The sequence below is a fragment of the Metaclostridioides mangenotii genome (assembly GCF_017873185.1).
Classification (GTDB): Bacteria; Bacillota; Clostridia; order Peptostreptococcales; family Peptostreptococcaceae; genus Metaclostridioides; species Metaclostridioides mangenotii.
The window spans coordinates 115344-173014 of sequence record NZ_JAGGJX010000006.1 but is presented as its reverse complement, the minus strand read 5'-3'; the positions used below and the strand labels follow the sequence as shown (position 1 = coordinate 173014).

The 57671-nt window shown below is 31.8% G+C and carries 54 protein-coding genes (1 of these 54 only partly in view); 4 read left to right on the top strand and 50 right to left on the bottom strand.

Translation table 11 applies throughout. From position 1 onward, the window contains the following. From lysS to J2Z43_RS12500, 31 genes are all read right to left on the bottom strand, one after another. Positions 1-433: the 5' portion of a lysine--tRNA ligase gene (gene lysS, locus J2Z43_RS12650; RefSeq protein ID WP_209457481.1), read on the bottom strand. Its footprint begins 1106 nt before the window's first position; 433 of the gene's 1539 nt are visible here — the first part of the coding sequence; the start codon lies at positions 431-433; its stop codon lies beyond the left edge, outside the window. 21 nt (positions 434-454) lie between these two features. Continuing rightward, the gene (gene greA, locus J2Z43_RS12645; RefSeq protein WP_027703073.1) at positions 455-934 is read right to left on the bottom strand and encodes a transcription elongation factor GreA; all 480 of its coding nucleotides are present in this window, start codon (positions 932-934) and stop codon (positions 455-457) included. Positions 935-1037: 103 nt separating this feature from the next. After that, the gene (gene dusB / locus J2Z43_RS12640; RefSeq protein ID WP_209457480.1) at positions 1038-2006 is read right to left on the bottom strand and encodes a tRNA dihydrouridine synthase DusB; all 969 of its coding nucleotides are present in this window, start codon (positions 2004-2006) and stop codon (positions 1038-1040) included. A 92-nt stretch (positions 2007-2098) separates the two neighbouring features. Beyond that, positions 2099-2869: a type III pantothenate kinase gene (locus tag J2Z43_RS12635; protein ID WP_209457479.1), complete on the bottom strand. Its 771-nt coding sequence runs from the start codon at positions 2867-2869 to the stop codon at positions 2099-2101. A gap of 6 nt (positions 2870-2875) precedes the next feature. Beyond that, on the bottom strand, positions 2876-3469 hold the full coding sequence (locus J2Z43_RS12630; RefSeq protein WP_209457478.1) for an ECF transporter S component: 594 nt from the start codon (positions 3467-3469) through the stop codon (positions 2876-2878). A 241-nt stretch (positions 3470-3710) separates the two neighbouring features. Then, positions 3711-4706, bottom strand: a complete 996-nt coding sequence (locus tag J2Z43_RS12625) for a P1 family peptidase (protein WP_209457477.1) — start codon at positions 4704-4706, stop codon at positions 3711-3713. After that, entirely contained in the window at positions 4699-5484 is a 786-nt protein-coding gene (locus J2Z43_RS12620; protein ID WP_234926388.1) for a biotin--[acetyl-CoA-carboxylase] ligase, read from the bottom strand. Before J2Z43_RS12620 ends, J2Z43_RS12625 begins: the two co-directional genes overlap by 8 nt. Positions 5485-5624: 140 nt before the next feature. After that, complete coding sequence (gene ftsH, locus J2Z43_RS12615) at positions 5625-7673, bottom strand: ATP-dependent zinc metalloprotease FtsH (RefSeq protein ID WP_209457476.1); 2049 nt, start codon at positions 7671-7673, stop codon at positions 5625-5627. 31 nt (positions 7674-7704) lie between these two features. After that, complete coding sequence (tilS, locus tag J2Z43_RS12610) at positions 7705-9096, bottom strand: tRNA lysidine(34) synthetase TilS (protein WP_209457475.1); 1392 nt, start codon at positions 9094-9096, stop codon at positions 7705-7707. A gap of 174 nt (positions 9097-9270) precedes the next feature. Further along, positions 9271-9687, bottom strand: coding sequence for a DUF1934 domain-containing protein (locus J2Z43_RS12605; protein ID WP_209457474.1), 417 nt, complete (start codon positions 9685-9687; stop codon positions 9271-9273). Between the two features lie 31 nt (positions 9688-9718). Next, positions 9719-10528, bottom strand: a complete 810-nt coding sequence (gene murI, locus J2Z43_RS12600; protein ID WP_209457473.1) for a glutamate racemase — start codon at positions 10526-10528, stop codon at positions 9719-9721. 336 nt (positions 10529-10864) lie between these two features. Continuing rightward, the gene (gene spoIIR, locus J2Z43_RS12595) at positions 10865-11524 is read right to left on the bottom strand and encodes a stage II sporulation protein R (protein WP_209457472.1); all 660 of its coding nucleotides are present in this window, start codon (positions 11522-11524) and stop codon (positions 10865-10867) included. 217 nt (positions 11525-11741) lie between these two features. Further along, positions 11742-12911 (bottom strand): M20 metallopeptidase family protein, encoded by a 1170-nt coding sequence (locus J2Z43_RS12590; RefSeq protein WP_209457471.1) that lies wholly within the window; start codon positions 12909-12911, stop codon positions 11742-11744. A 128-nt stretch (positions 12912-13039) separates the two neighbouring features. Further along, the gene (locus tag J2Z43_RS12585; protein WP_209457470.1) at positions 13040-14209 is read right to left on the bottom strand and encodes an amidohydrolase; all 1170 of its coding nucleotides are present in this window, start codon (positions 14207-14209) and stop codon (positions 13040-13042) included. Positions 14210-14213: 4 nt separating this feature from the next. After that, on the bottom strand, positions 14214-15515 hold the full coding sequence (locus tag J2Z43_RS12580) for an MFS transporter (RefSeq protein ID WP_209457469.1): 1302 nt from the start codon (positions 15513-15515) through the stop codon (positions 14214-14216). Between the two features lie 295 nt (positions 15516-15810). Continuing rightward, entirely contained in the window at positions 15811-17418 is a 1608-nt protein-coding gene (locus J2Z43_RS12575) for a PucR family transcriptional regulator (protein WP_209457468.1), read from the bottom strand. 69 nt (positions 17419-17487) lie between these two features. Then, complete coding sequence (locus tag J2Z43_RS12570) at positions 17488-18180, bottom strand: GntR family transcriptional regulator (protein ID WP_209457467.1); 693 nt, start codon at positions 18178-18180, stop codon at positions 17488-17490. Further along, the gene (gene ispE / locus J2Z43_RS12565; RefSeq protein ID WP_209457466.1) at positions 18173-19054 is read right to left on the bottom strand and encodes a 4-(cytidine 5'-diphospho)-2-C-methyl-D-erythritol kinase; all 882 of its coding nucleotides are present in this window, start codon (positions 19052-19054) and stop codon (positions 18173-18175) included. The genes J2Z43_RS12570 and ispE overlap by 8 nt, the downstream gene beginning before the upstream one ends. A gap of 333 nt (positions 19055-19387) precedes the next feature. Beyond that, positions 19388-20938 (bottom strand): DUF3794 and LysM peptidoglycan-binding domain-containing protein, encoded by a 1551-nt coding sequence (locus J2Z43_RS12560; protein WP_209457465.1) that lies wholly within the window; start codon positions 20936-20938, stop codon positions 19388-19390. A 94-nt stretch (positions 20939-21032) separates the two neighbouring features. Next, complete coding sequence (locus tag J2Z43_RS12555; RefSeq protein ID WP_024621505.1) at positions 21033-21299, bottom strand: Veg family protein; 267 nt, start codon at positions 21297-21299, stop codon at positions 21033-21035. Positions 21300-21443: 144 nt separating this feature from the next. Next, positions 21444-22301: a sporulation peptidase YabG gene (gene yabG / locus J2Z43_RS12550; RefSeq protein WP_209457464.1), complete on the bottom strand. Its 858-nt coding sequence runs from the start codon at positions 22299-22301 to the stop codon at positions 21444-21446. An 81-nt stretch (positions 22302-22382) separates the two neighbouring features. Continuing rightward, complete coding sequence (locus J2Z43_RS12545; RefSeq protein WP_209457463.1) at positions 22383-23327, bottom strand: dipeptidase; 945 nt, start codon at positions 23325-23327, stop codon at positions 22383-22385. A 2-nt stretch (positions 23328-23329) separates the two neighbouring features. Beyond that, complete coding sequence (locus J2Z43_RS12540; protein ID WP_209457462.1) at positions 23330-23782, bottom strand: YaiI/YqxD family protein; 453 nt, start codon at positions 23780-23782, stop codon at positions 23330-23332. Positions 23783-23893: 111 nt separating this feature from the next. Next, entirely contained in the window at positions 23894-24391 is a 498-nt protein-coding gene (locus J2Z43_RS12535; RefSeq protein WP_027703093.1) for an SEC-C metal-binding domain-containing protein, read from the bottom strand. 83 nt (positions 24392-24474) lie between these two features. After that, a complete protein-coding gene (locus J2Z43_RS12530; RefSeq protein WP_209457461.1) occupies positions 24475-25179 on the bottom strand; it encodes a peptide arginase family protein in 705 nt (234 codons plus the stop codon). 234 nt (positions 25180-25413) lie between these two features. Next, entirely contained in the window at positions 25414-26655 is a 1242-nt protein-coding gene (locus J2Z43_RS12525) for an MFS transporter (RefSeq protein ID WP_209457460.1), read from the bottom strand. A 74-nt stretch (positions 26656-26729) separates the two neighbouring features. Continuing rightward, on the bottom strand, positions 26730-27884 hold the full coding sequence (locus tag J2Z43_RS12520) for a trans-sulfuration enzyme family protein (RefSeq protein WP_209457459.1): 1155 nt from the start codon (positions 27882-27884) through the stop codon (positions 26730-26732). A 411-nt stretch (positions 27885-28295) separates the two neighbouring features. After that, the gene (locus tag J2Z43_RS12515; RefSeq protein WP_209457458.1) at positions 28296-29255 is read right to left on the bottom strand and encodes a beta-propeller fold lactonase family protein; all 960 of its coding nucleotides are present in this window, start codon (positions 29253-29255) and stop codon (positions 28296-28298) included. Between the two features lie 211 nt (positions 29256-29466). Then, entirely contained in the window at positions 29467-30324 is an 858-nt protein-coding gene (locus J2Z43_RS12510) for a MerR family transcriptional regulator (RefSeq protein ID WP_209457457.1), read from the bottom strand. Positions 30325-30344: 20 nt separating this feature from the next. Beyond that, on the bottom strand, positions 30345-31010 hold the full coding sequence (locus tag J2Z43_RS12505) for an RluA family pseudouridine synthase (protein WP_330617502.1): 666 nt from the start codon (positions 31008-31010) through the stop codon (positions 30345-30347). Further along, on the bottom strand, positions 31010-31882 hold the full coding sequence (locus J2Z43_RS12500) for a class I SAM-dependent methyltransferase (protein WP_209457455.1): 873 nt from the start codon (positions 31880-31882) through the stop codon (positions 31010-31012). The genes J2Z43_RS12505 and J2Z43_RS12500 overlap by 1 nt, the downstream gene beginning before the upstream one ends. A gap of 137 nt (positions 31883-32019) precedes the next feature. On the opposite strand from J2Z43_RS12500, the gene J2Z43_RS12495 reads away from it, so the two are divergent. Continuing rightward, on the top strand, positions 32020-32715 hold the full coding sequence (locus J2Z43_RS12495) for a DUF3298 and DUF4163 domain-containing protein (protein ID WP_209457454.1): 696 nt from the start codon (positions 32020-32022) through the stop codon (positions 32713-32715). A gap of 217 nt (positions 32716-32932) precedes the next feature. Here J2Z43_RS12495 and carB read toward each other — a convergent pair whose 3' ends face one another. The 10 genes from carB to J2Z43_RS12445 form a co-directional block, all read right to left on the bottom strand. Further along, positions 32933-36139: a carbamoyl-phosphate synthase large subunit gene (carB, locus tag J2Z43_RS12490; RefSeq protein WP_209457453.1), complete on the bottom strand. Its 3207-nt coding sequence runs from the start codon at positions 36137-36139 to the stop codon at positions 32933-32935. Positions 36140-36247: 108 nt separating this feature from the next. Then, positions 36248-37294: a glutamine-hydrolyzing carbamoyl-phosphate synthase small subunit gene (gene carA / locus J2Z43_RS12485; RefSeq protein WP_209457452.1), complete on the bottom strand. Its 1047-nt coding sequence runs from the start codon at positions 37292-37294 to the stop codon at positions 36248-36250. 12 nt (positions 37295-37306) lie between these two features. Beyond that, positions 37307-38023 (bottom strand): orotidine-5'-phosphate decarboxylase, encoded by a 717-nt coding sequence (gene pyrF, locus J2Z43_RS12480; protein WP_209457495.1) that lies wholly within the window; start codon positions 38021-38023, stop codon positions 37307-37309. Positions 38024-38388: 365 nt separating this feature from the next. Next, positions 38389-38754: an adenosylmethionine decarboxylase gene (speD, locus tag J2Z43_RS12475; RefSeq protein ID WP_209457451.1), complete on the bottom strand. Its 366-nt coding sequence runs from the start codon at positions 38752-38754 to the stop codon at positions 38389-38391. Positions 38755-38790: 36 nt separating this feature from the next. Then, a complete protein-coding gene (locus J2Z43_RS12470; protein WP_209457450.1) occupies positions 38791-39960 on the bottom strand; it encodes a bis-aminopropyl spermidine synthase family protein in 1170 nt (389 codons plus the stop codon). Between the two features lie 622 nt (positions 39961-40582). Further along, on the bottom strand, positions 40583-41530 hold the full coding sequence (locus J2Z43_RS12465; RefSeq protein ID WP_209457449.1) for a lipoate--protein ligase: 948 nt from the start codon (positions 41528-41530) through the stop codon (positions 40583-40585). After that, positions 41523-43220 carry a dihydrolipoyl dehydrogenase gene (lpdA, locus tag J2Z43_RS12460; RefSeq protein ID WP_209457448.1) on the bottom strand — a complete coding sequence of 566 codons (1698 nt, stop codon included), beginning with the start codon at positions 43218-43220 and terminating at the stop codon, positions 41523-41525. The genes J2Z43_RS12465 and lpdA overlap by 8 nt, the downstream gene beginning before the upstream one ends. A gap of 58 nt (positions 43221-43278) precedes the next feature. Next, on the bottom strand, positions 43279-43632 hold the full coding sequence (locus J2Z43_RS12455) for a carboxymuconolactone decarboxylase family protein (protein ID WP_024621521.1): 354 nt from the start codon (positions 43630-43632) through the stop codon (positions 43279-43281). Between the two features lie 123 nt (positions 43633-43755). Continuing rightward, on the bottom strand, positions 43756-44187 hold the full coding sequence (locus tag J2Z43_RS12450; RefSeq protein WP_234926386.1) for a MarR family winged helix-turn-helix transcriptional regulator: 432 nt from the start codon (positions 44185-44187) through the stop codon (positions 43756-43758). 612 nt (positions 44188-44799) lie between these two features. After that, complete coding sequence (locus J2Z43_RS12445) at positions 44800-45687, bottom strand: nitroreductase family protein (protein ID WP_209457447.1); 888 nt, start codon at positions 45685-45687, stop codon at positions 44800-44802. Between the two features lie 187 nt (positions 45688-45874). Here J2Z43_RS12445 and J2Z43_RS12440 point away from each other — a divergent pair, with 187 nt between their 5' ends. After that, a complete protein-coding gene (locus J2Z43_RS12440) occupies positions 45875-47104 on the top strand; it encodes an aminopeptidase (protein WP_209457446.1) in 1230 nt (409 codons plus the stop codon). A gap of 99 nt (positions 47105-47203) precedes the next feature. Here J2Z43_RS12440 and rarD read toward each other — a convergent pair whose 3' ends face one another. From rarD to J2Z43_RS12420, 4 genes are all read right to left on the bottom strand, one after another. Beyond that, positions 47204-48118: an EamA family transporter RarD gene (gene rarD / locus J2Z43_RS12435; protein ID WP_209457445.1), complete on the bottom strand. Its 915-nt coding sequence runs from the start codon at positions 48116-48118 to the stop codon at positions 47204-47206. Between the two features lie 64 nt (positions 48119-48182). Continuing rightward, a complete protein-coding gene (locus tag J2Z43_RS12430; protein ID WP_234926395.1) occupies positions 48183-50576 on the bottom strand; it encodes a homocysteine S-methyltransferase family protein in 2394 nt (797 codons plus the stop codon). After that, positions 50539-51282 carry a vitamin B12 dependent-methionine synthase activation domain-containing protein gene (locus tag J2Z43_RS12425; RefSeq protein ID WP_209457443.1) on the bottom strand — a complete coding sequence of 248 codons (744 nt, stop codon included), beginning with the start codon at positions 51280-51282 and terminating at the stop codon, positions 50539-50541. Before J2Z43_RS12425 ends, J2Z43_RS12430 begins: the two co-directional genes overlap by 38 nt. Positions 51283-51469: 187 nt before the next feature. Beyond that, a complete protein-coding gene (locus tag J2Z43_RS12420) occupies positions 51470-52102 on the bottom strand; it encodes an HAD family hydrolase (protein WP_330617503.1) in 633 nt (210 codons plus the stop codon). A gap of 277 nt (positions 52103-52379) precedes the next feature. On the opposite strand from J2Z43_RS12420, the gene J2Z43_RS12415 reads away from it, so the two are divergent. After that, positions 52380-53129, top strand: a complete 750-nt coding sequence (locus J2Z43_RS12415; protein ID WP_209457442.1) for a LytR/AlgR family response regulator transcription factor — start codon at positions 52380-52382, stop codon at positions 53127-53129. Between the two features lie 119 nt (positions 53130-53248). On the opposite strand, the gene J2Z43_RS12410 is transcribed toward J2Z43_RS12415, so the two are convergent. The 5 genes from J2Z43_RS12410 to J2Z43_RS12390 all read right to left on the bottom strand — a co-directional run bounded on the left by J2Z43_RS12410 (position 53249) and on the right by J2Z43_RS12390 (position 56040). Continuing rightward, positions 53249-53386, bottom strand: coding sequence for a hypothetical protein (locus J2Z43_RS12410; RefSeq protein WP_209457441.1), 138 nt, complete (start codon positions 53384-53386; stop codon positions 53249-53251). A gap of 82 nt (positions 53387-53468) precedes the next feature. Continuing rightward, positions 53469-53618 carry a hypothetical protein gene (locus tag J2Z43_RS12405; protein ID WP_209457440.1) on the bottom strand — a complete coding sequence of 50 codons (150 nt, stop codon included), beginning with the start codon at positions 53616-53618 and terminating at the stop codon, positions 53469-53471. Between the two features lie 226 nt (positions 53619-53844). Then, on the bottom strand, positions 53845-54033 hold the full coding sequence (locus tag J2Z43_RS12400; protein WP_027703112.1) for a ferredoxin: 189 nt from the start codon (positions 54031-54033) through the stop codon (positions 53845-53847). A 597-nt stretch (positions 54034-54630) separates the two neighbouring features. After that, a complete protein-coding gene (locus J2Z43_RS12395) occupies positions 54631-55107 on the bottom strand; it encodes a TrmO family methyltransferase domain-containing protein (protein WP_209457439.1) in 477 nt (158 codons plus the stop codon). A 93-nt stretch (positions 55108-55200) separates the two neighbouring features. Then, on the bottom strand, positions 55201-56040 hold the full coding sequence (locus J2Z43_RS12390) for a MerR family transcriptional regulator (RefSeq protein WP_209457438.1): 840 nt from the start codon (positions 56038-56040) through the stop codon (positions 55201-55203). 140 nt (positions 56041-56180) lie between these two features. Here J2Z43_RS12390 and J2Z43_RS12385 point away from each other — a divergent pair, with 140 nt between their 5' ends. Continuing rightward, complete coding sequence (locus tag J2Z43_RS12385) at positions 56181-57614, top strand: glutamate synthase-related protein (RefSeq protein ID WP_209457437.1); 1434 nt, start codon at positions 56181-56183, stop codon at positions 57612-57614. Positions 57615-57671 lie beyond the last annotated feature (57 nt).

The following is a 57671-nucleotide window of genomic DNA, read 5'->3' as shown; positions in this document are numbered from 1 at the left end:
ATTTACTAAGTAATACTACATTTTTTGCTTTTATAGATATTTCACCCTTTTGAGTTCTAAATATATCTCCTTCAATACCAATTATATCTCCAATATCGTACTTTTTAAAATAATCATAGTCTTCTTCGCCTATAGTGTCTTTTCTAATATAAGATTGAATTCTACCATTTTGGTCTTGTATATCAATAAATCCAGCTTTTCCTTGGATTCTTTTACTCATAATACGACCTGCTATTTTCGCAGCTTGACCTTCTAATTCGTCAAAGTTGTCTTTAATTTCGTTTGAAAAATGAGTTCTATCATATCTAGTCTCTTTAAATGGATCTCTACCATTGTCTTGTAACTCACTCAATTTATCTCTTCTAACTTGTAGAACTTCACTAAGATTTTCTATTACTTCTGATTCTCCATTGTTTTGTCCATTGTTATTCATTTCGTACCTCCATTTATCTTATTATCTTTTGATATCTAAAATTTCGAACTTAATAACTCCATCAGGAACTTGAACTTCGACTGTTTCGCCAACACTTCTTCCTAACAGAGCTTGCCCAACTGGAGATTCGTTTGATATTTTTCCATCATAAGGATCTGCCTCAGCTGAACCAACTATAGCGTATTCTATATCTTCATCAAACTCTAGATCTTTTAGCTTGATTATAGAACCTATCGTTACAACGCTAAGATCTATATTGCTTTCATCTATTATTACAGCTTTTCTAAGCATATTTTCTAACTTAACTATTCTTTCCTCTAATTGTGCTTGTTCATTTTTAGCTTCATCGTACTCAGCATTCTCAGATAAATCTCCGAATGAAATCGCTACTTTTATTCTTTCAGCAACTTCTTTTCTTTTAGTAACCTTTAAGTACTCTAACTCGTCTTCTAGCTTTTGATATCCTTCTTCCGTCAATAACGTTTCTTTAACATCTATCATCATTTCCACATCCCTTTCGCATACTTTTAGGAAAATCCTAATTTATTTTAATTAGTTATAATCTTTTATAATTTATTCGCTATATTATAAGTCACTCTTATTTTTATGTCAAGGAATCCTCTAAATAGCGCTGTAGTTTCAATACTACATCATCATAAGATTCTATCTTATTTATTTCGTCTCTGAGTCTCGCTGAATTTTTAAGCCCTTTTAAATACCAAGCGATGTGTTTTCTCATTTCTCTAACAGCTACATACTCACCATCTTCTTCAAGTGCTAAGTTTAAATGTTTAATTGCTGTGTGTATTTTTTCTTCTGCGCTTGGCTCTGGAATGGCTATACCATTTTCTAAATAACTATTAATTTGACTAAAAATCCACGGGTTACCCTGAGAACCCCTACCTATCATTATAGCATCACAACCTGTTTTGTCTAACATTTTTATTGCAGATTTTATATCAAAAACATCACCGTTACCTATAACAGGAACTCCGACAGCTTCTTTAACCTGTTTTATTATATCCCAGTCAGCTACACCCGAATAGTACTGTTCTCTTGTTCTACCGTGAACTGCGATTGCCGATATACCCGCATCTTCTGCTATTTTTGCTATTTCAAGTGCGTTTATGCTATTGTCGTCCCATCCTTTTCTGATTTTAAGAGTCACTGGTTTAATTGAATTTTTGACCACTGCTTTCAATACTTCTCCAGCTAGCTTTGGATTTCTCATAAGCGCTGACCCATCTCCATTTTTTATAACCTTAGGAGCTGGACATCCCATATTTATGTCCAAAATTTCATTTGGGTATTCATTTAGTATATCTGCAGCTCTACCCATATAGTTTGGATCTGATCCAAAAATTTGCACAGATACCGGATGTTCCTCTTCTCTAATATTCAGCATTTTTTTGGTCTTATCATCATCATAACACAGAGCTTTGGCGTTTATCATCTCTGTGTACAGTAAATCGCATCCTTTTTCTTTGCATATAAGTCTAAATGCAAGGTCCGTTACTCCAGCCATAGGAGCTAAAAATACTCTCCCTCCAAGCTCTACATTTCCTATTTTCATATTTATCTCCTTACTACTGTATTCACATTATTGCGATTTAATTATAAATAATCTTAAACAGGGAACTAGATATTATCCAATTCCCTGTTTATCTATTCTTTATTTTTTTCGTAAATTAGCCTTAATCCTTCTAGTGTTAATAACGAATCTACATAATCTATACTATCGGTTTCAGATGCAATTAGATTTGCAAGACCTCCTGTAGCTATTACTTTTATATCCGGATGATTTAATTCTTTTTTCATCATATCGATGATTTTGTCAACTAGTCCAACATAACCGTAAATTATGCCAGATTGCATAGCTGCAACAGTACTTTTACAAATTGTAGCTCCCGGTTTAATAAGCTCTACTCTAGGCAACTTTGATGCTCGTTGGAAAAGAGCCTCACTAGATATCTTTATACCCGGTGCAATAGTTCCACCTAAGTACTCATTATTTTCTGATATTGCACAAAATGTAGTCGCCGTACCGAAATCAACTAGTATAAAAGGCGATACATACTTTTCTATCCCTGCAACAGCATTTACTATTCTATCTGCGCCTACTTGTTTTGGATTGTCGTATTTTATATTTAAACCAGTCTTAACTCCTGGTCCAACTACTAGCGGTTTTTTGTTGCAGTATTTGTAGCAAAAATTTTCTAATGAGTGCATAACATTTGGAACTACCGAAGATATTATTATGTCTTCTACTTTCTTTATATCCAAACCATCTCTCTCAAATAAACTACCTATAAGTATTCCGTACTCATCGGATGTCTTTTCTTTATCTGTATTGATTCTCCAATTTTTTATCAATTTTTTACCTTTGAAAACACCTAAACCCATATTTGTATTTCCAATATCAAATACTAGAAGCATATGTCACTAACCTTCTTTCCTTTTTTTAAATGCAACAGCAATCGAGGAAACGACTAAAGCCGCAACTACAGCTTCTGGTATCCCATTGGTCACAGCAAGTCCAAATAAAACTTTGCCTCCAGAACCGCTTAGACCTAATGCATGCATATATTTATCAGCATACAAAAGATATACAAGCCCTAATACTCCACAAGTGTTCATCAACGATCCAATTAGACCTGTTACGAACCCTGATAAGTATACCTTTTTTGTAGCCTTTAAAATCAACTTGTACACATAATAAGACAGTACTCCCATAAGTACTCTAGGAACTAATGCAACTATCGGATTCATAAATACGAAAGACACTATTGTAGGCGCTGTTATAGCTCTAATCAAACTAGTCACTCCAAAAATAAGTCCTATAGCAGCTCCAACTATTGGGCCTTCTACAATAGCTCCTATGATAACTGGTAAATGCATTATTGTGGCATTTACTGGACCTATCGGTATAAATCCTAAAGGCGTCATAGATAACATTATAGATACTGCTGATAATAACCCTATAACCGTCATCTGTCTTAAATTAATCTTGCTCCTTGTTGATACATTTGTATTCATTAAATACACCTCCGTTTCAGCTCTGTAAAGATGCCGAACTATTTTTAAACCTTATTGAATTTCTCTTCTAAAACTTTGTCTTTAGTCAAGCTTTTAGAATTCTAAAATGCTAGCTAGACAAAACAATTTTATCAATTCAATATTTCGTTGTCAATAATTTATTAAAAATAGGTTATTTATTCAAATTGAGTCATAATTCTAAATTTATTTTATTTTTAATTAATTTTACTTTATCTTTTATTTATTTTAGTATTTTAATTTTCGTGTTTTTACTTGCACATTCATTTTCTAAATCTCTGTAAGACACTAGACTTCCTGAACTTTTTGCATTTTTAACGGCATTTACTATGCTTTTTTCCACTACCTCTACTGCTATTGATCCTACAAGTGTGACATCTGCTTCAATTTTCCCTGTAGACATTGTGAAAATAGTATCTCCATCATGTTGAGTATGTATAGGAAAAATCGCTCTAGCATAACCATCATGAGCCATCTGTGATACCTTTTTACAGTCAGCTTTAGTGAATATTGCATTAGTTGCTACAACACCAATTGTAGTGTTATCTATACTAAATCCTCCACTAGAAACACCTTTTTTCATCAATTCATAGCTATTTAATTTTGTTTTCTTGTCATCATCTAAAACTCCAGCTATAATATTTCCACCTTCATAAATATCACCAAAAGCATTTACTGCAACTATAGCCGAAACTACGAGTCCATTATCCAGCTTTATTGAGTGGCTTCCAATTCCGCCCCTCATCGAAAACTCTTGTCCACGTGATTTTCCCACGGTCGCACCGCATCCTGCACCGTAGTTACCTTGTTTTAACTCTTTGCTCGTCGCCACTTCACACGCTTTGTATCCCATTTTCTTGTCAGGCCTACATTTAGAATCTCCAACGCTTAAATCGAATAATACTGCTCCAACAACTATAGGCACCTTCGTAACTCCAACATCAAATCCAATATCATGTTCTTCTAAATAGTTGCTTACTCCACAAGATGCTTCAAGCCCAAATGATGAACCTCCAGATAAAACTACTGCATGTACCATTTGTACCATATTGATAGGATCTAATAGATCCGTCTCTCTGGTGCCTGGAGCAGCTCCTCTAACATCTACTCCACAAGTAGCTCCTTCTTCACACAGAACGACTGTACAGCCTGTCAGACCTTTTTCATTTTCTACCTGTCCAACTTTTAATCCTTCTACATCGAGAATGTTGTTATACATATCCGCCTTCTCCTCTCACAGAAACTTCTCCAGAATTAACTTCAGTGATGGTTCCATCTTCATCTTGAACTAAAAGATTGCCATCTTCGTTTATATCAAGACATTTTTTTAATTTTCTTACACCGCTTTCTATTATATTTACATTCTTACCAATTATAGCTGAGAATCGTCTGTTTAAAGCTAAGGTTTCATGTTTATCACATGCATTGACATAGTTTTTATAAATCTTTTCAAACTCTTCTAATATATATAAAATAATAATTTCTCTATCTATTTTGTATCCCTCTTTTAAAATCGATGTAGCTTTAGCTGATATCTCTTCTTCAAAATTTAAAGTATTAACATTTATACCCATTCCAAGTACAATATAGCTTACACTCTCATTTTCTGCAGATAGCTCAGTCAATATACCACATATTTTTTTACTATTTAATGTAATATCATTAGGCCATTTTATAAGAGCTTCTAATCCCAAACTGTTCAATGATTTTGCAACTGCCGCACCAGCTACTAATGTCAAAAATGGTGCATTTTGTATTTTGATTTCAGGCTTTAATATTAAAGACATCCAGATTCCTTCACCGGAATTTGAAGTCCAATTTTTACCTAATCTGCCTTTTCCAGCAGTTTGTTCTTCACTAATGATAAGTGTTCCATGTGTATTGTCTTTTGCAATTTCCTTTGCATACATATTTGTTGAATCCACTGTATCCAAGTACAATATGTTTTGACCAATAAAATCTGTCTCTAAGTTATTTTTTATCCTTTGTATATCCAACTAAATCCACCACCAATTCTTGTTAAGTCTACTAAAATTTTAATATAAGTTACTCTAAAAAACAAATAAAAAAAGAGTTACATCAAAGCGAACTTTAAATCGCCTTTGATATAACTCTCTATAATCTTTATATAATTGACCTAATCGTCTTTATTTGAATCATCATCTTTAACTGAATCATCGCTCTTTTTAAATTCGATCACATTTTTTGATTTATTTTCTTCTTTAAGATTTTCTACATTGCTTGTTTCTACTGTAGTAGCTTCTTCACCACTACCTAGAGACAATTCTTTGTTAAAAGCCTTTAAGAATTGATCTGCATCAAGAGTTTCGTAAAGTAGTAAAGCTTGAGCTACATACTCTAGTCTATCCATATTATCTAGTAATATTTTTTTGGTCATTCCATATGCTTCATCTACAATCTCTTTTACTTCTTTATCTATTTCAAAAGCTACAGACTCAGAGTAGTGTCTAGTACTTGAGAAACTGTTTCCTAAGAATACTTCATCTTGACTGTCGAATGACATAGGTCCAAGCTTAGTGCTCATACCGTATTTAGTAACCATACCTCTTGCAGTTGCAGTTACTCTCTCCAAGTCATTAGAAGCTCCTGTAGAAATATCTTTTAGTATCAACTCTTCAGAAACTCTTCCTCCAAGTAAAACTACTATGTTTTCTTCCATCTCATTTTTAGTTGCGTAGAATTTGTCTTCTACAGGTAATTGCATTGTGAATCCACCAGCCATACCTCTTGGAACTATAGTAACTTGATGTACAGGACTTACATTTTCTTGTACATGCGCACATATTGCATGACCTGCTTCATGGTAAGCTGTAAGTCTTCTTTCCTTTTCACTTATTACTCTAGACTTCTTGGCCGTACCTGCAATAACTTTTGTGATAGCCTCTTCTATAGTTTCCATCTTTATTTTCTTTTCTCTTTTTCTAGCAGTTAATATTGCTGCTTCATTCATAAGATTCTCTATATCCGCTGGAGTAAATCCAGGTGTTCTTCTAGCTAACACATCCATCTTAACAGATTCATCAAGAGGCTTGTTTCTAGAGTGAACCTTGAATATAGCTTCTCTACCTTTTACATCTGGCGTACCAACTACAACCTGTCTGTCAAATCTACCAGGTCTAAGTAACGCCGGGTCAAGAATATCTGGTCTATTTGTTGCAGCCATTATTATTATTCCTTGGTTTACACCAAAACCATCCATCTCGACTAACAATTGGTTAAGAGTTTGCTCTCTCTCGTCGTGTCCACCGCCAAGGCCAGCACCTCTTTTTCTACCAACAGCATCTATCTCATCGATAAATATTATAGCCGGTGAACTCTTCTTAGCTTGATCAAATAAATCTCTAACCCTTGAAGCCCCAACTCCAACAAACATTTCAACGAAGTCTGAACCACTTATACTGAAGAATGGTACTCCTGCTTCTCCAGCAACAGCTTTTGATAAGTATGTCTTACCTGTACCTGGAGGTCCAACCATAAGCATTCCCTTTGGAATTCTGGCTCCAAGCTCAATATATTTTTTTGGATTCTTTAAGAAGTCGACAACCTCTTGTAAATCCTCTTTTTCTTCTTCTAGTCCAGCTACATCTTTAAATCTGACTCTCGTCTTTTCATCATCTTTATGAACTTTGGCTTTTGATTTACCAAAACTCATAACTTTTCCGCCACCGCCTTGAGACTGGTTCATAAATACAAACCAAAGCACAACCATAAGGAAAAGTATCAACATAGTCGGTAACATCTCAACAAACCATGGTGTTGTAGGACGAGGCTCCCCAGTAAGTTTTAATGTTCCTGCCTCCGCCTGGTCTAATACCTCATCGGCAAGTTTATCACCCATAACTTCTGTTGGAACATATGATTTAAACTTATAACGTTTTTCTTTAACACCTTTAGCAGTTTTCTCATTTTTTTCTGTTACTATCTTTCCTTCTTTATCTGCTTTTATTACTTTATTTTTGTCATCTAGTTTAACTCTTTCACCTTCGACTTGAGTTCCACTAATAAATTTAATTTCTCTTATTTGGCCTTTTGTCAGCTCACTGTAAACTGTCGAAAATTTTAGATTCTCTACATCTTCTTGTGGCTTATTATAAAGCTGTGCAACCCCAATTATAACTACGAAGATAATTATATAGAATCCAAACCCTTTAAGCTTCTTATCCAATATAGAAGTCCTCCTCTCACTGTTGTTTTTTCTATAAATTGTTAAAAGTAATTTTTAAGACTTCTCGTGTATTCTCATCAACTTTATAATCTTCACTGAGCCTATAATCACCTACACACATAACACCATTTTCATCTAGAACTATAGGTATCCTACATCTATCTTCCTTAGGTATTTTTAAATCTATAAACAAATCTTTAATTTTTTTACTACCTACGGCTAGTTTTACTTTATCACCTTGTTTTCTATTCCTAATTACTACCCCTCCCTTTATCTTGTTAAAATCAAATCCTTTAGAATTTTTTCCAAGCCTCATGCTTTTATATCTTTCGATACTGATAATTTCTGTCTGAACAACTTTATTTATCTCTTTTATTTTAATAAAGCCATTGTAAGGAACATTGTAACAAAATTCTACTTCATCAGTTACAAGTTCTTTATCTGTTAGTATTATACTATCTTTTTTCCTATATGCAAACATACCTCTTGGAAGTATTATCATTTTATCTATTTTAGAATTACTCTCTAGAGACATAACATCGTCAATATGTACTTGATCAATAAAGTTAGTATCACCTAGAACTTTTTTTATCCCATATCTAATTACTCTAGATTTCATTGCATTTTGAAGTTTTGAATAAGTCTGTATATCTATTTCTATGCCGTATTCGCTCTCTCCATGCTCTAAAACATCATTAAATACATTTTGCGCTTCACATTCTATGAAATCGCTGTCGCTTTTTAAGTTTTTACCCATTCTAACTATAGACTCTACTATATTAGAATTGAAATTTTCCTTCATATAAGGCAATAATTCTAACCTGATTTTATTTCTAGTATATATGCTTTCTAAATTTGTCTGGTCTATGCGCGGATTTAAGTTATGCTCTTCACAGTAATTTTCTATCTCATCTCTACTTAAATCGAGTATCGGTCTAATTAAACAACCATCTCGCATATATTCTATACCTCTTAAGCCTTGAAGTCCTGTGCCCCTCATCATACGCATTAGAATAGTCTCTGCTTGGTCATTCATGTTGTGACCTAGAGCTATTTTGTCTGCATGAGTTTTTTCTCTTATTTCGTAGAACATTTCGTAGCGTTTTCTTCTAGCTCCATCTTCCAAAGATATTCCATTATCTTCGCAGTATTTTGGTATATCAATTGATTTCACAAAAAAAATAATGCCCAATTCCTCGCATAGTTGAGATACAAATAAAGCATCCCTTTGAGCTTCTAAACCCCTTATTTGGTGGTTTAAATGGGCTGCATATATTTCTATATCTAATTCTTCTTTTAATCTATTTAAAACGTGCAATAGACACACTGAATCAGGTCCACCAGAAATGCCTAAAACAATCTTATCACCTTTTTTAATTAAATTGTGATTTTTTATTGTATTCATAACTTTTTCAAATACCATATCAATCCCTCTTATACTTAGTTTTTATTAACTTAAAGTATGTTTTCTATAAAAAACTCTTAAATCCTTGTTTTTTAAGATTTTTAAGTTTTATATAAATACAATAATACCAAATAAATTAATTAAAAGGTAGTTTTTTAACTACCTTTATAAAATTTCTCAAAATAATTAGAGCTATTCAGCTTTAAAAATCTTTATATTTATATCATTTACTCCAGAGAATAAATCTTGTATCACAATATTATAGTTTATATTTACTTGTACACTGCCGTCTTCATTAAATGCTATCGACAAGGAATTAGTCTTAACATCCATGAAAAACACACCTTGTGGAGTTTTGTATTTAGTAGTAGTTAAAACACCTTCATTGAATGTCATAAGCGAATTAACATGTCCAAATTTCTTTATGCTTATCTCGCCTTCTTTAATTTTTATTGTGTTAGTGACTTCAAACCCTTCATCTGCATCTTTATAGATTACATATACTCCGTCTTTTTTATAGTATATCTTGCCTGATGTCTTTAATCTAATAATATCTACTTCATTATCTCCGATTTCTTGTCTCGTATTAATATCTATATTTACATTCAAAATACTTTCCTCCAAATATCTACATGACAAATTAGTATTTTTGTATTTCTACTTTGTTTACATCTGTTATCTCTTTTTTCAAGAATTCATTTGCTATTGACGAAAACTTCTCTGGTATATCAGATACATAGTATTCATACTTTACACCTTCCCCGTTTTCATTGTTTAAGTCACCTTGATCCTCTAGTACTTTTTTTAGATCCATTGCTGTTTCTTTTGCCGGATTTACTAATTTTATATCCATACCTAATTCTTCCCCAATAGTCCTTTTAAGTATTGGGTAGTGTGTGCATCCCAACACAAGACAATCTATATCTTGATCCTTTAATTCTTTTAGGTATCTCTTTGCTGTAAGTTTAGCTACATCTGTATTTGCCCAACCTTCTTCTGCAATTGGAACAAATAAAGAACATGCTTTGTCTACTATTTTTATATCTTTATTCAACTTTGCTATTTCTTTATTGTAGGCCTTTGACCTTATTGTACCTTCAGTCCCGATTATTCCCACTATATTATTTTCAGTAGTATTTGCAGCTGTTCTAGCACCAGCTTCAATTACTCCTAGTATAGGAATATCGTAATGATCTTGAGCTTCTATTAAAGATCTAGCTGTAGCTGTATTACATGCTATTACAATAGCCTTTACATCCTTACTTCTAAGGAAATTTATAGCTTGAAATGTATATTTCATAACAGTTTCTTTAGATCTCGTACCATAAGGTACTCTTGCCGTATCTCCAAAGTAAACTATATTTTCATTTGGTAATATCTTTGTTATCTCTTTTAAAACCGTCAATCCCCCTAGTCCCGAGTCAAATACTCCTACAGGTCTATCACTCATTCACTACACCCACTTTGCTTTTACATTATGTTTTCCATTTATATGTTTTTTAGATATTTTTGTATTTAGTTATATATTCTATTGATATTTCAATTTATCGTTTCTTATAAAATTATTACCTAAATGATAATTATAGATTATTTTAACAAAAAAATAAAGGAGCTATCCTTAAATAGAATAAATTTTCTAAAAAAGATAGCACACAATTTGCTTCCTTATTTTTATTTATATCTTTTATTAATTATCTAAAGAATAAAGTCTAAAAATCAATACTTAAATAGCAAAATAGATATCTATATGTCTACTTGGGTTTTTCTTTTATTTCATATAATAAATTTAAAATGATTTTTCTATTTTTTCCATTATTTCAACAATTTTAAACTTCATCTTAGTTTTACCTGCACTATCTCTATTTTTTTGAGTTATAAGCTTATACTCTTCATCAGATAATACACTTCTAAGTTTCTCATCCGTCTCCTTATCTATAACTCCATTTTCCTCATCTACAAAGCATAGTGGTGGAAACATCACACACCACCAATTTTTACCCTCACCTTTTCCAATCACAACTTTTAATGCCTTATACTCTCCCGCTGGCAATACCATGTTAGAATACTGTTTTGTAGGGAATTTGCTGTATGTAATACCTACCTTCACATTGTAGTCGTAGCCATTTGCAGCTATAACTTTATTACTTATATTCATTAAGTTCTTGTACTCACTTTTTATTATTTTTTCACTTTCTTCTATGCTTTTAGATTTTTTCAGTTTAGGTTGAAGGTATGATATTATCTCATCTCTAACCTTTAGTTTAAGCGCCTGATCTTCATCTGAGTCGCTATTTGCTATTACATGAAATCTTATCAACTTTTCCTTGTAATTTTTAGATATATTATTTATTTTAAGAGCTTCACCACTTATAGTAACGGTCATTATTGTTATAACTGATACTAATCCAAGTATTAAAACTACTAATCTCATCTTTCTTATCTTCATCAAACTGCCCCCTTTATGATTTTACTATCTTGGAGTATAACCAGAAGCAGCTGAATTATTCATATTTTACTTGAACTTTGTAAGTTAATTTATAATAATTTATAATTAGAAGAAATAATACATAAAATAAAGAAGCACCTGATTAAGAGTTCAGATGCTTTAAAACTCAAGTAATAGTCAATACTCTTGTATTGTTGATATAAAAATTATAATGAGCTTATTCTTGGTTTAAAAAATTAACTGCAAATTGCGAATGAAGTGCTGCTCCATATTTTAAAAAGTCCTCGTCAACTTTGAACTTTTCATGGTGAGGTGGATAAATACATCCCTTCTCAACATTTTTCGAGCCTAGCCAAGCTGTTACTCCCTTTGCATACTCTAAGTAAAAAGACATGTCTTCTGATGCCATCAGCTTATTTAATTCAACCACTCTATCTTCACCGAATAACTCAAAAGAAGATCCTATTGCAACATCTGCAAGTACTTCATCGTTGTATACACTTAATGCACTTTCTTCTATATTTACATCTACCTTTATTTCATAAGCATCTGCAATAGCCTTGGCATGCCTTTTTATTGCTTCATGAACTCTGGCTCTAGCTTCTCTTTCAAATGACCTCATCGATATATCCAGTTCTGTGTACTTAGCTATTATATTTGCTTTTGTGCCTCCGTTAAATTTTCCTACCGACACAACTATAGGTTCTTGAGCATCTACATTTTTAGTAATAATTCCTTGAATATCTGTGACAAACATAGCTGCTGGGTGTATTGTATCATTTGCTAGATGTGGAGTTGATCCATGACCTGATACCCCTTCAAATTTCACGTATATAGTATCACATCCTGCTTGTATATAACCTTTATTTATGGCTAGTTTTCCTACTTCTATTTCAGGATAATTGTGTATTCCAAAACATGCGTCTACACCTTTCATCCAACCTTCTGCTATTATTCTCTTGGCTCCTTCAAACGTTTCTTCAGCTTCTTGAAAGAAGAACCTTACTTCTCCTTTTATCTGATCCTTCATCTCTGATAAAAGTTTTACAGCACCCATCAACATTGAAGCATGCGCATCATGACCACAAGCGTGCATTCTTCCATCCACATTTGATTTAAAATCTACATCTGATTCCTCTTGCATTGGGAGTGCATCTATATCCGCTCTAAGCACTACTGTTTTACCTGGCTTATTGCCTTTTATCCATGCTACAACAGACGTTCTGCCAGCTTTCTTATAATCAACACCTATTTTTTCTAATTCTTCTATTATTCTTGCTTGTGTTCTAACCTCTTGACCACTTAATTCAGGATTTTCGTGCATTTCTCTCATAAATGCTATTATATAATCTTCAATTCCTTTCGCCCTGCTTAGTATATCTGACATATTAATACTCCATTCTTAAATGTATTTTCTATTTTTATTTATCTTACTTAAATTTTTATACTAGAAAGTACTAACTTCTATATAGAATAAATGTTAGTACTCTCTGTATTGTTGCTGTTTTTTTAGATTTATTTTTGGTTAAGGAAGTCTAATGCAAATTGAACATGTAGTGCTGAGCCGTATTTTAAGAAATCTTCATCAACTTTGAATTTTTCATGATGAGGAGGATAAACACAGTCCTTAGCTTTATTGCCTGAACCAATCCATGCGAATACTCCTTTTGCATGTTCAAAGTAGAACGACATATCTTCTGATCCCATAAGTTTTGGCATATCATCAAGACAGTCATCTCCAAATACTTCGTGAGCTGATTTTCTAGCTAGTACAGTTAAATCATCATCATTGTATACACTTAATGTACTTGGTATTATCTCTATATCAACTTTTATTTCGTATGCCTCTGCTATTGCTTTAGCATGTCTTTGTAAAGCTTTAAGGGCTAAATCTCTTACGTCTTTATTGAAATATCTTAATGATATATCGAGTTCTGTGTATTTTGCTACTATATTTGCTTTTGTACCTCCTGAAAATTTACCTACTGATATTACTATCGGCTCTTGAGCATTTACATTTTTAGTAACTATACCTTGTATATCTGTAACAAACATTGCTGCTGGATGTATTGTGTCTTTTGCTAGATGTGGAGTTGATCCATGTCCTGAAACACCTTCAAATTTAACGTGTATAGTATCACATCCTGCTGATATATACCCAGGATTTATAACTATTTTACCCTTTTCAACATCTGGAAAGTTATGCATACCAAAGCAACCGTCTACACCTTCCATACCGCCATCTGCTATTATTAATTTTGCTCCTTCAAATGTTTCCTCTGCTTCTTGGAAGAAAAATCTTACTTCACCATTTATTTGATCTTTCATTCCTGATAAAAGCTTTACTGCCCCAAGTAGCATAGCTGTATGTGTGTCATGCCCGCAAGCATGCATTAAACCTTCTTGCGTTGACGCATATTCAACACCTGATTCTTCTAATACTGGTAGAGCATCTATATCTCCCCTAAGCATTACAATTTTACCTGGCTTGTCACCTTTTATCCACGCTATAATTGAAGTTCTTCCTGCTTTTCTATATTCTACCCCAAGCTTTTCTAATTCTTCTATTATTCTTGCTTGTGTTCTAACCTCTTGACCACTTAACTCTGGATTTTCGTGCATTTCTCTTCTGAAAGATACAATATAATCTTCAATCCCTTTTGATTTATCTAGTATATTTGGCATAATATCACCTTACCCCCTTATATATATTCTTTGCTTTTGTCTCTGTTGCTAATAATGCAAATACAAATGATACTACAACTGCCATTACTGGAACAATAAATGCCCCTCTATATGAAGCTGCAAGGTCTAAACCTTTAGCTAAATTTGCATCAACAAATTTACCACAGATTACTGGTAGTATTGCTGCAAAGAAGAATCCACAAACATTAACTATCGACATTGACATACCCGCTAACTTTGGGTCGTTAACTTCTTTACCAAGCGACCAACAAATTACTCCTATTGATCCTGCTACACCTATCATTATTGAAGCTACTGTTACTAACCATAATGGTATGTTTGAACCCATAAACACTAGGATAGCCCAACCGATTATTCCTGTTGCTGAAAGCACCAACATAGGTATCTTTCTATTTTGCATTGTATCTGAAATCTTACCAACTAATAAACATGCTACCCCTGAACCCAATAGACATAAAGAAACTATATTAGCTGCTGCTGTTTTGGTTATATCAAACGTTTCCATCAAGTATGGAACGCCGAATGTACCTGAGAATAATAACGTTGATCCATTTATTGTCCCAAAAGCTACTGCTGGGAACCAAACTTTAGGGTTTTTAATTATTGCAAACAATTGTTGCATGATACTTTCAGATTGCCCTGAAGGAGTTGATTGAACTGGATTTACTTCTGGTAGACCTTTTTCGCTAGGTGTATTCTTGATGAATACCATCACTAGGAAAGCAAGAGCTACAGATATGACACCCATTGATAAGAATGAAGCCCTCCAACCTACTAAACCAACTATTATTAAAAGTGGTGTCTGTGCGAGTAATCCACCTAAACTTCCTATAAAACTTGTAACTCCACTCATTGTAGCGAAATCTTTTGCTGGGAACCAGTTAGCCTGTATCTTAAGTATAGATAAGAATACAACTGATACACCTAAACCAACAAGAAGTCTACTTAGGTACGCAAACATTATAGTACCTGAGAACGAAAATAATATTGAACCAACTGCGGCTACAATACTACCAGCTATAACTGTTTTCTTAGGTCCTAAATAATCGACTAAAATCCCTGTAGGCACTTGCATAAATGTATATGCGTAGAAGTACATTGCACCTAAATTTGCTATTTGTGTTGCAGTCATCCCAAACGACTGCTCTAAATCTCCAACTATAACTCCAACTGACATTCTGTGGAAGAATACTGTAAGATAAATAACTACTAATATACCCCACACTACCCACCTATACGAACTTGCTTTAGATTCATTTGTTATGATACCGTTATTTTTCGACATTCTTTTTCGCCCCTTTCAATTGCTTCGAATATTTATTTTGCAATTTATAATTCAATTTATAAATAGTTTAATTTATTCTGAAAAATATTTCATCGTTCTTTGGAAACAAATAAATCCTATTTTTTTTGTATCTATAGAACATATGAAATTCAATATTGCCGAGTATAAGCGAACATTGTCAAACTTTTCAGATAAAATAGATCGTACAGATGCTTTTAGATATTAATATTGAAAACAAAAAAAGCCAGGTTGATTTCCCAGCTTTAAATAAACTATTGTATTTTTTAAAATCAAACTAATCGAACATCTGATATATTCTAACCGCCAATAACAGATTCATTCTAGATTCTGAATTATTTAAATCATCTTTCATCAATTCACAAATTTTCTTATATCTATACTTCATTGTATTGTAATGTACAAACATATCTTTAGCTGAATTTTTTAAATTCCAATCATTATCTATAATACACAAAAGAGTCTTTAAAAGCTCTGAATTATAATTTTTATCGTGTTCTAAGATAGCAGATAATTTTTCTTTATAAAATTCTTTTGACTCTTCATTTTTATAAATTGTATATAGAAGTCTGTACACGCCAAGTTTATCGTATAATATAGTAGCGTCATGACCTTTGTGAATTATCCTACCTATCTTTATCGACAAACTAGCTTCTTCATAACTTTTATGCGTTTCCATTACATCGGTCTTTGTGCTTCCAAACCCTACTGTTGCAGTAAACTTATGTTTACTGGAAATAGCTATTCTTAAATCATCACCCAACTTTTTTAAATACTTATCAAAATCGTTTTCTCTCTTTTCGTCTAACTGTATCACAAATACAATACTATCACTGAATTTAACATATGCTGTGTCATTGTACATTATTTTCATAAAGTCAATACAAGTATTCAGTATTTTTTTACTTTCATTCTCAATCCTATCGATATATGATTTATTTTCGAGCTTTATATACTCCTCTTTAAAATCATCTATATCGACGACCATTGTGCATATATTCCCGGAGAAATTCCATCCATATATTGAAGCCCTACTTTTAATCTCGTCTTTAGACTTAATATTATTCATAATGAGGTCTTGTACAAATTCATTTTTATGTCTCTCTTTTATCTGCATACTTGATATCTTTTTCTGTATATCTAATATTATCGCTGTATTTACATGTGTCAAAGCATTGTTTGCATCACTATCAATGGTAAACCCATTATCATTTAAAAATATGATGTAACCGTACGTCTCATTATTCACACCAATTCTATAATGATCATATTTCTCAAGTATTGATTTTATATTAAGTTTTTTTATACCTTCGTACAAATGATTTTTGTTATTAGAAAAATACATCTTTTGGAAATGTAAATCATAATAGAGTACATCTTCCTTTAGCAAACCAGCCAATACATCTATTATCACTTGCATTCCTTCATTGTTTATAACTATGTTAGAAAACTTATTGTTTATTTCTTCTGATATCTTAAGTGATTCTGATTGGTGGTCTATTATTTGTATAAGGACAGGGTTTATGACATCTATGAATGCAAACCTCATGGGTACATTAATTATCGGAAAGTTTAATTCGTCAGCTACTTGTCTAACATCGTCTGGTAAAACTTTTATAAATCTAGATAGTTTCAAAAACATCGATGACATCCCGTTATTGTGTAATTTTCTAATTGTATCTGTAAACAGATCTGGATTTACTTTAAATATATATCCACTACACAATACAATTTCATTGCCTGTTGTCCATGGAAACGGATCAGGTGCATCCATAACTGTTATAGATTTTACAATTCTGTCCAATCCCTTTTCTCCAGCAATAACCTCCATACCTTCAAACTGTGGGTTATTTAAAATATCTCTTACAGTCGTTTTCTCTCCCAAAATACTCCTCCTTAATATTTATTTATACGATTCTAGTATTTGAATAAAAGAAAAAGAAGGTTTCCCTTCTTATAATTCTGCGCTTTTGAGTGTTGCATTATTAATTATATACTCTTCGCTATTTTTAATATGATTTAACGCGTATTTTTCAGCTTCTGTGACATCGCCATCTATTATCGCTTTTATTAATTTTTCATGTTCGTCAGCTATTCTAAGTGACATATCATAATCACTCATATAGGACAATCTAAATTTATATTCTTTTTCCCATATAATCTTAGTCGACTTAGTTAGAGATTTGTTATTTGCTATACTAAATATGCAGTGGTGAAGTTCTATATCCATTTCAGAGATCGTCACCATATCATTCTTGTTTCCTTTTTCAGTGAGTTTTTTAAATCTTTTTGAAATTTGTTTTAAGTTTTCAATATCTATATCATTTCTCTTTTTAGCTGCCAATTTTGCCGCTAAACTCTCTAAAGTTGCCCTCACTTCCAATACATCTAGTATCTCTTTTAATGACATATTGGTTACATACGCACCTTTTCTAGGCAGCATCACTACTAAGTCCTCAAGTTCCAGTTTTCTAATAGCCTCTCTTACAGGTGTCCTGCTAACTCCTAAACCTTCTGCCAATTGGATTTCCATAAGCCTTTGCCCTGGTTTTAATCTACCTGTTAAAATTGATTCTCTTAAATTTTCAAATACTACATCTCTCAATGGTCTATAGTTATGCAAATCTAACTTAAGCAAGTTATACATTGATTTCAACCCCTTTATCACTATTATTAGTAAAATATACTTGTTCATACCTTTTCAATAGTTCCAGTTTACAGTTCAATGCATCCTCTTGATTTTTAAATATCCCAAAAACAGTCGGACCACTACCACTCATCAAAGCCCCTAAAGCATTGGCACCCATAATAATACTCTCAATTTCATTTATTTGTCTATGCTTCTTTGATGTTACACTTTCCAATACATTTACCATGTTTTTAGAGACGGATTCTAGATCTTCTTCTTCAAGTTTATTTAGCAAAAATTTTGTATTAGGTCTTGAATTTATTACTTTCATATTTAAATCCTGGTATACATCTTTTGTAGATACAAATAAATTCGGTTTGCAGACTACAATGTTTGTCCCATATGGAAGACCCTTTATATCAGTCAACTCTTCTCCTATATTTTGAGCAAGAGCCGGTCTTCCAGATATACAAAACGGTACATCTGCACCCAATTTAACCCCTATATTTTTAAGTTCAGTTTCTGTTAGGTTTAGATTCCATAATTTGTTGAGTCCTACTAACACTGCTGCTGCATTAGAGCTTCCTCCAGCCAGACCTGCCGCTATAGGAATATTTTTTTCTATATATATTTCTAAACCTTTTGATATGCCAAACTCTTTTTTAAACAGTTCTGCAGCTTTATAAGCTATATTGCGTCTATCTAAAGGCATATTTGAGCTATTGCTTCTAATTTTTATGCTATTATTATCTATTTCTTTTATTTTGATAATATCGTACAAATCTATCGATTGCATGATCATCTCTACTAAAGAGTATCCATCTTCTCTTTTTCCTACAACATCTATAGATAAATTTATCTTAGCTCTACTCTTTAATTGTATAAACCCCATAACTGCCTCCCGTATCATGAATTCAAATTCAATTTGTTATATATTAATTATACTATAAAATATCCGTTTTCCTCATCACCTTTTAAAGATTTTAAAAAAAGCTAGCTTTTTTTACAGAATTTTGTAATTTTTACATTTAGAGATAATTAAAATTAAAATAGAAACAAAGGGTAGAAATTATGAAATACACTTCATAATTTCTACCCTTATAATAAATCATAAATCTTATCGTTTCAGCTATTCACTCGATTTGAAGCAATTCATTCTTCTGAGACAATTTCCTAGCAAAACTATTCTTCTTATTGTTTCCCACATACTATACTATATAATTATCTATCCTAGCATAGCAACTTTCTTTTCAAGTATCAGGCATTTACCCTCTTGAATTGGCTCTTCTAGACTAATCTCATTTAACTCTGCTATTTCACTTTCAGTCGTGTTGTACTTTTTAGCTATGTTCCAGAAAGTATCTCCTTTTTTACACATATAAACGATTATACTTGGTGCATTTGACAAGTCGTACGGACCTTGATCTTCCCCTTTTACTATAAAACTCTCTGTATTTTTATCTAAGGCTTCTGTAACTCTTTTAAGTCTTATTGTTAAATCTATTTGATCTCTATTTAAATCGGCATCTATCTTATCAATCGTCGCAGTATTAAACACATTAGATACATCTGTCATATTTTCTATAGCCATGTCGTGTTCAAAAGGAATTTCTTCGCTTATTTTGTATACCATTTTTAGTCCTTCAACTGGTATATACAGAATGTCGAGTTTTAATATTCCTTGTATAAAGCTTTTATTTTCTTCTACAAATGAATTTTCTATAGACGTTGTACAGCACACACTAACTAGATCTTTTATCTGTATGTCGTCGTTATCATTTCTAAGAGTCTCTCTAACTGTAAATGTATCTTCAAAGTTGCTTAAGACTTTGTTTAATTTTATAGGTTTATGATCAAACTTAATCATTGTATGTGGAGAATAAGCATCTTGTAATACCTCTCTTGTTACTTCATCGGTTACTTTAACTTTACAAAAAGCAGTACAGTCTATTTCAAGCACTCCATTAGTACTGTCTGAGCTCTGTCTAAAGTTGTGATTAAAATCGGACATTGTAAGTAAAACTTCCTCTTTCATTCCATCGCTTACTCCAGCCATCTCTACAAATTGAGTAAAATCTATACCTATTCTATCAAGTTCAACTAACTCGTTTTCATAAGTGCTTGCTAGAGGGTTAACTTCTAATACTCCACCTACAATAACTTTGTTGTCTGTTACTCTGCTTTCTTTTACTCTAATGCAAGGATTTAAGCTTATAATCGATTGTATTTCATCAGTATTTATATTTATAGTATCTCTTATCGAACTTTCAGACTGTTCAAGACCCACTATATCTTGGAATTTTATCTCTTTTCTGTGCTTTTGTATGCCTTCTACTTGAGCGACATCTTTTACTATGTCTAGTGCCTGCTTTTCAAATAAGCTACCTCTAACATTCATAAGAGCTCCTATTTTAAGCTTTCTTTCATTCATAATAGTACAATCCATGTGCTCGACCTCTGGGAAAAGCATGTGATCCATATTGTGAAGCACATTGTCCTTTTCTACTACTTCATTTATATCTATCTTTCCATCTACATTTGATACAGTCTTTTTATCATCAGCTATGTAAATAACATTGTAGTTAAAGCTTCCTCTAAAAAGTACCTTTCCATCAGTTGCCTCTACCTTTCTAAACGATATGTACCCTTCTGTTTTGACGATTTCATAGACATCCATCTTTTTATCTGGCACAACTGTTTCCGCTTCAATAAAAGTTTGGAATTTTCCAAAGTCTATTCTATTATCAAGTTTAATTACATCTTTAATAAGTTCCATAGTTTACCCCCCTAATACAAAAATAAAATATCACACTATATTTATATTAAAAAAACAACAAAAAAATTACACCTATTTAAAATAGGTGTAATTTTTAACTTATCTGTAAATTATCTTGATCTCTGTATACTTGCAATTTAACATTAGATGTCAATAGGTCCGAATAACTGTATGATACCCTTGGGTATCCATTACTTTCATCATCTAATTTTATAACAAACACGCTTGGATATACTTTCTCAAGTATACCTTCTTTAGTAATAATCTGCTTTCTTCCTTTATTGGCCTTCAATAAAATTTTCTTGCCAATGTGTCTTTCTAAGCTCATTCTGATCTTATCCAGAGTTTGAACAGTAGCCACAAAATCACCTTCTTTAACGTTTATATGTTTACATAATATCATAAATAAACATACTTGTCAAATCCATAAACAATAATTTTATATTTTTTTGAAATAAAAGTCAATACTTTTTCAAAATTTTATTAAATTATTGTGATTTTTTTACTAAATCATCGTTTTTGGCATGGCCCACCTAAATTTTCCTCTAGTTTCTGATCCTCCTACTCCCTTTATTCCTGTGACTGTTTGATCTATTACTTCTTCTATAGGAACTACCACATCGATTCTAGAACAAGCTATTTTTTCAACAATAAAAACAGGGTCTAACGCGTGTATCATTATTCTTCCAGGAGAACTCGCATAGTTAGCCCCTGCTCCTATTATTTTTTCATAATTTGATTGGCAAGCCCCCGCAAATATAACCAAGCTATCTAAATTAGGTTGCCATTTTCTCGCTTCTTTTACTGCCTTTATAAAATTTAGTGAGTTTCTGTAGTTGTTTATATTCTCTATATTACCTCTCTTAAGCGTCATAGAGTCGTGACCAGTTACTACAAGTATATCTGGATTGTACTTCTCTAGCAGCCCTCTGACCTCTTTATATTGATTAGATTCTGATATTGCTACTCCAGCAGCTGGAATTCCCAATTCTGCGTATACATCAAGACATATATTTAAATACTCCTTATCACCATCGATTTGGAGCACTTTTCCTGGTATACCATATGTGTTAGAATTAGATTGAAGTTTAGGAAGAGCTCTTGTCATCTTCCTTTCTCTATCTCTAGCCTTTTTTACTGATCTAGTGAGTCTAGTCTCAACTTCTTTATCTATTAATATCTCCCTCAAATCAGGAGCTGTAACCGATACTAAATCATCTAATTTAGCGTCTGCTATAATTCTAAAGGCAACTCCCTTTAAAATAGCTATTTTATCCCCTGTTTCGTCTACACCAAAAGATACTATTTTGAAGATTATATCTTTATTATATGATTCTCTAGCTACAACGTCTCCTATCTTCATAGTAAATAAACCTCCAATAAATTATTCTTAGTCTATACTATGTTTAATGCAAAGATTTGTTTACAGCTACGACATTACACTTTATAAAACATCCTTGATTACTCTAAGTACATTTTTATTGTAAATTTTCTCTATTTGGTCGTCTGAGAAGCCTTCTTTTTTTAATGGATCGTACAATTTATCCATTTCAGATACATCTTTTATTTCTACGTTTGATTCTATACCATCAAAATCAGATCCAATTGCTATTACATCAATTCCTCCAACATTGTATATATGTTTAATATGATTTACCATATATTCAATCTTACTTTCAATTCCTTCATTGTCACTCAAAAACGAATGGAAGAAGTTTATCCCTGTCACGCCTCCACTATCAGCGAGTATTTTAATCATATTATCACTCAAATTTCTAGTATGATTAGTAACTTCCCTAGAGTTTGAATGAGTAGCTATAAATGGTTTTTTAGAAAACTCAGCTACTTCATAAAAACCTCCATCCGATATATGTGAAACATCAATAAGCATACCGTACTCGTTCATTTTACAAACAACTTCTCTTCCAAAATCAGTAAGTCCTTTATCTATATATTTTGCCTCATTGTGAGGGAAACAAATTTCATTTTTATGATTCCAGCTAAGAGTCATCATCCTTACACCTAAATTGTAAAACTTTTTAAGATTATCAATATTTCCTTCCAATACAGCACCTTCTTCTATAGACATAAGCGCCGTCACTTTTCCATCCGATTTATTTTTCATTATTTCATCGTAGTTTGTAGCTAGTTTTATAACATCTTTATTTTTATCCATTTCACTATGAAACTTTTTCGCCATACTCATACAGTATTTGTATGGATTTTTTATTTCATCAATATCTACATAAAGTGCAAAAGTTTGAGCCAAACAATTGCCTTTTACTAGTTTTTCAATGTCTACGTGAAAATCATTTGATCTAAGTCCGTATTTATCTATATCTTCCATAAGTTTTGATACTGTATCGCAGTGTAAATCAATGAACTTCATAATTAATTTCCCCCACTTCTCATGAATGTTTTTATTAATTCTCTAAGGCAATTCTCAAACTTGCTATTATCTACTTCTTTTCTCTTCTTAGGGTTAGACGTTCTAAACCCTCCTCTTCTTGCAGTGCTATTTAAATGCCTTTCAAATAACATTTGATCTATATTATCTAATGTATATAAAAATCCATTTTGATGTATTACAAAAGCTTTTTTTGCTAGAGACATAGAAGCCAATCCGTAATCTTGAGTTACCAGTACATCATTCTCTTTAAGCTTGTTTACAATTGCAAAATCAACCGAATCTGCTCCTTTGTCTACCACTACAACTTTACTGTATCCATCGTTGATCTCATGTGTTGTATCTGTAAACATATATACTTCTAATCCAAACTCTTTTGCCACTTTAACTACCTCTTTTTTAACTGGGCAGGCATCTGCGTCTACAAAAATTACCATAATCTCTCCAATCCATACTAATTTAAAAAACTATCTCACCATAATTCTATATTTAAAATTATATTGAGATAGTTTCAGTTGACAATATTAAAATTTTATGCAAAATAGCTATTACTTACCACAACATTTTTTGTATTTCTTCCCACTTCCACACGGACACGAATCGTTTCTTCCTATTTTTTCTTCTTTAACTACAGTCTTAGATTTTTTATAGTCTTTGATAACTTGTTTTCTATGATCTAATGAAAGGATATCATCCCAACCTGTAAGACCGTATAGCCAATGAGCTTCTACGTTTACCATATTAAAGAATAGTTTTTCCCAGTCTATTTTTAAAGATATTTCAGAATCACCTTCTACATCCTCTAAGACTATCTCTTCTTTTAAGCTTTCACTTATTCCATCTATGAATCCCATAAAGTATTCATTTGATGTATTAAATTTTTCAGCAAGTTCACTTACCTTACCTTCTACAACATCCATTTTTTCATTTAAAATTTCGTTATATATACTAGCCTCAATTTTTAAATATTCTTCCCAAAATTTAACTTCGGCGTCTTGGCTTTCATGATTATCACTTAAATCATTCCAAGATTCAAATAAACTCATAAGTTTTCCTCCTAAATTACCTTATATTTATACATTGTATTTTGATTTATTCTACAAAATTTCTGTATTGGCTTTATTAACTATTACATTATATCATAATTAAACAATTCTTTTAACACCTTAATAGCATAGTTTTGATCTATAAAGAAAGGACTTGTCGCTACAGTTATAACAGAAGCTTTAGCTATATATCCTTTTATTTTACTAATCTTAAATTCGTAGTCAATATAGTCCATATCTTCTGAAAATATATCGAGATCAATATCCAGCACAAATTCACCACTTATGTCCAGATCAAATCCGTACAAGCTATCTATTATTATAGCTTCTGAAAACAAATTGAATTCTAGTGCCGGTTTAATAAAGCTCCCGACATTTAGCACTTCATTTGTATATCTAAATACATCATCTATATCTTCTATATTTACGTTATAATTTTCGGGAACTCTAGTATCTTTATGTTGGTCTACATGTACTAATTTACACCCTTTTGCAAATCCCCCTGATAAATAGCTCTTTATCCAGAAATAAAACGCATGGTTATGGTTATCAAATATATATATTTTTTTGCCTTCATAGTTGTATTCCACTAAATTTCTAAGCCCTTTGCAAAGCAATTCTTTCCCACATTCAACTTCATCAAAGCATACTTCATCCCCTAGTACAACATCGTTCAAACCGCCTTTTATAAGTTTTGGCACATATATTTTTTTATTTTTTCTTTCATTAAATGAAAATTTATTGTTACCTATAGGATTATCTATATAAAAACCAGTGTATCTATCCATAAACAGTTCACCCCTCTTATCTTATCTTCTATAGTATACAATCTTTTTTATATTATTTAAATATATACGATTTGATATTAAAGCATAAAATAATCAACTAGAGGTAATTTTATTCAATGCAAATTCAAATTCATTCAAACTATAATTAATAAAGGGGATGAACTAAATATTTTAGATCATCCCCTTTATATTATATACACAATAAATCCATTATGTTTTATATTATGTTAATTTTTATGCTGCTTTTGCGCTACCTTTTTTATTCATTTTCATAAGTATGTAAGTTGAGAATATACCTACAAATGCACAAACTACTGAAAGTATGAATATATAAGTGTATCCAGTTTTTCCGTACTTATCTAACCAGTTACCTGCTATTGTATAGTAGAAAGCATCTGGAGAGAATCCTAAGAATGATGCAAATCCAACTATAGCACCTGTAGTTTCAATAGATATATTTGATTCAGAAACTGTTGCGAAGTATATCCCTCTTGCACCAAATAGTATAACACTTAGTATTACCATGTTGATAACCGCTACCCACATGAAAGCTGAACTCTTTGGTATTACCAAGAATGCCGCTGTACTTACAGCCATTAATAAGAATCCTACAAATAATACCTTTATTGAAGATCCAACTTTATCAGTTACTATACCAGTAATAGGAGAAGCCCCCATTTTTATAACATAAGTTCTTATTATTGATAATGCAGAAACTACAGTTAAAGGCATAACATAAACTTCTGATAAGTATGGACTTAAGTAAGTCAAACTTGAGAATACTAAATAAACTGAGAATATTGTCAATCCTATTAACCAAGCTTTTGGCATAGTTATTACTTTTAAGAATGATGATATACTCATTCCACCACCTGACTTCTCTGTATCTTTAACATCTTCGATTAAGAAGTACAGTATTATTCCACACACTATTGAAGATATTGAATATAGCCAAACAACGTATTTAAAACCTACTGTTATAGCAGCGAATTTACCAAAGAAGTAAAGTCCTATAAATGATATTAATGTTCCAGCAATACCAGATAATCCTTCATAGAATCCAAACAGTCTTCCTTGCTCTGACTCATCTCCAAGCATTCTTATAACTTTAACTGAAGCAGGGAAGAATGTCATTATTGTAGTGAATCCCCATAAAATAAATATTACAACTAACATGCTGTAAGATGGGAATGTAGCGAAGTAGAATCCTAATAATCCCGATATAACAAGTGAAAGTGTGATAAGTTTTTTTACTGAGAATTTATCTGCAAACCATCCACCTATGAAATAGGATACCATAGCTACCATACCGTAAGTACTAAGTAAATTACCTATCTGAGTATGACTAAGCGATAAGGCTTGTTGCATAGGATCGTAAAATGCTGACTTCATATACGGCAAACTGTACATTGCAGTCATACCAAATGCCAATATGAAAATAATTGAAAATCGTTTAATATTGCTCTTTTTTTCCATTGTTTATCTCCTAATTATATTTAGTGACAGTGGATATATTTTACGGGTAGGTATCCACTAATTATCTTTTTAATTTATTTTATTTTTTTGATAGATAGTACAAAGTCATTTATTATATCTTTAGATGATTCAAGCCCAAAAGCTATTCTAATAAGGTTTTCTCCATCCATTTGAACAAGTGTATGCTCTTCACCTAAACTAGTAGCTATCGTACATACTTCTAGTGAATTCATTAATTTTCTACTAGCTTGGTCTCTAGTAAGTCCGTTTATTCCGTCTTTTAATTTAAACGAAACAACTCCACCTCCAAGACCGTTCATTTGAGTTTGGCATAAATCATGTTGAGGATGAGATTTTAAAGCTGGGTATTTAACTGTCTCAACGTTTTCATTACTATCTAGGAATTCAGCTACTGCTAAAGCATTTTCACAGTGTTTTTTAATTCTCATATCTAGAGTCTTCATTCCTCTTAATATCAACCAGGCATTTAGTGGAGACATTGAAGCTCCTGTGAAACAACATAGACTTGGCCATCTTACAAGGTCTATTAATTCTTTTGAACCAGAAACAGATCCGCCTAATGCGTCACCATGACCATTCATGTATTTTGTTAGACTGTGTATTACTAAATCAGCGCCTAAATCTAATGGCCTTTGAATTATAGGAGTTCCGAAAGTACTATCTACTATTAATAAACTTTTATTTTCATGTGCTATATCAGCAACCGCTTTTATATCTACTAAATCTAAAGATGGGTTTAAAGGAGTTTCTATATAAACTATTTTAGTGTTTGCCTTTAGCTCGTCCTTTATGTTTTGAGGATTTATAGCATCTACAAATGTAACTTCTACACCAAATTTAGCTAGTAACTCACTCATAAATAATTTAGTGTGTGAGAATATTCCACTTGAACTTACTATATGGTCCCCGCTTTTAACTAAAGCTAGTAATGTAGATGTTATTGCACCCATACCAGATGTACTTGAGATAGCGCTTTCTGCATTGTCAAGCATAGCTAATTTAGCTTCTAATTCTGTTAAAGTGGGATTACATTCTCTAGAATATACATAGCCCCAATTCATACATAACTCTTCAAAGTGCTCAACTGATTTAGCTGCGAAAGTAGCAGTTTGGTAAATCGGAGAAGCTAAAGATCCTGTTGTTGGATCTGGTTCGTGACCCCAATGAATTATTTTTGTTTCTAGCTCATGATTTTTATTCATACTCATTTCCATTCCTCCATGCTATTAATAAATATCGTTTTCACAATTAGTATTTCTTAACTTTATATATAAAATCCATTTTGCAAAAAAATACCATATTCTGAGAACTTATTCTGCAAATATATTTTATTCATTCGACATATAAATACTTTTTTCCCTGTGTTATAATATATTATAAACTCTATAGTTACTATAGAGTCAATCTCTTTTTTGTATAATATTTTTATAATTTAATGGTATTTTTATATTTTTTTCCATCATATGTATTAAAATTCTATATCAACAATAGAGTTTTTCTATTCTAGACAAAATTTAAGACAGTACAGGTACGTTTAATCCATATTATCGGATGTCTACATAATTTCAATTTACCTTCATACTGTCTTATTTACATTTATGATAATTAAGTTTTATTTTTTATTCTATAACACCAACTCCCCAAGTTCCACAAATATCAGGAGATATGGTTTCCATTACAGCATTATCACTTCCTCTAATAACTGAAATATCTCCCGAACTATAATTAGCTACATATATGATGTTTCTATGAACATCTAAAGCTATATCATAAGGTGCTACCCCTACCCTGATAGATCTTATAACTTTATCCAACACCCCATCAATAACCGATACCGTTCCGCTTGTGGCATTTGATACATATACAAGATTAGTAGCTGGATTAACTCGTAAAAACTGGGGTCTTTTGTCAACGACAACTTTATCTATAATTTTATTGCTTTCTCCGTCTAACACTGTAATATAATCTGTGCTAGACGAATTGTACCCAATGTATAATTTATTGTTATTAGGATTCACAGCAATTCCCGATGGCGCTGAGTCTACATCTACATATCCAATTACCGAATTTGAAATCCCATCTATAACAGTAATATTATTAGATCCATTGTTCGAAATATATATTGTGTTTGTATTTAAATTTATATCTATTTTAGCTTGCAAGCTTGCTTTCGGAGTCTTAATATTCTTTATTACTTTATTAGTTATCCCATCTATAACAGACACAAATCTCGAACCTCTGTTAGCTACATATACAAGATTTGTATTGGGATTTACCCTAACAAAGAAAGGTGAGTCTCCAACATCGATTTTTTTTACAACTTTATTGCTCTTTGAATCAATTACTAACACATTATTTCCGGTAATATTTGCAGCATAAACAAACTTAGTATAATTGTTTACATCAATACCTCTGACATCTGATGAAACTTTTATCTTTTCAATTATATTGTGATTTACGCCGTCTACTACTGAAATAACTCCTTTAGATGACTCTATTCCAAGTCCAGAAATATAAATATTGCCTCTTTCACTTTTACACCCATTCTCGATATCACACTTCAATTCGCAATCATTCACTGATAACAACCTCCTATCGAAGTAACCAAATAAATATTTAACTAATATTTATTTTATGTAAAGTGAATGTATATGTTCTTACTAAGAACATCTGCAAATTATTAAAGTCGACGTTTCAAAAACTAAATTAATATAGTTAGATTAATAAATACTGTTTTGTAAATTAAAAAGGGAGTATCTCAACTTCCGAGATGCTCCTTTTTTTACAAGTTTATACTAGACATCTAGTATCTATTTCTCTCTTTTTAACCTGTATTTGTATTTCAGTTAATAAATCATCCTTTTCACTGACAGATAAAGGATCTATTATTGGAATTTCATAAATATAATCCTCTACAGGTATTCTCTTGTACTCTACGTAATCTACAAGTTTTTTTATAGGCTCATAGTTTCCACTATAGTCTCCTTTATATGTCATACAAATAAAGTCTCCAGAAGAAATCTCTGAAATGTACTTTTGTGATTTTTCATTAAATAAATCTCTTTCAACTGTCACAAAGCTGTTTTCATAGTTTACTTTCTCTTTTTTTAGAAAATTATCTATAGATATAAGCCCACTTACTCCCCCATAGAAAACTGATATATTTTCTTCTAAAATATTAGCGATCTGTCTTCTCGACAGCTCTAAAGTTTCTTCGTGAGTAAGCCCTTCTTCATAGCTAATAGATAGAATACTTCTTTTAGTTATATGCTTTCTTACAATTTTACCGACTTCATCGGATTTAAAACCTTTTTCGATAGTATCTTTTTTAGAACTTAAAACTTTCTTAATAAGCTCCAACTCTTTTATTTTATCTTCAACCAATCCTATTTTACTGTTTAGTAGTTTAAGTATTTCTTCATTGCTGTTGTCTAGATTTAGCTTAATCTCTTTAAGCGACATTCCGAGATATTTTAAATACTTAATCAAATCAAGCTGTGAGAATTGATCTATAGAATAATACCTATAACCACTATCGAAATCGACATGTACTGGCTTAAATAAATCTATTTGATCGTAGTATCTAAGTGTCTGAATGCTGATTTTATGAAGTCTTGCCATTTCGCCTATAGATAAGTATTTAATCATGTGATCCACCCTCAATCATATTAAAATAAATTCCATGGATATTCATCGGGTTCTAAAGATTCAAATTCCATCTTTTCTTTTGTAGTTGGGTGAACTATCTCTATTTTTTGTGACCATAATGCTAACTGTTGCCCTACTTTATTGACTTCTTGTCCATATCTCTGATCGCCAAATAACGGATGATTTCTACTAGCAAACTGTACTCTGATTTGATGAGATCTTCCAGTTTTTAGATTAATTTCTACAAAATTTAAATTATATTTACTAGATAATAATTCAAAGCTTAATTCTGCGTTTTTAGCTTCTTTATGATCTTTATTTACTACACTGACCATATTTGTCTTTTTATTTTTATATAGGAAATCTTTGTATATATCGTTTTCCTTGTTAAAACTGCCATGCACGACAGCTCTGTAAGTCTTTTTAAATGTTTTATTTCTCACTTGCTCCGATAACCTCGACGCCGCTTTAGAAGTCTTGGCAAACACCATCACCCCTCCAACTGGTCTATCAAGTCTGTGAACAAGCCCGACAAAGACATTGCCTGGTTTATTGTATTTATCTTTCAAATATTTTTTAAGTAAATTTACCATATCTTTATCATTGGTCTGATCAGATTGAGATAGTATGTTTACTGGCTTTTCTACTACCAAAAGATGGTTGTCTTCGTATATAACTTTGACCACTATACGCTCTCCCATCTTCCAAATATTCCACATGGCAGTATTTTTCCGTCTCTAGATGCAGGTATTCCAAGCTCTCCTCCGTATATTTTCCCACCATTTACTTGCTTCCCTACAGTTGTAGATAACACATTTTCAAGAACTATAGGAGAAAAACCTGTAGTATAAGAGTTTATTAAGAAAAACAGAGGATCATCAGAAAGAACTCCCATGCAAAGCTCAACAAAACTAAATAGTTTCTCCTCTATTTGCCAAACTTCACCTTTTGGACCTCGCCCATAAGAAGGAGGATCCATTATTATAGCATCGTACTTCTTACCTCTTCTAATCTCTCTTTCAACGAATTTTACTACATCATCTACAATAAATCTAACTGGTCTAGATTTAAGTCCAGTTAACTCTATATTGTCTTTAGCCCAGTTTACCATTCCCTTGGCAGCATCGACATGACAAACTTCAGCTCCTGCGTATGAGCATGCAACTGTAGCTCCACCTGTATATGCAAATAAGTTTAAGACTTTAATCGGTCTATTTGCTCCCTTTATCTTTTCCATCATCCAATCCCAATTTGCCGCTTGCTCTGGGAAAAGACCTGTATGTTTAAATCCAGTCGGCTTTATATGGAACTTTAAAGCTTTGTAATTTATTGTCCATTGCTCAGGATACTTCTTTTTATGTTCCCATTCTCCACCACCTTTGTTGCTTCTGTGGTAGTGCCCATGAGGGCTTTTCCATAGAGCCCACTCAGTTTCCATAGGCCACACTACTTGAGGATCTGGTCTTCTAAGCACATACTGCCCCCAGCGTTCAAGCTTTTCTCCATTTCCCATATCTATAAGTTCATAATCTTTCCATTTATCTGCAAGTAATAACATTTCTTCCTCCTGTATAATACATCTAATATTCAGTATTATACCATAATCTTATAAGATTTATGTTCTTTTTATTAACACTATCGCATCTTAATTCATACTCTATTATAGCTTAAATTTATGTAGAGAGGAGCATTTGTATGATAAATAATCGCGCCACTGGAAATTGTAGCCATAATATTTTGTACGTCAGATTTAATGAAGACTTCGGAAGGGAAGGTTTCTTTTCCTTTGACATGCAGTATCCATCATTGTTTAATATTGCAGGTCAACCAAATGGAGGAAATCCAGCAGTTTTAAGGAATGTCAGTAGTGCTATAGAAAAATCTGTAAATTACTACAAGGAATCTATTTCAATGGAGGCTGCTAATTATAATAAAGTAGCTGAAAATAATTCACAAAGTCCAACACGTTTTGATGTGACTTCAACTTATGCAGTAACTTTCAATATGAATTCAATACTGAGTTGTATACTTGATTTAAAAGGTCAAGCGCGTTCTATCGGTGTTTTGTACAATACACTAAGTAATTACAATGTCGATCTAATTACAGGGAGAGAACTTACTCTAGCAGATGTTTTTAACACGAATGTAGATTATATAAATCTTGTATCTGAGTACATAAAATCTACAATTAACGAAAATGTAAGTTGGTATTATGCACTTGATGATTTTGAAATCCCTACCGAACAAGCATTTTATTTAACTTTTGACGGTGTAGTAATCTACTTTGGGGTCGATGAAATAGCACCAAAAGAATTTGGCATACCTAAGTTTAAAATGAAATATGCCGATTTTGCAACTGACATTAATCCCCGACTATTCTGCGCTTTTTAATTTTTAATAATTAAAATATTTACTTAAATAATACTGTAAATAAAAAACTGGAAAAACTTTATTGAAATTTCAAAATAATTTGCTCTTTTTTCAATAAACGTATTTCCAGTTTTACTTTTGCATTATATTCTATTGTTTTAAACTCTAAATATTAAATCCTACTAATATCTGACCTTGTATAATATCTAGGTATATATTACATCTAGCTTATTATATTTTATTCACCTAAGTTATAAACTTTTAGCTTCTCTTCATCAATCTTTTCTTTTCTTACCCCTACCATAGCTTTTAGAGTGTCTAGAGATGTCATCACTTCTGTTGAGAACTCTATTGCTGTTCTTCTTATCTTAAATCCATCTCTCGTTGAATCATTACCTTTGGTAGGTGTATTTATTACTAAGTCTACTTGTTTGTTTCTTATTACATCTAGGATATTTGGTCTAGCTTCTTCAACTCTATTTACTATTTCAGCTTCTATACCATGAGATTTTAGACTGTTTGCAGTACCTTCTGTAGCTACAAATGTATATCCAAGTTCCTTCATATCTTTAGCAATATTTATAAATTCTTCTTTGTCATTTTCGTTTATAGTTGCTAGAACAACGCCTCTTTCATCTGACATGTGTTTTCCAGCAGCTATAAATCCTTTGTAAAGGGCTTCTTCTAGATTTTCTCCTACTCCAAGAACTTCCCCTGTAGATTTCATCTCAGGTCCAAGACTGACTTCAACCTTCGATAACTTCGACATAGAGAATACTGGAACTTTTACAGATACTAATTTTGGCTCTTTATATATTCCTGTGCCGTAGCCTATGTCTTTTAATTTCTCACCTAACATACATTTAGTAGCTATATCTATAATTGGAACATTACTAACTTTACTGATGTATGGAACTGTTCTACTTGCTCTAGGATTCACTTCTATTATATATAATTCTCCGTGGAATTCTATAAACTGGATGTTTACCATCCCTATTACATTTAGATCAATTGCTATTTTCTTAGTATAATCTAGTATCTTCGCCTTTATTTCATCAGATATATTTTGACTTGGATACATTGTAATACTGTCACCAGAGTGAACTCCCGCTCTCTCTAAGTGCTCCATTATACCTGGTATAAGTATATCTTCTTGATCGCATATTGCGTCTACTTCTATCTCTCTACCAGTTAGGTATTTATCTATTAGCACTGGGTTCTTGCTGTCTCTATTAAACGCGTCTTCTAAATACTGAACTAATTTCTCTTGGTTGTAAGTTATCTCCATACCCTGACCACCTAGCACATAAGAAGGTCTAACTAGCACTGGGTATTTAAGCTCATTAGCAACTTCAACACCTTCTGCTACAGTCCAAACACCTTTTCCCTTTGGTCTATTTATATCCAATCTTTCAAGAAGTTCATCAAATTTTTCTCTGTCTTCTGCTGCATCTATATCTTTAAAATCCGTACCAAGTATCTTAATATTTTTATCATCTAAGAACTTTGCAAGCTTTATTGCAGTCTGACCTCCAAATTGAAGTATTACTCCCTCTGGATTTTCTTTTTCTATTATATTTAGTACTTCTTCTTCTGTTAGTGGCTCAAAGTATAGTTTGTCTGAAGTATCAAAATCTGTACTCACTGTCTCTGGGTTGTTATTTATTATTATAGTCTCAATCCCTTGTCTCCTAAGAGATTTGATACAGTGAACTGAGCAGTAATCAAACTCAATTCCTTGACCTATTCTTATCGGTCCTGATCCAAGCACTATTACTTTCTTTTTGTCGCTAACTTCTACCTCATCATATTGCTCGTAAGTTGAGTAGTAATATGGCGAAAGCGCATCAAACTCTCCTCCACATGTATCAACCATCTTATAAGCTGGCTCTATACTGTAAAGTTTTCTAAGTTCGTAAAGTCTCGCTGGGCTTATCTTCATTAAATCTGAAATACCTTTATCTGAGAATCCTTTTTTCTTTAACTCAAGTAGGTAATCTTTATCTAAATCTTCTATTTTAAGTTCTTTCAATTTCTCTTCTTGCTCTACTATCCATTTAAATTTATTTATAAACCATTTGTCTACACCAGTTATCTCTTCTATCATCTCTAGCTTGTATCCTCTTCTTATCATCTCAGCTAGATCAAATAGTCTCTCATCATCTGGAACAACAACTCTTTGTTTTAATTCTTCTATAGTTCTCTCTTCAGAAGCTCTGTGAACTAATGAATATTTACCAGTCTCAAGGGATCTTATTCCCTTTAATATAGCAGCTTCAAAATTGCTACCTATACTCATTATCTCACCCGTCGCCATCATCTTAGTTCCAAGTTTTCTGTTTGCATGTCTGAATTTATCAAATGGCCACTTTGGTATTTTTACTACTACATAGTCTAAAGTCGGTTCGAAACAAGCGTAAGTCTTCTTAGTTACTGCATTTTCTATTTCATCCAATGTGTAACCTAGCGCGATCTTTGCAGAAACTTTCGCTATCGGATATCCTGTGGCTTTCGATGCAAGCGCTGATGATCTACTTACTCTAGGGTTAATTTCTATTATCGCGTACTCTAAACTGTGTGGATTAAGTGCTATTTGAACATTACATCCACCTTTTACTTCTACAGCATTTATTATATCTATAGATGCTTTTCTAAGTAATTGGTACTCTTCATCACTTAAAGTTTGACTCGGAGCTACAACTATACTATCTCCAGTATGAACTCCTACTGGGTCTACGTTCTCCATATTACAAACTGTTATACAGTTTCCATTTCCATCTCTTACTACTTCGTATTCTATTTCTTTCCACCCTTTTATACTCTTCTCTAGAAGTACCTGTCCTACTGGGCTTAATTGAAGTCCGTGTTGAAGTATCTCTCTCAGTTCTTCCTCAGTATCTGCGATTCCTCCACCAGTTCCTCCTAATGTATAAGCTGGTCTAACTACTACTGGATATCCAATCTTATCGGCAAATTTTAAACCAGATTCTAAATCTGTGACAATGTCACTGATTACTACTGGTTGGTTTATTTCCTTCATCATCTCTCTGAATAAGTCTCTGTCTTCACCTTTTTTGATAGATTCCACTGAAGTTCCTAAAACTTTTACATTGTATTTTTTTAGTATACCTTTTTCGTGTAGCTCAACTGCAAGGTTAAGACCTGTTTGTCCACCCATTCCTGCAAGTAGACTGTCTGGCTTTTCTTTTTCTATTATCTTTTCAATAAACTCTACTGTTAATGGCTCTATATATATTTTATCCGCTACCTCTTTGTCAGTCATTATAGTAGCTGGGTTACTGTTTATAAGTACAACTTCTACTCCTTCTTCTTTTAACGCTTGGCAAGCTTGTGTTCCAGAGTAGTCAAACTCTGCTGCTTGCCCTATTATAATAGGTCCTGAACCTAGTACTAAAGTCTTTTTCACATCTTTTAATTTAGGCATAATTTTATCTCCCCGCATAACAAATTTTAAATCGGTCCTAACTCAAATTTTATTTAAGTCTATACGCTTATTTAATCTACTTATATCAAAGCTCTTATCTGAATTCTATTATATAAGGTCTAAAAACTTGTCAAATATATAGTCGTTGTCTTTAGGCCCTGGGCAAGCTTCTGGATGATACTGCACACTGTATATTGGAAGTTCTTCGTGTCTCATTCCTTCTACAGTATTGTCATTCAAATTTATCTGAGTTACTTTCACTTGTTTAGGAACATCTGAAACATAGTATCCGTGATTTTGAGAAGTAATAAATACTTTTTCCTCTTCCAAATCTTTAACTGGATGGTTTCCACCTCTATGTCCAAACTTAAGTTTAGATGTCTTTCCTCCAAGTGCCAGTGCTAATAATTGGTGCCCTAAACATATACCGGCGATTGGTTTTTTGCCTATTAATTCTTTTATATTTTCTATCACACCCTCTAAATCTTCTGGATCTCCAGGTCCATTTGATAAAAATATTAAATCTGGATTTAAATCTAGTATTTCATGAGGTTTTGTCAAGGCTGGAAATACAGTTATATCGCAATCGCGCTTTTCAAATGATCTAATTATATTTCTCTTAACTCCATAATCCATTATCGCAACTTTTTTACCCGAACCGCTTATATGCTCAACTTCTTTTCTAGTAACTGTGTTAACTGCTTCTGTATTTGAAAACTGCTCTAGTTTATGTTCTATATCTTCCAGTCCATCGTGTTCAAGAGTTATTATACCCTTCATACTTCCGTTATTTCTAAGAATCTTTGTAAGTGCTCTCGTATCTATTCCTTCTAATCCTATAACTTTATTTTGTTTTAGGTATGTCTCTATATCCATTTCACATCTAAAGTTGTTTGGAAAGTCACATTTTTCTCTAACAATAAGTCCCTTTACATGAACCCCTGATGACTCAACTGATTCTAAATTTATCCCATAATTACCTATAAGTGGGTAAGTCATAGTTACTATTTGTCCATAGTAAGAAGGATCTGTCAATACTTCACCATAACCAATCATTGAAGTGTTAAATACTACTTCTCCTACACTATCCTTCAAGTATCCAAATGCTTTACCTTCAAATACTGTTCCATCTTGTAAAATTAATTTCGCCTTCATATTAACTACCTCCTAAGCATTTTCTATTTCTCTTACTATGTTAATAGCTGATTCCTTTGGGTTTTCTGACTTAGTTATAGGTCTTCCAACCACTAAATAACGAGCTCCTCTTCTTATTGCATCTTCTGGAGTAACAACTCTCTTTTGATCCCCTACTTCAGCTGCCTTTGGTCTTATTCCCGGGCAAACTGTTATAAAATCTTCTCCACAAGCTTCTACAATCTTATCTACCTCTTGTGCTGAGCATACTACTCCATCAATTCCAGCTTCTTTAGCTAACTTCGCTCTCTTAATAGCTAATTCCTCTGCTCCTAAGTTACATCCTATATCTTTTAAATCTTGGTCGCTAAGTGAAGTAAGAACCGTTACTCCAACTATTATAGGTTTTTCTATATTTAATTTTTCAGCTTCTTCTTTTGCTGCTTTAGCACACTGTCTCATTCCTTCTAGGTCAGATACGTGAATTGTCATCATCCATACCTTGTCTCTAACCCCTGCTCTAACAGCACTTTGCATAGTGTTAGGTATATCGTGAAACTTAAGGTCTAAGAATATTTTTTTATTTTTCTCTTTTAAATAGTCTACAACTCTACCTCTAGTAGTTAGATATTGCTCAAGCCCTACTTTAAATATATCTACACTGTCCTCTAAACTGTCTATCATATTTTTAGCTATATCGAAGTCGTCAGTGTCAATTGCAGCTATAAGTTTATCTTTACCATTTACCATTTCATTTCCTCCTAAACTATAAAGCCTAATTCTCATAATAAAAAATCCTCCTACCAAAGAGGTAGAAGGATTCATCTGCATTCTAAATTCCACATATGTGTGGTATGAGATATCTTTCCCAGTCTCTCTGGACTAGTTTAAAAGACTTTATGTATTTATTTTTATTATCGATAGTAGTTAATCAACTAATCTGCTTAGCCTCTCTGGACTTAGAAAATTTATTGATTTAATTATGATAGTTTAATTCCTATATCGATACTTAATGTTTTATTTTATCTTCTAATCATTAAACCACTTATTGCTCTTTCTGTCAATCTTTTAATTTTTTAAAGTTAAAATTTATATTTTATATTTTATTTTAACTTTTAAATTCTGTCAGCTATACCCCTAGATATTTCTGTTAAATCATACCTTTCTGCCTTTAATTTTTCTTCTAAAAGTTTAAAAGCATTCCAAGGTTTTATAGTAATCCCGCAGGTAAATAAATCAACAGCTGCATATTTATATTCTGGCCAAGTATGAATAGCTAAATGTGATTCTTTAATAACGATAACTCCACTAACACCCCAAGGATTAAATGTATGAAATACACTTTCCACTATTGTAGCTTGAGCTACTTTAGTAGCTTCTATCATATATTTCTCTATTAACGATGTATTTTTTAATATTTTACTATCACAACCATAGTACTCGATTAAAAGATGTTTTCCTAATTGCTTTAGTTTAATCATGATTTCTCCTGTTCTGTACTTTTTTATATTCTTTATCTAACTCATATTTTTTCTTTTAATTAAATCAAATACTTGACTATTACATTTGTAGCATCCTTTTGACTTTAATATTTCTATTGTATTAAATTTTTCAGAACGCCCTACCCTTAAAATTTCACTACATTTTCTACATCTATAATAGCGCACTGTTTCCTTCAATTCTCCAGTATATAAAGCTCCTTTATAAGGGTCTTTTATTAACGCTTTAGTTCCATTAGTAGTCTTAAGAATAATCATTTGTCCTGTGTTTCCGATTATGCTAGCACCTTCATAGGTATTAAACCTAGGTATTATCTCCGAAACTGTAAGTCCCATGCTTAAGAAATATTTTTGCATAGTTAATTGAAAATCTGGTGACTTGTGAGCATATGAAAAATATATATTAAGGCCACTATCGTCCATTAAGGCTTCAATTCCTCTAGAAATAAATATGTTCATCCCTTCTATGGTATAAGGTGGGTCTGTAAAAAAACAATCAAATTGATTTTTAAAGTCATTGTCTAATGGTTCACTAAAATCTACATACTCACAATTAATCGGAAGAGATTCTTGTACAACTATATTGCTTATATAATTTATAATCCTTTTATCAATATCCATTACTGTAATCTTAGTGTTATGATGAATATTGTCATTGAAAAGTTTCTTTAGTAAATACCCTAAAGATATACTTACTAAATCATCGTCACCCAAACACAAAATTCTCTTTCCTACTAAGCCGTGATTTTTAAGACACAATATCGCTCTTTTTAAAGACGTATCTATACTGGATTTTGATTGATCTATAGTTACATCTACCTGTGGACGATTATTAAAGGTCTCTTGAAGTTTCTCTTTAATTTCAATAACTTCACTATGTTCCACCCAAGGTTCCATTAGTAGTTTCATATATAAACCTTTATTTATTTTATTAAACCCTAATACCTCTTCTACAAAATGTCTCCCCTTTTCTGTAAGCCTTACTCCCCTGTCTTGAATAACCAATCCTTTTTTAATAAATTCTTTTTTTATAGCTGTAGCTATAGGAATAGGTAGGAGATTCTTTTTTGCAAGTTCTTTGGTAGAAACTCCTTCTTTAAGGTATATTGTGATTAATATATTTTCTATGGCTTTCTTGCCTTCTTCAATATTTACATTATTATTTATTTTTTCAATATAATTTGGCATTGTTTATTCCTCCATGTTTATAGATGTTAAATTCATAGCATAAATTTAAAAATCTAAAATGATGATTTATCTATGCAAATATTTATAAGTAAAGAAACATGGACAAAAACAAAAAAGGCCATAGTAACACAAAGTCACTATAACCTTTTCCCATTTTAATTATATGCAAAATATTATCCTATATTAATTTTCAATAAGTTTACTAAAAACCATATTGTAAAAAACAAACCTAATATAGAGTATATAATATTTCATATTTATAAAGTAATCCTAAAGATAATTGATTACTTTAATATTTTAAGGTTTAATGATATCCATGTTTCTAACTTATACTTAAAAAGTCGTCAATAAATAAACCTAAATAGTATAGGTTAAAAAACTTTTTAAGATACAACTATTTAATTTAGTTGATTGAGTTAAAAACAGATGCGGACATCAAGTTCCCCCCTTAAATTTTTCTAATATTTATTCTCTTTCAAGTTGATTATAACATATAAAATATCTTTTTTAAAATCTTATATATAATACTTGTTATAAAAAAATAGACTACATTGTTTAATAGTCTATTTTTATGTTTAGGTTCATTTATTATTAATTTTTTAAATCTAATTACAGTGACCACTTAAATTGAAAGTTTCTTTGAGATAAGGTCAACTGTATTTTGATGATCAAATTTTGTATTTAATATTATATTTTTAATACTTCGGGGTAAATCAACATCCAAAGCATCTGTATACACGTTTGCTTCAACTATTATTCCATCTTTCACTAAAAGATCAATGTCTACTCCGCCCCACGTAAATCGTTTTGAAATTTGATAATTAAATTCAGGTGAAGATCCGAAATTCCATTCCCAGCTTTCGTAAGTATTCATCAGTTTGTATATATCAACTAATCTTATATGATCATCTTTAATAACTTTTTCGTCAACTATAAAAAATGATGCATTATTGCCCAATGATGAGAATGTATTTATTAAATCGGTTTTTAAACTCTCAGTTGAAATTTCTCTATTGAGCTTATTTATATTTATTACTCTAGAATTTACTGAATCAATTCCTTTAGATTTTAACTTATTTTCAGAAACAGTTAATATACGGCTCAATTTATCTATATCAACATCAACTAATAAAGTACCGTGGTGACACAATATATCGTTCTCAATAAAGAATGCATTTCCTGAGATCTTATTGCCATTTACTAAAATATCATTTTTTCCACAGAATTCAGCTTTAATCTCATTTGATGATAGTGCCTCAATAATAATGTTTATATTCTCTTTTAATTTGCCTTCACCATAATCTGAAATAAATGTAAAGTTCAAATTCCCTTTATCATGAAAAACAGCTCCTCCTCCAGAAAGTCTTCTTACTAGCTTCCCTTTTTGGAGATTCAGTTCTTTCATATTACATTCCTTCCAAGGATTCTGGTTTCTGCCTATAACTACAGTATTCTGATTCTGCCACAAAAATAGAATATCATCTTGGTGCGAATAATGCTTAACGAGGTACTCTTCAAATGCTAAATTAAAATATGGATTATAACTATTTGATATATATATTTTATGCAAAATGAATTGCCTCCCCAGTTATGCCCAAGATAGCTTCATTGACAGACTCTGCTGTAGTTGGATGAGCGAATACAGTCTTGTTCAGTGTTCTGTAGTCAGTCTTATTTTCAATAAAATGAGTGAAGTTTGAAATTAAATCTGTAGCTCCAGGACCAATCACAGCAGCACCCAAGATAATGTGATCTTCTTCACAATAAAGAGCTTTTACAAAGCCTTTACCTTCACCCTGGCTTAGTGCCTTGCCGTTTGCAGCAAATGGGAACTTACTTATTTTATAAGGAATCCCACCCTTCTTAGCTTCCTTCTCGCTAAGCCCGACTACACCAATTTCTGGAGATAAGAATACTGCACTAGGAATAGCTGTATAATCCATAACACTTGTTTTACCCATACAATTTTCTGCCGCAACAATTCCTTGATGACTGGCCACATGAGCAAGTTGTATTTTATTTGTAATATCTCCGATTGCATAGATAGACGGATTTGTAGTAACCATACTACTATCTACTTCAATTCCATTCTTTTTCTCATTTAACTCTACATCAAGTTCATCTAAATCAATAGAAGATAAATTAGGTTTTCTTCCAACTGACATTAAAACAGTATCACTAATTACAAAGTGCTTTTTATCATCTTTTGAAAAAGCTATTACTGTTTGCTCATCTTCAGACATAAATATTTCTTCTACCTTTGAATTTGTGCAAATTTTAATACCACGTTGATTGCATTCATCTACAATTATATCTATTATATCGTCATCAAGACTGGCTAAGATATTATCCATATATTCTACTACCGTTACTTTACAACCAAATGTATTAAAAATAAATGCAAATTCCATTCCTATAACTCCACCACCAATAACAGTAAGAGTCTTAGGTATACTGTTAAGTTCTAGAATCTCTTCATTGGTTAAAACTGATTGTAGATCTGAACCTGGAACATTTAATTTTGCAGGTGATGAACCTGTAGCTATAATTATATTTTTAGCTTTAATAGTAGCGTCTATTTTATTGTTATTAACAGTGATAATATCTTTTGAAACCTTTGCTTCACCCTCGATATACTTTATTTGCCAGTGGTCTAAAAGATGTTTTATACCACCAGTTAAGTTTGAAACCACCTCATTTTTTCTTTCTACAATCTTATCTAGTTGTATATCTATCTGATTAGTTTTAATTCCAAATTCAGAACACTTTTTCATTTCATCATAAAGATGTGCACTTTTTACAAAGCTTTTTGTCGGTATACAACCATAATTTAAACATGTTCCACCAAGCTTGTCCTTTTCAATTAGTGCAACACTAGCTCCTAATTGAGCAGCACGAATTGCTGAAACATATCCACCAGGTCCTCCACCAATGATTGCAACATCACAAACAATATCTTCTTTCTTAGGTTTTGCTAAACCAAAGTTATATTTAGCATTAGATTGTATCGGCTCTTTATTAACCTTTTCACCTTCAATTTTTGCTATAGCTTCACCTATTTTGATATTCTGACCTTCCTCTATCAGAACGTTTAGTATCGTTCCTTCATATTGTGATTTTACAAGAAAGTTTCCTTTTGCAGATTCAGCGTTAAAAAGACCGTCGCCCTCTTGAATTTGCTGTCCTTGCTTTATTAAAATTTTGCCAACTTTTGCATTTTTATCCTCGCCAGATAATTTATTTAGTATAATATTTGTCATATCATTCTCCTTAAAAAAGAGGTTAGACACCCTCTCCTCCGATTTAAATATATTTTATTTATTTGAAATCGTTTTCAAACTCGTTAATGCAATCCTTTAATATTGTTACTGAATATGCCATAGAAGGCCCTCCACCAAAAGCAACTGAAACCATAGCTGCTTCTATAATTTCTTCTTTAGTAGCCCCTGCTTCAAACGCTTTGTAAGAATGGTAAACTATACAGTATTCACATCTGTTATAACAAGCGATTCCAACACTAATAAGTTCTTTTGTTTTAAGATCCATCGCATTTGGTTCATACGCGGAACCTAATAATCCCATAAATGCTCCAACCATCTGCTCGTTTGTTTCACCAAGGGCTCCAATCCCACCTACAAAATCATTTAGCATCTCTCTAACATTCTTCGCCATTTCATTACCTCCTATTATTTTTATTATTTTTAAATTACTTTTTAATATTGATTGCTATACTAATTATTAGTATAGCAATCAATATTTTTTATGTCAATAAAAAAAGAAATGATATAATTATTATCATTTCTTAATATTATTTGACATTTTGTCTAAAACTTTATAAAAAGTTACTAATTCTTCCTCTGTTATATCCTCTAAGAGTAAATCACTAAAATATTTTCCTTCAGGCAATAATGTCTCAATCTTATTTCGACCATCGTTAGTTAGTTCAAGAAATTTTACACGTTTATCTTTTGGATTTTCAACCCGTCTAATTAATCCATCTCTCTCCATCCTATCTACTAGTCTAGCAAGAGAAGAATCTTTTATGTTCATCAAAGTAGCTAATTCCTTTTGGCTTATAGATTTTTTTTCTTCGTTCAAAAAATATAAAGCAATCCATTGTATTCTAGTTGATCCTTTAGCTTCTAAGCGTCTATTAAAATCTTCTGAAACAAACTTCATTGTTGTATTAGTTATAAATCCAATACATTCAGACAGATTAAATTTCATTATTATCATTCCTTCCACATACATCATTTTGGTGAGTTTTTTTGATTAGTTAAATTTACATTGTTCTATGATGCTTAACAAAGTTCACAGCTATTTAGTTGATTCTATATATTATATAATACATTACTGAGAAATATTTATGTAGATATTTTAGAATTATTCAATTAATAAATCATCGATAGTTTGGTTACGAAATCTTTTGTTTCCTTTATTTAAATTTAATCTTCCTCTGTAACAGAAAATCGTAAAACAGTTTTCATTTTTAAAGGATCAGCTTTACGCGGATCAGATAGATATTGCAAATGGTTGGTCATTTGGATTTCCTTTTCCTTCTATCGCAATAAATTTTGAGAACTTTTATAAGTTCTGGTCTAGCCTTTGGGACATATATATCTTTTTCGTGCTTTCTCCATTCATGTTTTATCATTATTAACTCTCCTAAAGTGCATTTTTATTAATATTAACATCTTTAATATGACATATATATGTCTAGTTTAATTTTTATATTTTAAATATCTCTGAATATAAAAACACAGGCAATTAATTATTTAAATTTAATGTGTAAAATATAAATAATTAATTACCTGTTAAGTATGCGTAATCTTTTGTATCTTACTGACCTTTATCTTTACTTCCAGCTTCTATACCCTCTTCATCAGATTCTAAATTAACGCCTGATCTTTTAATACTAATAAAGTACTCCTTACCCCTTCTATCCTTATGATCTGCTTTTTCATAAATAACGTTTACTTCATGGTATTTACAGGCAATATCAAAATGCCTTAGAGCAGCTCCCACGCTTATCTTAGACATTTCCTCTAAATGTTGCTTTTGTTTTTTCTCACATAAGTGCACCAATTCTCCCTCTTTATAAAAAAACCAGGGCTGACAATTATTTATAGATGGAGCTCTTCTAGCCATATCCAATATACAATCCCACTCAGAACTCCCTTTAAAGCCTTTCGTTATATCCTTAAGTGATTTTCTATCTGGTTTTGCATCTCTTCTCCTAAATAGTTCCTCTCCTTTAGCAGGATATCCAAATGCGATTATTACGTAAGGTGATTCATCAATTTCTTCTACTTCTTCAAAAAAATCTATCTGAGAATCCTCTCTATCGCTTTTCTCTTCTTCGCTATCTATTATATCTTTCATATCATCTTTATCTAAATTGCTTTCTATGTAACACGTCCCTATTCCCAAAGATGTAAGCTGAAGAACAACACTTTCAATAGCAAAGCCAATATTTTGTAAATAGTCAGTTCCTTTGTCAGATGTCACGACTATATAATGAGGAGCTTTTACCTTACACTCCTTCCCCATTAAAAAGTGGATAATGTGGCCTCTATCTACAACATTAGCTTTTATATTCAAATCCTCATTGAGGTATGTTATATTCTTACATATTCTCTTGATATCTTCTATCATAGGTTGTTTAACTTTTTTTATAGAATACTTTTCTACAGTTTTTCTATAAAAAATCGCTTCGTATAACTCCACCTATATCCCTCCTAATAAAATCTTCCATATTCTATTCTATAATAATTAGACATAATAATCACGATAATTTGTATTTTTTTAAAAGTTTTTTATAAATAATTTTTATGAGTATAAAATCATATAATATGTTCCAAAATTTAACTAGTGGTATAATATATATAGATTACTTTTTTGAGGAGGTAAAGAGATGGATTTTGAAAGAAATTTACAGAAATACGCAGAACTATCAATAAAAGTTGGAGTTAATATACAACCAGATCAAGACTTACTTATAAGATCACCTATAGAATGTGCAGAATTCGTTAGACTTGCAGTTAAAGAAGCTTATAAATGCGGGGCTAAAAATGTACACGTTGAGTGGTCAGATGAAGAGACTGCTCTTATAAAGTACTTAAACGCTCCGGAAGAAGTCTTTAACGAATTTCCTAAGTGGGTAGCAGATCAATATACAGATATAGCAAAACGCGGTGGCGCATTTTTATCAGTATATGCTCAAGACCCAGATTTACTTAAAGATGTAGATCCTCAGAGAGTTGCAAATTACCAGAAAGCTTCTGGATCAGCCTTAAAAGAATGGCGTTCTTATACGCTTACAGATAAGTGTAAATGGAGTATAGTTTCTATTCCTACAAAAGCATGGTCAAGGAAAGTTTTCCCTGGAGTATCTGATAAAGAGGCAATAGATAAAATGTGGGATGCTATATTTAAGTGCACTAGGGTTGATGGTCAAGATCCTATCAAGGCTTGGGAAGAACACAATAAAAATCTTAAAGTTAGAATGGACTTCTTAAACGATAAGAACTTTAAAAAATTAGAGTATAAATCAGGAAAAACTGAGCTTACAATTGAACTTCCAGACAATCATGTTTGGCTTAGTGGAGCTTCTAAAGACCCTAATGGTGTGGACTTCAATCCAAATATTCCTACTGAGGAGATCTTCGGCATGCCTCACAAACACAAAGTAAATGGTACTGTTTACAGCACAAAACCTCTAGTATACGGTGGTAATGTAATAGACGACTTCTCCATTACTTTTAAAGACGGTAAAATCATCGATTTTACAGCAGAAAAAGGACTTGAGACCCTTACTAAACTAATCGAGACAGATGAGGGTTCTCATTATCTAGGAGAGGTCGCTTTAGTTCCATACGATTCACCTATATCTAACAGCAATATAGTATTTTTCAACACTCTATACGATGAAAATGCCTCTTGCCATTTAGCAATAGGGTCAGCATACAAAACTTGTATAAAAGGTGGAGATCAGATCAAAGAAGAGGACTCAGACAAATACGGAATCAACGAAAGTATAACTCACGTAGACTTTATGGTTGGTTCATCTGATTTAGATATAGTTGGAACAACTGAAAGCGGAGAAAAGATACAAATATTCAAGGACGGTAATTGGGCTTTCTAAATATGCAGATCGTACATTTTACATTTTATAATAGTAAATATAAAAAATCCAATATAGACAAAATAAAAAAATGGGTTCAAATGAACCCGTTTTTTATAATTAATTTTCAACTAGAGTTTCAACTTTCGGTCCTTCTTTTGTCACTTTCTTAGAAAGATTTCCCCATATAAATATTGCAATCCCTATCCATATGCTTATAAATCCAGATAACTGCGCAATTGAGAATACTTCTTTAAAGAGAAATACTGCCGAAATGAGCATAAGAGTGGGACTCACATACTGGATAAATCCTAAAGCTATATAAGATACCCTTTTAGCTGCTATTGAGAATAATAAAAGTGGAATAACAGTTACAATACCAGTTCCTATAATAGTAAGTTTTATTCCCAAATCTAAACTTATAAATCCTGTTGAAGAATAAAATACTAAATAGCAAAGTGCAAAAGGCGCGAGAATAAATGTTTCCATAAATAAACTTGTTGATGAAGATATATCTACTTTCTTTTTTGTTAAACCGTACGAACTAAAAGTTACAGCAAGCAATATAGCCGTCCAAGGAAATTTTCCTGTACTAATAGATAATATAATAACTCCTATTACTGCAAATATACACGCTATAATTGCTGGCTTTGTAATCTTTTCATTCAGAATTATTACTGCAATAATTACGTTTACAAGCGGATTCATATAATATCCCAAACTAGCATCGATTACATTTCCTGATGAAACCGATGTTATAAACAACAACCAGTTCATAGAAATAAACAATGCTCCTAAAGACATATACATAAGTTTAGTTTTATTATGTAGGATATCTTTTATCTCAAATCTAGTCTCTTTTATCTTACCAAGTGCGACGAGCGCTAAAAATATAAATAAACTTGAAAAAAGTATTCTATATGCCAATACTTCTTTTGAATCAATATGCTGCAAAATTTTCCAATAAAATGGAAGTATACCCCAAGCTATATATGCGATAAAACCATATAGGTAGCCTTTGTTATCTTTATTCATGTTACTACCTCTTTCTGTATACATTATTTTGATCTTTTACAAATTGCCCTTAGCAATTTCTACTCTATAAATTTTCCTTTGCTATCTCAACAGCTGACTTAGCATCTTTAGAATAAAAATCTGCACCGATTTCCTTTGCATAGTTTTCTGTTAAAACAGCTCCACCAACAAAAACTTTTGTATCGATTTTATTTTCTCTTAAATATTTAATCGTATCTTCCATACTTTGAACAGTTGTAGTCATAAGAGCACTTAGACCAACTAATTTCACATTTTGCTCCGATGCCACTCTTACAACTTCCTCAATAGGAACATCTTTTCCTAAATCTATAACCTCATATCCATAGTTTTCAAGCATTATCTTTACGATATTTTTTCCTATATCGTGTATGTCACCTTTAACTGTTGCAACTATTATCCTTCCTTTAGTTACTGTCTCTGTATTTTTTTTAAGTGATATAGATTTTATGATACTTAATGAATTTTTAACGGCTTCGGCAGATTGTATAAGTTGTGGTAAGAACATTTCCCCAGTATCAAACTTTTTTCCCACTTTATCTAGTGCTGGTATTAGTATATTGTCTATTATATAATCTCCATTGTTAGTCTCAAGGAGTCTTAATGTCTCCTTTTCAGCCTCATCTTTTAGACCTCTCTGAACTATTGTATCTAATGAAATCTCTGCGGAAGTGCTATTTTCTACTTTTGGCATTTCAACATTTACATTGCTGTATTTATCTATGTAGTCTACACTTGCTTTATCTATATTGTACAAAACTCTAAATGAGTCTATTGCTTCCATCATACTAATTGCATTAGGATTTATTATGGCTAGGTCTAATCCTGCTCCTAAAGCTAATGTTAGAAATGCAGTATTCATTGCTTTTCTATTAGGAAGTCCAAATGAAATATTTGATACACCTAAGATAGTTTTAGCACCAAGTTTTTTAACTTCTGTAAGAGCCTTTAAAGTCTCAACTGCTTCTTCTTGTTGTGCTGATACAGTAAGAGATAGACAGTCTATAAATATATCTTCTCTCTTTATTCCATATTCCTCTGCTCTAGATATAATCTTCTTAGCTATTTTCAATCTTCCCTCTGCGCTGCTAGGTATTCCATTTTCATCTAAGGCTAAACCTACTACGCCCGCTCCGTACTTCTTAACTATAGGTAAAATGCTATCTAGAGATTCATCTTTTCCGTTTACCGAATTTACTATCGCTCTACCATTATAGTATCTAAGACCTGCTTCTAGTACCTCAGGGTCTGAGGAATCTATAAGCAACGGTATATCAGTGACAGATTGGATTTCTTTTATAAATTTTATCATTACCCTTTTTTCATCTATACCTGGAAGACCCACATTTATATCTAATATTTGAGCCCCAGAGCTAGCCTGCTCTAATGCTAGGTTGATTGCGTATTCAGCGCTTTCTTTTTTTATAGACTCCTGAAGTAATTTTTTACCAGTAGGATTTATTCTTTCTCCAACAACCATCGGAGCACTTATCTCTAAGTTCTGAGAATAAGAACAGACTCTGCTCTTGTATTTATTATCCAATACAACCCTTTTTAAAGAAGGTAAATTGTTAGAAATTTCTTTTATAAATTCTGGATTTGTACCACAACAACCGCCAACTATACTTACACCCATCTCTACAAATTTTTTAACTCCATCAAAAAATTCTTCAGGTGTAACATCGTATACAGTTGCGCCATCTACAACTTTTGGAAGTCCTGCATTTGCCTGAACCATAACTGGTATTGATGCAAGTTTTGTAATCTTTTCTACGATTGGAACAAGTTGTTTAGGACCTAGTGAACAGTTGACACCTATTGCATCAACACCAAGCCCTTCTACTGCAACAACCATACTTTCAGGAAGACAACCAGTAAAACTTCTTCCACCTTCATCAAATGTCATTGTACAAAATACTGGAAGGCTTGTGTTTTCCTTAACAGCAAGGACAGCCGCTCTCACTTCTCCTAAGTCCATCATAGTCTCTATAACAACTAAATCTGCTCCGGCTTTTTCACCCCCGATTGCTTGTCTTTTAAATATCTCATAAGCTCTATCAAAGCTTAGCGTCCCCATTGGCTCTAGCATCTCACCTATTGGCCCTATATCTAGTGCAATATATCTTGGTTTTGCATTTTTCTTAGGAAGTCTATTTATCGCTTTTTGGGCAACACTTACAGCATTGTCTATAATCATTTCTACAGTGTATTCACCCGACAATTTTAATTCATTACATCCAAATGTATTAGTCAAAATTACATTTGATCCCGCTTTCAAATAACTAAAATGAATATCTGAAAGTTTTTCTGGATTTTGATATCCAAATATCTCAGGATTTTCCCCCAGTTTTAATCCTTTTTGTTGAAGCATAGTCCCCATTGCTCCATCAAATAATAATATATTATTCTTTATGTACTCTAATATTTGCACAGCCCCCATCCTCTCTTTTATAGACACAAGTATCTTTATTCTGGCAATTATTACAAGATTTCTTTGCTCCTTTATTATTATATTTTAATTCGCTTACCCCCATAATTGCAACCACTGATTTTCTAGGTATCATTATTCCGCTATCAGTTATAGTGAGCCCAATATTTCTTTGAGCGCTCAAAACATCTAATATACCTTTATTATTTTCTATTCCCAAATCTCCATATCCAGGACTGTACCTCATAGTAGTTGTTTTCTGTTCCTTTTCTAATCCAATATTAACAGACTCTTGAACTCTGTTGCAAATTTCCTCAATTGCTGTGGTTGCACATGAGTCTATGATGATGCTTTTAGTTAGATCAGAATAAGAAAATTTTCTTGTAAGTCTCTCTATTTCAACACCCAAAGTAGCTGCCATAACAAATGCTCTATCACAATCTTTTAATAGTCTGTAAATATCTTGACTACTGTAGACTAAATTTGTGTTTTTTAATTTTATAGTACCTTCTACGCTGCTATCTATAGTACATGATGAGTATATATACCTTGGATTAATCGTGCTTAATGTTATCTCCACACATTCATCTATAGTATTTTTTAAATCCTCCTCGATATTCTGACCTTTATACTGTAGATACCTTAGTACTTCATTTTTATCAATCTCGATATCCTTAGTTACATCGTTATTTGTAAATTCATTAAAAACATTGTCCATATAGATATCCTCCCCCTGATTTAAAAATCATTTATTATAAGTAAACTATATTTATTACCAAAAAACAATTTATTTCCCAAGAAATACTTAATATATCTTTGTAAATGACAAAGATAATCTAACTATTAGATATTTCTTGGGAAATAAAGTAGAAATAAGTAGTTATAAAATGAATTTTTCTAAAATATCAAAATAAAATATTTATTAATTTATCAACACTTTCGGCTACATAATTAGGTTTAGAATCTTTGATTTCGTCCAAGGCTCCATAGCCGTACAGCACTCCTATTGAATTAATTCCAATTTTATTTGCACCGATAATATCATATTTTCTATCCCCCACCATGACGATAGATGTTTTATCGAATTCTAAATAATCTTTTATTGCAAATCTTATTACCTCTTCTTTGTCAGATCTTGTACCATCCAAGTTACTTCCTACTATATTGTCAAAATACTTATAAATGCTGAAATTATGCAATATTTTTTCTGCAAATACAGTTGGTTTTGAAGTTGCTAAAACTATTTTTTTACCATTAACATGTAGTTCTCTGATTAAAGCTTCAATTCCTGGATATATTTTATTTTCATATAGACCTTTTTCTTTAAAATACTCTCTAAATTTTTCAACAGCTTTAATAACTTTTTCATCATCAAATCCATAATCTGATTTAAAAGTATCGTAAAGTGGTGGACCTATAAATTTAACTAAGTTTTCCCTATCTTCCTCAATTCCAAAGCTTTTTAGTGAGTATTGAATTGATTTTGTAATACCTTCTTTAGGATCTGTTAAAGTTCCATCTAGATCAAATAAAACTATGTCGAAATTCGTATTGATAATAATCTCCTCCTTAAGTAATATTGTACGTATGGCAGTACTAATTTAAGATTTTTTATGTTTTTAAAAATTTTATTAATCATACATTATACATTAAAATCAATTATTTTTTTACATAATTGTTTTAAAAATACATATTTTGTTGTAAAATGATGTTTTTCATCGCAAATACTTTCATTCACACAAAAAGTATTATATAATTAAAATAAAATAAGGATATATATACAGTATGCAAAAATACACATTAGTTAACTAACTAATGTACTTAGAAAGGATTTGTAGAGATATGCTAGAAGTTTTTTTATGCGATGATAGCGAAAGTATTGTCAAAAAATACAAAAATATCTTATTAAATATTTCTAAAGAAAAGTATATCAAGTTAAATATTACTACTTATAGTAGTGCAGAACAACTTTTATTCGATTTAGAAGGTAAAGATTGTTATGCAGACATAATTTTTTTAGATATCTTAATGGGAAAAATGAATGGGATAGAGCTAGCAAAAGTTTTACGCTCTAGGGGTTGCAAATCTGAGATTATATTTCTAACTACAAGTGTAGAGTATGTCTTTGATTCATTTGATACGCTTCCTTTTAACTATATTGTTAAGGATAACGTTACACCAAGAAAATTTGAAGAGATCTTTTTAAAAGCTGCCGCTACTATAGACAGCAAGAAAACAGACATATTTGTATGTGAATCTGGATCTGTGGTTAAAAAGATTCCACTAGATGATATTCTATTTTTCGAGGTAAGGAATCGTATTACAACTGTATACTATGGAGATTCTTTTTTTAATTTTTATTCCTCTATGGATAAAATAGAGTCTTCTTTAGAAAAAAAACACTTTGTAAGAACACATAGATCTTACTTAGTTAACCTTAGAAATATTGATAAGATAGAGAAGAACAATATAATTATGTCACATGGAGATTCTGTTCCACTGAGTATTTCAAATGCGAAAAATGTAAAAAATATTTTTTCAAAATACTTAACTGAATCTATGTAAAAAATAACAAACAGATAAAACGGTTACCGTTTCATCTGTTTTATTTAGTATTCGATCTATTTATTTTTTGTAGTTAATTATAATTTATTTGTGGTTTATCAAACCGACAATGTCTTAAATTAATTTTGTTCTCTTACAACCTCTACTTTTGACTCTAGATGAGCTATTTTTTTACAATCTTTATAAATACTAACAATACCTAGAGAAATAATCACTGCAACCACCAACACCGCAATAGCAAAATCTGTAATATTCATTTGTTTAAGCTCCTTCTCTATGTTTGATGTGAAATTTACAATAGGACTTAAATGTGTTTCACTACTAACACCTCAATTGCTACTATTTAAACCTATCTTTTGAATCTTTATCTATATAAATATCGCATTCTGTCAATGAGTTGTATTTTTTTCTTAAATTTTTTTTAATAATAATATATATTACGATTAACAATAGACCAAATAAGATTAATATCAACTTTAAACTTCCCATCAGCAGGCCCCCTTAACTTATATAAAATAACTTTTTAATTTATATAATTGTAGCAAATAAACAAATGAAAGTGTTTCTAGATGTTGTAAAAGACAATTTTTTAGTTGTTAAATGTATTTTTTAAATATTAAAATCACAATTGCTATTTTTTCATAACGACAAAAAGCCGCCTTAAACTTATACATTCAATGCGGCTTTATTTCTAATTAAATTTAGTTTTTAATTATTAGTCTACAGTTATAGCTGAAACTGGACATCCCTCTTCAGCGTCTTTAGCACACTCTTCAAATTCTGCTGGTATTTCACCTTCAATTGCTTGAGAATGCCCTTCATCACTCATACTAAATACATCTGGACATGTTCCTATACATGCTCCACAAGCTATACATACATCTGGATCCACTACTGCCTTCATAATTTATACCTCCATATTTTTCATATTTATCTCTATTATACCTGAAGTTTTATATATTAAACAATTATTTTTTAGAAAATCTAGTTATACTTAACATTAAATTATATACTGCATTCAAATAAAATGTAGTCATTTAAATACAATTTTAAAAATTATATTTAAATGTATTTATATCAGTATTTTTATAATTATAAATCGAAAATTTAAGGAGGATATCGCAAAACAATTTAAAAATTGCCTTTGAGATATCCCCCTCTTAATTTTCCAGTAAATTTTGCTTGCCTAACTATTACTTTCTAATGTCACATATGTTTATCCTTCTTTTTTGTTGTTTTAATTGAAAAACTTTTTCTTTTTCTTCTTGTTTATCAATTTTTCTCTTTAATATTTTGTTTATTTTTTTTCATATTGTGATTAAGGACATTTTATGATTTTGTTCCTACTGTCGTTTCATTCTGTTGCTTCATAAGCTTTCTTTCCATTCTTTTGTAGCTAATTTTTTCATAATCTAGTGAACGCTTATTATCTATCATATGTCAATGTATAGACTTAAATATAAAGTAATCTTTCTACTATTTTATATATTAATACTTATCTCTAAAAGTTAAATTCACTGCCCCAGTCAAATACTTCCGATTCCTCAACACTTCTCGGCCAATGGCTACACCAGTCCGGTACCGTTGGATTCTCTACACGATCTACACTAGGTGTATATGGTTTTATATCCAAGATATCGCTACCCTCAAATGCGTCTATATAAGATGTCTCTATTAGTCCATTTTCATAGTCGATTGATATTATATCAATTATTGAAAGCGCTATAGGATTAGGCCTTACTGGCGACCTCATAGCAAACATTCCAAGTACTCCTGGCGAATTTTTATACGGTTTATTTTCCTCAAATATATTTCTATACTCAGGTATATCAAATTCCCCAAACCACCATAGTATATCTAAATGTCCAAATCCATCTAATCCCTTTAAAGCAGGTACAAATTTTTCATCTAGTTGTATGAAAAATTTATCCTCTTTTAACACAACCTTTCCTATAGACTCTGCATAAAGCTTATTCATAACAACTTCCTCCTTTTATATTTGTTATTTTAGAATAATCTCTCACATGATGTTAGAGTCAATACGGATTTAAATTTTATATAAATTAATCTACTATTTACTGAATAAGTCCAACTTTTTAACAGGTATTTGTATTTCAGTAAGGAATTTATCTATATTTGTTTCATTATGAGGACCTTTGTGACATATTTGCCTGCTCTTTCCCATCATTTTATAATCTTTATTTTGTGAGAGCCAGTATGCAAAAGATTGATATGCCGGAGCTATATTTTTATAAGCTCCATATACCATACTACACGCCATAAAATCAACAGCTTCTGTATCTCGATATACAATATTCCCTTGGTTTACACCTCGTTTTTTAGCCACAACTCCGATTTCCACATCTACGCCTTCATCCTTATAACATTCATCATGGTAAATTGAAATGCAGTGTTCTTGTTTGCTCGACACCTCTATACCTTCTCTTTCTATAAATTGGTATAGCTTCTTCCACAACATTCCTTCGCTAAAATAATTCGGTATAATTTCCCTTAGAGAAATCATATAATAACTTGGTATTTCCTTAAATACCACATTGTAATTTACTGATAACGTATTATTTAGTATATTATCAACAGCTTTATCTATCATATTTATACGTACTTGTTCTTTATATATTTCCAATTGGATTTCTTGTTTTTTATGGCTTAATTTTTCAATAATATTTTTTTGATCCCAATTATCCAAAGCTGTTTTTATCTCTGAAATACTAAACTTCATATCTCTAAGTAAAATTATTTTCTGTAGTATTGGTATCTGATCTACGGAATACATACGGTACCCAGTTGATTTATCTACTATCAAAGGTTTAAATACGTCCATTTCATCATAATACCTTAACATTCTAATCGACACTTGAGTCAGCTTTGAAAACTCCCCTATTTTAAACATAATAGTCCTCCAATATATAGCGTTATATCTAGTATAGTTAAGATTATTTTATACTTCAATAGATTTCATCGAGAGTTATCTGTTACCAAAATCAACCTCTATTCTGGTATAATTAAATTAAAATGATAGAGGGGAATGATATGATGTACAAATGTTCAATATGTGGTTATATCTATGATGAAAAAGAACAAGGAAAATTATTTTCAGACTTATCAGACGACTGGAAGTGCCCAGTATGCACTGGACCTAAGTTTTTATTTGAGGAAGTTGAGGGCAACAACAACAGTAATCAAGAGCCTACTAAGTCCGAATCGACAGATAATTCTATTGAAAATGAAGGTTCTGAATCCCTAGACTATCTGGGAGAATTCACTAGAGCCAATGACAATGTAGAAAAACACATGGATATAATTCACGAAATGGCCAAAACTGGTGCTCCAGTTATAGCTCCTATGAAGACGCAATTACCTATAATATCTTGGGATGATGTCCTTATTCTAGGGGCACAGTTAAATCCTTTTCCGCTTAATGAGCACGATGAGGTAAATACACAGACTACTATTGGTAAAAAAGCAAAAAAGCCTATGGTTATAGAAAGTCCTGTATACGTTACACATATGTCTTTTGGGGCATTATCCAAAGAATTAAAAATTTCTCTAGCAAGAGGAGCTGCAGCAAACAAAACAGCTATGTGTAGTGGTGAAGGAGGAATTCTTCCTGAAGAAATGCAAGAATCATACAAATATATATTTGAATATGTACCAAACAAGTACAGTGTTACGGATGAAAATCTAAAAAATTCAGATGCAATAGAAATTAAAATAGGGCAGGGAACAAAGCCTGGTATGGGAGGTCACCTTCCAGCGGAGAAAGTCACTGAAGAAATCTCAAAAGTAAGAAATAAACCTTTGGGCCATGATATAATAAGTCCTTCTAAATTTGAAGAGGTAAATTCAAAAGAAGATCTTAAAGAGATGGTAGACATGCTTAGAAAAAGATCTGGTGGTCGCCCTATAGGTATAAAAATAGCGGCTGGACACATAGAGAAAGATCTAGATTTTATAGCTTATGCAAATCCAGATTTTATAACTGTAGATGGACGTGGTGGAGCTACAGGGGCAAGTCCTAAACTGTTAAAAGATGCTACTACTATTCCAACGCTATTTGCACTTCACAGAGCTAGAAAATACTTAGATAAAAACAATTTAGATATAGATTTAGTTATAACTGGTGGATTAAGAGTTGCATCTGATTTTGCAAAAGCTATAGCTATGGGTGCAGATGCAGTAGCTATCGGAAGCGCTGCAATGATGGCCGCAGCTTGCCAACAATACCGTATATGCGGAAGTGGTAAATGTCCAGTTGGTTGTGCTACACAAGATGAAGAACTCAGAAAAAGACTCGATGTAGATAAGAGTGCAAAGAGAGTATTTAACTATTTACATGCGAGCTTAGATGATCTAAAATCCTTTGCAAGAATTACTGGTCACGAGAATATCCACGATCTTAGTATTACCGATCTGTGCACTGCTAACTCTGAGATATCCGACCATACAGATATACGCCACGTTTAAAAATTAGCTTAAACCAAAAGTAAAAGAAGCCTCACCAAAAGTTTTTGATATCTTACA

Coding starts and splice junctions, on each gene's coding strand:
- greA (WP_027703073.1), bottom strand. CDS start 934: ATGATAGATGTTAAAGAAACGTTATTGACGGAAGAAGGATATCAAAAG.
- dusB (WP_209457480.1), bottom strand. CDS start 2,006: ATGAAAATAGGAAATGTAGAGCTTGGAGGGAGAGTATTTTTAGCTCCT.
- J2Z43_RS12635 (WP_209457479.1), bottom strand. CDS start 2,869: ATGCTTCTAGTATTTGATATTGGAAATACAAATATGGGTTTAGGTGTT.
- J2Z43_RS12630 (WP_209457478.1), bottom strand. CDS start 3,469: ATGAATACAAATGTATCAACAAGGAGCAAGATTAATTTAAGACAGATG.
- J2Z43_RS12625 (WP_209457477.1), bottom strand. CDS start 4,706: ATGTATAACAACATTCTCGATGTAGAAGGATTAAAAGTTGGACAGGTA.
- tilS (WP_209457475.1), bottom strand. CDS start 9,096: ATGGTATTTGAAAAAGTTATGAATACAATAAAAAATCACAATTTAATT.
- murI (WP_209457473.1), bottom strand. CDS start 10,528: ATGAGTGATAGACCTGTAGGAGTATTTGACTCGGGACTAGGGGGATTG.
- spoIIR (WP_209457472.1), bottom strand. CDS start 11,524: ATGAAGATAAGAAAGATGAGATTAGTAGTTTTAATACTTGGATTAGTA.
- J2Z43_RS12590 (WP_209457471.1), bottom strand. CDS start 12,911: ATGTCAGATATACTAAGCAGGGCGAAAGGAATTGAAGATTATATAATA.
- J2Z43_RS12585 (WP_209457470.1), bottom strand. CDS start 14,209: ATGCCAAATATACTAGATAAATCAAAAGGGATTGAAGATTATATTGTA.
- J2Z43_RS12580 (WP_209457469.1), bottom strand. CDS start 15,515: ATGTCGAAAAATAACGGTATCATAACAAATGAATCTAAAGCAAGTTCG.
- J2Z43_RS12570 (WP_209457467.1), bottom strand. CDS start 18,180: ATGTATAACTTGCTTAAGTTAGATTTGCATAACTATAGACCATTGAGA.
- ispE (WP_209457466.1), bottom strand. CDS start 19,054: ATGGGGTTTATACAATTAAAGAGTAGAGCTAAGATAAATTTATCTATA.
- J2Z43_RS12560 (WP_209457465.1), bottom strand. CDS start 20,938: ATGGAACTTATTAAAGATGTAATTAAACTTGATAATAGAATAGACTTT.
- yabG (WP_209457464.1), bottom strand. CDS start 22,301: ATGAAGATAGGAGACGTTGTAGCTAGAGAATCATATAATAAAGATATA.
- J2Z43_RS12545 (WP_209457463.1), bottom strand. CDS start 23,327: ATGAAGTTCATTGATTTACACTGCGATACAGTATCAAAACTTATGGAA.
- J2Z43_RS12540 (WP_209457462.1), bottom strand. CDS start 23,782: ATGGTAATTTTTGTAGACGCAGATGCCTGCCCAGTTAAAAAAGAGGTA.
- J2Z43_RS12535 (WP_027703093.1), bottom strand. CDS start 24,391: ATGAGTTTATTTGAATCTTGGAATGATTTAAGTGATAATCATGAAAGC.
- J2Z43_RS12530 (WP_209457461.1), bottom strand. CDS start 25,179: ATGGATAGATACACTGGTTTTTATATAGATAATCCTATAGGTAACAAT.
- J2Z43_RS12525 (WP_209457460.1), bottom strand. CDS start 26,655: ATGGAAAAAAAGAGCAATATTAAACGATTTTCAATTATTTTCATATTG.
- J2Z43_RS12520 (WP_209457459.1), bottom strand. CDS start 27,884: ATGAGTATGAATAAAAATCATGAGCTAGAAACAAAAATAATTCATTGG.
- J2Z43_RS12510 (WP_209457457.1), bottom strand. CDS start 30,324: ATGATTAAATACTTATCTATAGGCGAAATGGCAAGACTTCATAAAATC.
- J2Z43_RS12500 (WP_209457455.1), bottom strand. CDS start 31,882: ATGTTATTACTTGCAGATAAATGGAAAGATTATGAACTTATAGATATG.
- J2Z43_RS12495 (WP_209457454.1), top strand. CDS start 32,020: ATGATAAATAATCGCGCCACTGGAAATTGTAGCCATAATATTTTGTAC.
- carB (WP_209457453.1), bottom strand. CDS start 36,139: ATGCCTAAATTAAAAGATGTGAAAAAGACTTTAGTACTAGGTTCAGGA.
- carA (WP_209457452.1), bottom strand. CDS start 37,294: ATGAAGGCGAAATTAATTTTACAAGATGGAACAGTATTTGAAGGTAAA.
- pyrF (WP_209457495.1), bottom strand. CDS start 38,023: ATGGTAAATGGTAAAGATAAACTTATAGCTGCAATTGACACTGACGAC.
- speD (WP_209457451.1), bottom strand. CDS start 38,754: ATGATTAAACTAAAGCAATTAGGAAAACATCTTTTAATCGAGTACTAT.
- J2Z43_RS12470 (WP_209457450.1), bottom strand. CDS start 39,960: ATGCCAAATTATATTGAAAAAATAAATAATAATGTAAATATTGAAGAA.
- lpdA (WP_209457448.1), bottom strand. CDS start 43,220: ATGACAAATATTATACTAAATAAATTATCTGGCGAGGATAAAAATGCA.
- J2Z43_RS12455 (WP_024621521.1), bottom strand. CDS start 43,632: ATGGCGAAGAATGTTAGAGAGATGCTAAATGATTTTGTAGGTGGGATT.
- J2Z43_RS12450 (WP_234926386.1), bottom strand. CDS start 44,187: ATGAAATTTAATCTGTCTGAATGTATTGGATTTATAACTAATACAACA.
- J2Z43_RS12440 (WP_209457446.1), top strand. CDS start 45,875: ATGGATTTTGAAAGAAATTTACAGAAATACGCAGAACTATCAATAAAA.
- rarD (WP_209457445.1), bottom strand. CDS start 48,118: ATGAATAAAGATAACAAAGGCTACCTATATGGTTTTATCGCATATATA.
- J2Z43_RS12430 (WP_234926395.1), bottom strand. CDS start 50,576: ATGGGGGCTGTGCAAATATTAGAGTACATAAAGAATAATATATTATTA.
- J2Z43_RS12425 (WP_209457443.1), bottom strand. CDS start 51,282: ATGGACAATGTTTTTAATGAATTTACAAATAACGATGTAACTAAGGAT.
- J2Z43_RS12415 (WP_209457442.1), top strand. CDS start 52,380: ATGTACTTAGAAAGGATTTGTAGAGATATGCTAGAAGTTTTTTTATGC.
- J2Z43_RS12410 (WP_209457441.1), bottom strand. CDS start 53,386: ATGAATATTACAGATTTTGCTATTGCGGTGTTGGTGGTTGCAGTGATT.
- J2Z43_RS12405 (WP_209457440.1), bottom strand. CDS start 53,618: ATGGGAAGTTTAAAGTTGATATTAATCTTATTTGGTCTATTGTTAATC.
- J2Z43_RS12400 (WP_027703112.1), bottom strand. CDS start 54,033: ATGAAGGCAGTAGTGGATCCAGATGTATGTATAGCTTGTGGAGCATGT.
- J2Z43_RS12395 (WP_209457439.1), bottom strand. CDS start 55,107: ATGAATAAGCTTTATGCAGAGTCTATAGGAAAGGTTGTGTTAAAAGAG.
- J2Z43_RS12390 (WP_209457438.1), bottom strand. CDS start 56,040: ATGTTTAAAATAGGGGAGTTTTCAAAGCTGACTCAAGTGTCGATTAGA.
- J2Z43_RS12385 (WP_209457437.1), top strand. CDS start 56,181: ATGATGTACAAATGTTCAATATGTGGTTATATCTATGATGAAAAAGAA.